General features: G+C 57.5%; 27 protein-coding genes. 18 read left to right on the top strand and 9 right to left on the bottom strand.

Going from position 1 to position 41,920, the window contains the following annotated elements; genetic code table 11:
- The first annotated feature begins 260 nt into the window (after positions 1-260).
- Both RRB22_12915 and RRB22_12910 read left to right on the top strand, forming a co-directional pair.
- Positions 261-2,174, top strand: coding sequence for a SurA N-terminal domain-containing protein (locus tag RRB22_12915; protein MDT8385306.1), 1,914 nt, complete (start codon positions 261-263; stop codon positions 2,172-2,174).
- 82 nt (positions 2,175-2,256) lie between these two features.
- The gene (locus tag RRB22_12910) at positions 2,257-3,543 is read left to right on the top strand and encodes a dicarboxylate/amino acid:cation symporter (GenBank protein MDT8385305.1); all 1,287 of its coding nucleotides are present in this window, start codon (positions 2,257-2,259) and stop codon (positions 3,541-3,543) included.
- Positions 3,544-3,549: 6 nt separating this feature from the next.
- Here the strand turns inward: RRB22_12910 and RRB22_12905 are convergent, their stop codons facing one another.
- Positions 3,550-4,335, bottom strand: a complete 786-nt coding sequence (locus RRB22_12905) for an enoyl-ACP reductase (protein MDT8385304.1) — start codon at positions 4,333-4,335, stop codon at positions 3,550-3,552.
- A 373-nt stretch (positions 4,336-4,708) separates the two neighbouring features.
- On the opposite strand from RRB22_12905, the gene RRB22_12900 reads away from it, so the two are divergent.
- The 4 genes from RRB22_12900 to RRB22_12885 all read left to right on the top strand — a co-directional run bounded on the left by RRB22_12900 (position 4,709) and on the right by RRB22_12885 (position 11,638).
- Entirely contained in the window at positions 4,709-6,841 is a 2,133-nt protein-coding gene (locus tag RRB22_12900) for an ABC transporter substrate-binding protein (GenBank protein MDT8385303.1), read from the top strand.
- Positions 6,842-7,819 (top strand): ABC transporter permease, encoded by a 978-nt coding sequence (locus RRB22_12895; protein MDT8385302.1) that lies wholly within the window; start codon positions 6,842-6,844, stop codon positions 7,817-7,819.
- On the top strand, positions 7,816-9,336 hold the full coding sequence (locus RRB22_12890) for an ABC transporter permease (GenBank protein ID MDT8385301.1): 1,521 nt from the start codon (positions 7,816-7,818) through the stop codon (positions 9,334-9,336). Before RRB22_12895 ends, RRB22_12890 begins: the two co-directional genes overlap by 4 nt.
- Positions 9,337-9,595: 259 nt before the next feature.
- A complete protein-coding gene (locus RRB22_12885) occupies positions 9,596-11,638 on the top strand; it encodes a dipeptide ABC transporter ATP-binding protein (protein MDT8385300.1) in 2,043 nt (680 codons plus the stop codon).
- 100 nt (positions 11,639-11,738) lie between these two features.
- Here the strand turns inward: RRB22_12885 and RRB22_12880 are convergent, their stop codons facing one another.
- The 3 genes from RRB22_12880 to RRB22_12870 all read right to left on the bottom strand — a co-directional run bounded on the left by RRB22_12880 (position 11,739) and on the right by RRB22_12870 (position 15,241).
- Positions 11,739-13,562, bottom strand: coding sequence for a LysM peptidoglycan-binding domain-containing protein (locus tag RRB22_12880; GenBank protein MDT8385299.1), 1,824 nt, complete (start codon positions 13,560-13,562; stop codon positions 11,739-11,741).
- 266 nt (positions 13,563-13,828) lie between these two features.
- The gene (gene gloB / locus RRB22_12875; GenBank protein ID MDT8385298.1) at positions 13,829-14,620 is read right to left on the bottom strand and encodes a hydroxyacylglutathione hydrolase; all 792 of its coding nucleotides are present in this window, start codon (positions 14,618-14,620) and stop codon (positions 13,829-13,831) included.
- A gap of 21 nt (positions 14,621-14,641) precedes the next feature.
- On the bottom strand, positions 14,642-15,241 hold the full coding sequence (locus tag RRB22_12870) for an NUDIX domain-containing protein (GenBank protein MDT8385297.1): 600 nt from the start codon (positions 15,239-15,241) through the stop codon (positions 14,642-14,644).
- Positions 15,242-15,523: 282 nt separating this feature from the next.
- Between RRB22_12870 and RRB22_12865 the strand changes: the two genes are divergently transcribed.
- The 3 genes from RRB22_12865 to dnaQ all read left to right on the top strand — a co-directional run bounded on the left by RRB22_12865 (position 15,524) and on the right by dnaQ (position 17,809).
- Positions 15,524-16,345 carry a methyltransferase domain-containing protein gene (locus tag RRB22_12865; GenBank protein ID MDT8385296.1) on the top strand — a complete coding sequence of 274 codons (822 nt, stop codon included), beginning with the start codon at positions 15,524-15,526 and terminating at the stop codon, positions 16,343-16,345.
- Positions 16,346-16,371: 26 nt separating this feature from the next.
- The gene (gene rnhA / locus RRB22_12860; GenBank protein MDT8385295.1) at positions 16,372-16,815 is read left to right on the top strand and encodes a ribonuclease HI; all 444 of its coding nucleotides are present in this window, start codon (positions 16,372-16,374) and stop codon (positions 16,813-16,815) included.
- Positions 16,816-17,089: 274 nt separating this feature from the next.
- Entirely contained in the window at positions 17,090-17,809 is a 720-nt protein-coding gene (gene dnaQ, locus RRB22_12855) for a DNA polymerase III subunit epsilon (GenBank protein ID MDT8385294.1), read from the top strand.
- Between the two features lie 244 nt (positions 17,810-18,053).
- Here dnaQ and RRB22_12850 read toward each other — a convergent pair whose 3' ends face one another.
- The 4 genes from RRB22_12850 to RRB22_12835 all read right to left on the bottom strand — a co-directional run bounded on the left by RRB22_12850 (position 18,054) and on the right by RRB22_12835 (position 22,449).
- Positions 18,054-18,506 carry a rhodanese-like domain-containing protein gene (locus RRB22_12850; GenBank protein MDT8385293.1) on the bottom strand — a complete coding sequence of 151 codons (453 nt, stop codon included), beginning with the start codon at positions 18,504-18,506 and terminating at the stop codon, positions 18,054-18,056.
- 142 nt (positions 18,507-18,648) lie between these two features.
- On the bottom strand, positions 18,649-19,653 hold the full coding sequence (locus RRB22_12845; GenBank protein MDT8385292.1) for an NAD-dependent epimerase: 1,005 nt from the start codon (positions 19,651-19,653) through the stop codon (positions 18,649-18,651).
- 86 nt (positions 19,654-19,739) lie between these two features.
- Positions 19,740-21,017, bottom strand: coding sequence for a Vi polysaccharide biosynthesis UDP-N-acetylglucosamine C-6 dehydrogenase TviB (gene tviB / locus RRB22_12840; GenBank protein MDT8385291.1), 1,278 nt, complete (start codon positions 21,015-21,017; stop codon positions 19,740-19,742).
- 106 nt (positions 21,018-21,123) lie between these two features.
- Positions 21,124-22,449, bottom strand: a complete 1,326-nt coding sequence (locus RRB22_12835) for a UDP-glucose/GDP-mannose dehydrogenase family protein (GenBank protein MDT8385290.1) — start codon at positions 22,447-22,449, stop codon at positions 21,124-21,126.
- Positions 22,450-22,935: 486 nt separating this feature from the next.
- On the opposite strand from RRB22_12835, the gene RRB22_12830 reads away from it, so the two are divergent.
- From RRB22_12830 to prsT (RRB22_12810), 5 genes are all read left to right on the top strand, one after another.
- The gene (locus tag RRB22_12830; protein ID MDT8385289.1) at positions 22,936-24,339 is read left to right on the top strand and encodes a TIGR03013 family PEP-CTERM/XrtA system glycosyltransferase; all 1,404 of its coding nucleotides are present in this window, start codon (positions 22,936-22,938) and stop codon (positions 24,337-24,339) included.
- A gap of 38 nt (positions 24,340-24,377) precedes the next feature.
- The gene (gene prsK / locus RRB22_12825; protein ID MDT8385288.1) at positions 24,378-26,555 is read left to right on the top strand and encodes a PEP-CTERM system histidine kinase PrsK; all 2,178 of its coding nucleotides are present in this window, start codon (positions 24,378-24,380) and stop codon (positions 26,553-26,555) included.
- Between the two features lie 19 nt (positions 26,556-26,574).
- Complete coding sequence (gene prsR, locus RRB22_12820; GenBank protein ID MDT8385287.1) at positions 26,575-27,930, top strand: PEP-CTERM-box response regulator transcription factor; 1,356 nt, start codon at positions 26,575-26,577, stop codon at positions 27,928-27,930.
- Between the two features lie 160 nt (positions 27,931-28,090).
- On the top strand, positions 28,091-30,817 hold the full coding sequence (gene prsT / locus RRB22_12815) for a PEP-CTERM system TPR-repeat protein PrsT (protein ID MDT8385286.1): 2,727 nt from the start codon (positions 28,091-28,093) through the stop codon (positions 30,815-30,817).
- Positions 30,818-30,914: 97 nt separating this feature from the next.
- Positions 30,915-33,713, top strand: a complete 2,799-nt coding sequence (prsT, locus tag RRB22_12810; GenBank protein MDT8385285.1) for a PEP-CTERM system TPR-repeat protein PrsT — start codon at positions 30,915-30,917, stop codon at positions 33,711-33,713.
- Positions 33,714-34,767: 1,054 nt separating this feature from the next.
- Here prsT (RRB22_12810) and RRB22_12805 read toward each other — a convergent pair.
- Complete coding sequence (locus RRB22_12805) at positions 34,768-35,499, bottom strand: DUF4114 domain-containing protein (GenBank protein ID MDT8385284.1); 732 nt, start codon at positions 35,497-35,499, stop codon at positions 34,768-34,770.
- Between the two features lie 901 nt (positions 35,500-36,400).
- On the opposite strand from RRB22_12805, the gene RRB22_12800 reads away from it, so the two are divergent.
- From RRB22_12800 to RRB22_12785, 4 genes are all read left to right on the top strand, one after another.
- Positions 36,401-36,985, top strand: a complete 585-nt coding sequence (locus tag RRB22_12800; GenBank protein ID MDT8385283.1) for a polysaccharide export protein — start codon at positions 36,401-36,403, stop codon at positions 36,983-36,985.
- Positions 36,986-37,074: 89 nt separating this feature from the next.
- The gene (locus RRB22_12795) at positions 37,075-38,625 is read left to right on the top strand and encodes a GNVR domain-containing protein (GenBank protein ID MDT8385282.1); all 1,551 of its coding nucleotides are present in this window, start codon (positions 37,075-37,077) and stop codon (positions 38,623-38,625) included.
- Between the two features lie 15 nt (positions 38,626-38,640).
- Complete coding sequence (locus RRB22_12790; protein ID MDT8385281.1) at positions 38,641-39,540, top strand: XrtA-associated tyrosine autokinase; 900 nt, start codon at positions 38,641-38,643, stop codon at positions 39,538-39,540.
- A 122-nt stretch (positions 39,541-39,662) separates the two neighbouring features.
- Positions 39,663-41,072: a TIGR03016 family PEP-CTERM system-associated outer membrane protein gene (locus tag RRB22_12785; protein ID MDT8385280.1), complete on the top strand. Its 1,410-nt coding sequence runs from the start codon at positions 39,663-39,665 to the stop codon at positions 41,070-41,072.
- Positions 41,073-41,920: the final 848 nt, after the last annotated feature.

The following is a 41,920-nucleotide window of genomic DNA, read 5'->3' as shown; positions in this document are numbered from 1 at the left end:
ATACCGGCCTGTCACGCCGGGGGTCGCGGGTTCGAGTCCCGTCCACTCCGCCATTACTAGTATTCAAGGCGTTCCTATTTTAATGTGGGAGCGCCTTTTTACTTTCTGCCTTTCGCTATTTATGATCATGCTGCGTTTGCAAACGAATAAAAAACTATTTAAAAAAGAAGGCTAAAACGTCGGCAAATAGATTAAAATCTTCCGCTAAATTCACTCGCTACAAAACTCATTCACTCTTAAACGATAGACAAAAAAACATTATGCTGCATTTTATTCGAGAACGCGCCCAAGGCTGGATTGCCTGGGTCATTGTTGGTTTGCTGATTATCCCTTTTGCACTTTGGGGCATTAACGAATATTTCGATAATGGCGGCAAGCTGGTCGCGGCCACGGTCAATGGCAATGAAATTAGCCAGCGTGAATTTCAGCAGGCTTTTTATGAGCAGCGCAGCCGCATGCAACAGATGCTGGGCGCTCAATACGATGCCCAGTTGTTTGACCCGCAGATCAAGCAGCGCGTTATCAGTGAACTGGTTGATCGCGAACTGTTGTTACAGCATGCCAAAAAAATGGGCTATCGCGTCTCAGATCAAACCGTTGTCGCCACGATTCAGGGCATCGATGCCTTCCGTGAAAATGGTGCCTTTTCAGCAACGCTGTATCAGCAACAGGTGCAGATGCAAGGCCAGTCGCCCGCCGCATTTGAGCAGCGTGTTAAACGTCTGATTACCGCTGGACAATTGCCGGATGGTTTGGCAACCAGCGTATTGGTTACGGATGCTGAACTGGATGCGGTCATTAAGCTGGAAGAACAACAGCGTGATTTTCAGTATCTTGTTTTAAAGGCAGAAAATTTCAAGGACGCGTCTGTTGCCAGTGAAGAGGCGATCAACGCCTATTATGAAAAACATGCCGAACGTTTCATGACGCAGGAACAGGTGCGAGTGGAGTATGTTGAATTATCGGCAGATTCCTTGCAGAGCGATCAAGCGCCTGGCGAAGATGAATTGCGTGAGTTTTATGATGCCAACAATAGCCAGTTTAAAATAGCTGAAGAACGTCAGGCCAGTCATATTCTGATCCAGATCGAAGAGGGTGCGGATGAGGCCGCTGTGGCTGCTGCACGCAAAAAGGCCGAGAGCTTGCATGCACAGATCAAGGCCGGTGAGAGTTTTGAACAGCTGGCCAGGAAAAATTCCGATGATCCCGGCTCTGCCGATCTGGGTGGCGATCTTGGCTATTTCGCACGCGGCATGATGGAAGGTGATTTCGAGGAAGTGGTGTTTTCGCTGAATGAAGGTGAGGTCAGTGAACCGGTGTTGACCTCATTCGGTTTTCATATCATCAAGTTGACGGGGATTCGCGCAGAGGAAGCAAAACCTTTTGCCGAGGTTCGCGATGAAATCGTGGCGAAGTTCAAGCAAGATGAGGCAGAACGGAAGTATTTTGAACTGGCCGAAAAGCTGACCAATATGGCGTATGAAACTCCCGACTCGTTACGCGGAGTTGCCGACACGCTGAATCTCGAACTTAAAGAAAGTCCATTTTTTACTCGCCGCGGTGGTGCCGGTATCTTTGCCAATCCCCGGGTGACCACGCTGGCTTTTAGTGGTGATGTATTGAAGCAGGGCTTTAATAGCGAACCGATCGAGCTGGGCGAGAATCATGTCATCGTACTGCGTCTGTTGGAGCACCAGCCAGCCAGCCGCCGTCCTCTGGATGAGGTCAAAGCGCAGGTGATAGAAAGCCTGGTGCAGGAAAAGGCACAGGAGAGCGCCAGGGCTGCCGGTGAAAAGGTGGTTCAGCAATTATCGTCCGGCGAGTCTGCTGATGCTGTGTTGGCGACTGTGTCTGCCGAGTGGCAATCAGCGGGTAGCATCACACGTAAAGCGACCGACGTGGAGATCAATCCAGCAATTATCAAACAGGCCTTCCGGCTTCAGCATCCGACGATCGAGAGTCCACGTTTTGGTGGCATCGCTCTGGGCTCAGGTGACTATGCGGTGATTCGTCTGAACAAAGTGACTGATGGCGACCCTGCCGCTGCCGATAAGGCTGCGCGCGAAACCCTGAAGCGTCGTCTGGCGTCGGAGCAGGCGGCTAATGCGCAAGCGCGCCTGGTGGCGGCGCTGAAGTCGACAGCCAAGATTGTCGTGCACAGTGAAGAGTTGTAGTTAATTTTTTATGGGCTGAATTCGGCAGGCTGCGGCTTATCAAGACAGTTTCAACTTTCTGCAAGCAGGTGCTAGCGTGATGATGAAATTAAAGCTGCATTGGCAAATTCTCATCGCTCTGGTGCTGGCGGTTATCGCGGGTACCCTCACCGGCACCGATGGCAGCCTGTTCGGCATCACCTTCTATTCCATCTACCAGTTCATTGGTACGCTATTTCTCAATGCATTAAAGATGCTGATTGTTCCGCTGATTGTTTCTTCAATCATCGTGGGCATTGCCGGTATCGGTTCCACCGGCGCCCTGGGCCGTCTGGGCGGAAAAACATTATTTTATTATATGTCGACCAGTTTGATCGCCATCCTCATCGGCCTGGTGATGGTGAACATCATTGCGCCGGGCGTAATTGACGGCGCGCCAGCCAAGGATCTGATCGGATTAACGGCCGATGTCGATGATATAAAAGACAAGGTGGAAGGCAAGGGCGCCGGTGATGTGGTCGATGTATTTTTGCGGATGGTGCCCACCAATATCGTCACCGCTGCAGCCAATGGGCAGATGCTGGGCCTGATATTTTTCAGCCTGTTATTCGGTTTCTTCCTCACCAAGATTCAGGAGGCCTACGCCGAGGCGCTGTATAATTTCTGGCAGGGCACTTACGAGGTGATGATGTTGATCACCGAATGGGTCATGAAGTTTGCACCCATCGGGGTATTTGCGCTGGTGGCCAAGGTGGTCGCTACCACCGGCCTGGATGCATTCAAACCCCTGGCGCTGTTTTTTGTCACGGTTGTACTCGCACTGGCAGTGCACTTCTTTGTGGTGATGCCGATCCTGCTGCGCGTGATAGGGCGGGTGAATCCCTGGCGTCACTATCGGGCGATGCTGCCGGCGCTGTTGACCGCCTTTTCCACCAGTTCGTCTTCAGCCACCTTGCCGATGACCATGGAGTGCGTGGAAAAGAATGCGGGTGTCTCCAACAAAACCTCCAGCTTTGTATTGCCGCTGGGGGCGACGATCAACATGGACGGCACGGCGCTGTATGAATGCGTGGCGGCCATCTTCATCGCCCAGGCCTATGGCATTGAGCTGAGCTTCGCGACACAGTTCACCGTTGTGATGGTGGCCCTGCTGACATCGATTGGTGTTGCCGGCATCCCCTCGGCCAGTCTGGTGGCGATATCGATTATTCTCGCCGCCATCGGTCTGCCGATCGAGGCCATCGGGCTGATCCTTGCGGTGGATCGGGTGCTGGATATGTGCCGAACCACGGTCAACGTGTTCAGCGATTCCTGTGGTGCGGTGGTGATCGCCCGCACTGAGGGCGAGCAGGATATTCTGACGGGACAGCCTGCGCGGCAGCCCGTCTAATACCTCCTAGGCCAGCTGGCCCATACCAGTGATATTGTAACCGCCATCCACGTAGGTGATCTCGCCGGTGATACCGGAGGCAAGATCGGAGCAGAGGAAGGCCGCCGTGTTGCCGACCTCTTCAATGGTCACATTGCGTCGCAGGGGAGTATTGGCGGCACTGTAATCCAGCATAGAACGGAAATCCTTGATGCCGGCCGCGGCCAGGGTGCGTATCGGACCCGCGGAAATCGCGTTGACGCGAATGTTTTCCGGCCCGAGTGACGCAGCCATATAACGCACATTGGCCTCCAGACTGGCCTTGGCCAGGCCCATCACGTTGTAGTTGGGGAGCACGCGCTCGGCGCCCAGGTAACTCAGCGTCAACAACGCGGCATTGCGGCCCTGCATCATATTGCGACCGGCCTTGGCCAGCGCGGCAAAACTGTAGGAGCTGATCTCATGGGCGGTGTTAAAGCCGCTGCGGGTCACACTGTCGAGGTACTCACCCTCCAATTCCTCACGGGGGGCATAGGCCACGGAATGGATCAGGATATCCAGATGATCCCAGTAGTCATCGAGTTTTGCAAAGGTCGCCTCGATCTGCTCGTCGCTGGCGACATCGCAGGGAATGACGATCTCGGAGCCACACTCCGCGGCGAGCTTTTCCACGCGCCCCTGCAGTTTGTCATTCTGGTAGGTAAAGGCCAGCTCGGCACCTTCCCGGTGCATGGCCTGGGCGATGCCCCAGGCGATGGAGCGATTGCTGGCGCAACCGATGATCAGTGCGCGTTTACCGTCTAAGAATCCCATGATGGCTACCCTTTTTATCTGTTTGTTGTTAGTTTGCTGTTCGGCCGTCGCGTAACGCATTGAGGTCACAGACCGGACCAGCCCAAGAGGCCGTATTATACGCAATGGCACCCCAAAAGTGATACGTTTGTCCGCCTTGGCGATGATTGATTCCCGGCGAGGATGATGGCAGTTTAGGCAGTGTCGGTGCAAACCGGTGAGGCCAGATAACGGCGGGATCAAGCAACAGAAGGTCAAGTTACAGAAGGTCAAGCAACAGTAGGTCAAGTGAGTGAGTACAGGAATGAAATCGGGGCCATGGGATATTCGAGTGCATAAACACGGCAGCGGCCTAACCTTTTTCAGCATCAGCCTGTGGGTCCTCCTGTCGTCGATGGTCTTGACGGCTTGTGATGGCGACAGCTGGAATAACCCCTATCCCGAAGCGGAACGGCAGCAGAATATTTATTATTCCGCGTTTAGCCTGCGACCCAAACATCTCGATCCGGCGCAATCATACAGTTCCAACGAGGTCGTCTTTACCGGCCAGATCTACGAACCCCCGCTGCAGTACCACTACCTTAAACGCCCCTATACCCTCACGCCGCTGACCGCCACCGAGATCCCCCAGCCCTATTTCGAAGACCGGCAGGGCAGACGCCTGCCGCCGGGGGCGGCGCACGAGGCTATTGCCTATAGCGTCTACGAGATCCGGATCCGGCCTGGCATCCGTTATCAGCCGCATCCGGCCTTTGCCAAAACAGCCGATGGCCAGCCGTTGTATCTCAGTTTGCCTCCCGAAGAGCTGGCGCAGCGAAATCGCTTGAGTGATTTTGGCGAAACCGGTAGTCGCGAACTGGTGGCGGCGGATTATGTGTATGAGATTAAACGCCTCGCCCATCCCAAACTGCATTCACCGATCTTTGGTCTGATGAGCGAATACATCGTCGGCCTGAAGGAATATTCGGATACCCTGCGACAAGTGGTGGCGGCCCGCGAGGCCGATGGCGAAGCCTCGCAATTTCTGGATTTGCAGCAGTATGCGCTGTCCGGTGTCGAGCTGGTGGATCGCTACACCTACCGCATCAGGCTCTACGGCGAATATCCCCAATTCGTGTACTGGCTGGCCATGCCCTTTTTTGGCCCCATCCCGCCCGAGGCGGACCAGTTTTATTCGCAGTCGGGCATGAAGGAAAAAAACCTCACCCTGGACTGGTATCCCGTCGGCACTGGACCCTACATGCTGACGGTCAACAACCCGAACCGCCAGATGGTGATGGAGCGCAATCCCCATTTCCACGGTGAAACATATCCCGCCGAGGGGGAAGCGGAAGACCAGGCAGCGGGCCTGCTGGCCGATGCCGGACAGCCGTTACCCTTTATCGACAAGGTGGTGTTCAGTCTCGAAAAGGAAGACATCCCTACCTGGAATAAATTTCTGCAGGGCTATTACGACGCCTCCGGCGTCAGCTCTGACAGCTTTGATCAGGCCATCCAGATTTCCAGTCAGGGTGATGTGGCCCTGTCCGATGAGATGCGGGCCAAGGATATCCAGTTGTCCACCGGCATTGCCGCCTCTACCTACTACATGGGTTTCAACATGCGGGATCCCGTCGTGGGCGGCTACAGTGAGCAGGCGCGAAAACTGCGCCAGGCGATTTCCATTGCCGTCGATTATGAGGAGTTTATTTCTATCTTTCTCAATGATCGTGGCATCCCCGCACAGGGCCCGCTGCCGCCGGGCATTACCGGTTATCAGCCCGGTGAAGCAGGCATGAACCCCTACGTGTATGAATGGCATAACGGTAAATTGAAACGCAAACCGATTGCCGAGGCCAGGCGATTGCTGGCAGAGGCGGGCTATCCGCAAGGTCGTGATGCCAAAACCGGCAAGCCCCTGATTGTGCACCTGGACAGCACCGGGGGTGGGCCGGATGATAAGTCACGTTTTGACTGGCTGCGAAAACAGTTTTCCAAGATTGATTTACAGTTAGATATCCGCTCCACCGATTACAATCGTTTTCAGGAGAAGATGCTGAAGGGCACCGCGCAACTGTTTCAATGGGGCTGGAATGCGGATTATCCGGACCCCGAAAATTTCCTGTTTCTGCTCTACGGGCCCAATGCCAAGGCGGGGAAAAACGGCGAAAACGCGGCGAACTATGAGAGCCCGCAGTTCGATCGGCTGTTCAGCGAAATGAAGAATATGCCCAACGGACCGCAGCGTCTGGCAGTGATTGCGGAAATGGTGGACATCGCCCAGGCTGATGCCCCGTGGCTCTGGGGCCTGCATCCGAAACAGTTCAGCCTGTATCATGCCTGGCTGAAAAACATCAAACCCAATGATATGGCGAATAACACCCTCAAGTACAAGCGCATCGACCCCCGGTTGCGCGCGGCACAACGCGCCGCCTGGAACCGTCCGGTGGTATGGCCGATTGTTCTGCTGGGCCTGTTGCTGGTCGCCGGCTTTATCCCGGCCCTGCTGACCTACCGCCGAAAACTACGCGCGCGAGGTACGGTGTAAATGCTGGCGTATATTATCCGCCGTACGCTGTACGCGATCCCGATCCTGATCGGCGTCAACCTGTTGACCTTCTGGCTGTTCTTTGTGGTCAACAGCCCGGAAGACATGGCGCGCATGCAGCTGGGCCAGAAGCGGGTCACGCCAGAGGCGATTGAAAAATGGAAGCAGGAGCGGGGCTACGATAAGCCCTTATTGCTCAACACCACGGCCGAGGGCAGCGCGGTCCTTACCAACACAATATTTTTTGAAAAAACGCTGCGGCTGTTTGTGTTTGATTTTGGTAGCGCCGATGATGGTCGAAATATCGGCCACGATATCCGTCAGCGCATGGTGCCAAGCCTGGCGCTGGCAATACCGGTGTTCATTATCAGTCTGCTGGTGAACATCACCATTGCGATGATCATCGCCTTTTTCCGCGCCACCTACGTGGATTATATGGGGGTGGTGCTCAGCGTCATGCTGATGTCGATCTCCACGCTGTTTTATATCATTGGGGGTCAGTTTGTGATCAGCAAACTCCTGCACCTGGTGCCTATCTCTGGTTATGACGAGGGCTGGGCGGCGGTGAAGTTTCTGGTTCTGCCGGTGATTATCGGCATCGTCGGCGGCATCGGTGCGGGCACCCGCTGGTTTCGCACCATCTTTTTGGAAGAGATCAACAAGGACTATGTACGCACCGCGCGGGCCAAAGGTCTGGCCGAGCGGGTGGTGCTTTTCAGGCATGTGTTGAAAAATGCCATGATCCCCATTCTGACCGGCGTGGTGGTGACTATCCCGCTGTTATTCATGGGCAGCCTGATCACCGAATCCTTTTTCGGTATCCCCGGTCTGGGCAGTTACACGATTGATGCGATCCGCGGACAGGACTTTGCCATTGTGCGCTCCATGGTGTTTCTGGGTTCGGTGCTGTACATCATCGGCCTGCTGTTGACCGACCTGTCGTATACCCTGGTCGATCCCCGGGTGCGGCTGTCATGAGACGCGGCACGGGCCTGTTTGTGTTTGTCGGTGTATTGGTTGCGGTGGCCATCGGCCTGTGGCTGGCACCGATAAAACCCGTGCTGCTGTGGACCGATCTGCTGATCTACATTTTGTTGTTCACCCTGGTGTCCTTTTTTAGCTATGTGCGCGGCAAGCCACACCTTGTGAGTCCCTGGCGACAGGTGTTGAGTCGGCCGTTGGCGATGATCTCCCTGGTGGTGTTGTCGGCTTACGTGTTGGTTGGCCTGCTGGACTCCGTGCATTTTCGCATGGCGCTCGCCCCCCAGGCGGTGGCGCAGACGGCGGCGGAAAATGCAGAGCCGCCGGCCGATGCAGCGGCGCATTATTCGGTAGAGGTGCTGAGCCTGCTGGATGTCATCGCCAACCCCATTCGCCGGCAGGTGGAAAAGAGTTATTCGGCGCCCCTGGCCGCGCATCTGTTCAGTAAGGATACCGTGGAGCAGGCGGACGGTAGCACCGTGCGCGCCTACCCGCGGCTGCAGTATGGTGGCGCGCATCTGGATGACCCGGAATCCCAACGGACGGCGGATATTACCCAACGCGCCCTGACTGCGGTGGCCATGGGCCTGACGGCGTGGTTGCTGGTGGTGCTGTTGTGGATTGCCTATCTTGCACGCCGACAGGAACACGCCTTTGCCAGGCAGTTGTCGCTGATCGTTACGGGTAACACCGTATTGCCCTGGCGGGCGATATTTTCCACCCTGGCCATGGTGTTTCTGTTTGCGGCACTGGTGATCAAGCTCGGTGTCGGCTATCACCTGCTGGGTACCGACAAGGTCGGCAATGATGTGCTGTACCTGAGTTTCAAGAGTATCCGTACCGGACTGGTGATCGGCACCCTGACCACGCTCATCATGCTGCCGTTCGCTATTCTGCTGGGCATCATGGCCGGACATTTTCGCGGCTGGGTCGATGATGTGATCCAGTATGTCTACACCACACTCAATTCGATCCCCGGGGTGTTGTTGATTGCAGCGGCAATCCTGTCGGTGGATGTCTACATTGCCAATAACCCCGGTCTGTTTGAGACCGTCATTGAGCGAGCGGATGTCCGCCTGTTATTCCTGTGCATGATTCTGGGCATCACCAGCTGGACGGGACTCTGTCGTCTGCTGCGCGGCGAGACCCTGAAACTCCGTGAGCTGGACTATATTCAGGCCGCCACGGCCTTTGGTGTGGGCAACATGAAGATCATCAGCCGCCACATCCTGCCCAATGTGATGCACATCGTGTTGATCGCCGTGGTGCTGGACTTTAGCGGTCTGGTGCTGGCGGAGGCGGTGCTGTCCTATGTCGGTGTCGGCGTTGATCCCAGCATGGTGAGCTGGGGTAATATGATCAACAGCGCGCGCCTGGAAATGGCGCGTGAGCCGGTGGTGTGGTGGTCGCTGGTGGCGGCGTTCTGGTTTATGTTCGTGCTGGTGTTGGCCGCCAATCTTTTCTCCGACGCGGTGCGCGATGCCTTTGACCCGCGTGTAGGCCTGGCTAACTAAGATTAGTTTTCAGAAGATGAATCAAACCTGCTGAACATAAATTGACGCATAAGCTGACGCATACTATTGAGTCATATGAAAAGGATACCCTTCAATCAAGACACGCTGAGAATACATCCGTGTACGCTCGACAGCAGCATCCTTGCTGCTGACGGTCTTGATTGAAGGGTATCCTTTCCATGCGCCTTGTTAGTAAACAGTCATCACAAACCGTTCATTACAAAAACATCACGAAGTGTTTAACAAAAGACAAAACCCTATGACCACACCCTTACTCAGAATAGAAAACCTGCAAACCAGTTTTGCCACCTCCGCGGGACTGGTGCGGGCAGTGGATGGGGTCAGTTTTGAAATCCATCGGGGTCAGACCTTTGCCTTGCTGGGGGAGTCGGGTTGCGGAAAATCCATGACCGCCCTGTCGATGATGCGCCTGCTGCCCGAGCCGGCCGGGCGCATTACCCAGGGTGCGATTTACCTGAATGGCGAGGATCTGTTACAGCTGCCGGAAGTGGGCATGCGCAAGGTCCGCGGCAACCGGATCGCGATGATTTTTCAGGAACCGATGACCAGCCTTAATCCTGTGTTGACCATCGGTCAGCAGATTGGTGAAGGGGTGCGGCAGCATCTGGGCCTGCGCAATGCGGCGGCCCGTACGCGGGTGCTGGAATTGCTGGAGGCGGTGGGCATCCCCGATCCGGTGCAACGCATCAACGAGTATCCGCATCAGCTCTCCGGCGGCATGAAGCAGCGCATCATGATCGCCATTGCCCTGGCCGGCGAACCGGATCTGTTGATCGCCGATGAGCCGACCACCGCCCTGGATGTGACCATACAGGCGCAGGTGCTGGACCTGATGCGCAAACTGCAAAAAGACACCGGCATGGCGATCCTGTTGATCACCCACGACCTGGGCGTGGTGTCGGAAATGGCCGACCGTGTGGCGGTAATGTATGCGGGACAGATAGTAGAAGAGGCCGATCGTCACGACTTTTTCGCCGCGCCCAAACACCCCTATTCCAAAAAGCTGTTTGATTCCTTGCCGGATATGGACAAACGCGGCCAGCGCCTGGCGGTGATCCCCGGGCATGTGCCCTCCCTGGCGACGGTGTTTCGCGGCTGCCGTTTCGCGGATCGCTGTGAGTTCAGCTGGGAGGCCTGCCAGCAACAGGTCCCGGTCTGGACACCGCTCAATACGGCGGACCGCAGTGGGGTGCGTTGCCTGATCTATGAGGCCGGCCAGCAGCTGCAGGATACCCAGGGCGACCGGCCGAAGGCCGAGGCGGAATTGACCTCGGACTACGTATCCACCGACCAGCAGAACCTGTTAACGGTCGATGGCCTGAAGGTCCACTTTCCCATTCACAAGGGGCTGTTGCGGCGGGTGGTGAATCACGTCAAGGCGGTGGACGATATCGCCTTGTCCATTCCGGCCGGCCGCACCCTGGCCCTGGTGGGGGAGTCCGGCTGTGGAAAGACCACGGTGGGTAAAAGTATCCTGCAATTGACCCGGCCAACGGCGGGGCAGGTGCATTTCGCGCAGACCGAACTCACCCGCCTTTCGATGCGGCAGCTGCGTCCGTATCGCCGCGACATCCAGATCATTTTTCAGGATCCGTTCTCCTCGATGAACCCGCGCATGATGGTGGTGGACATCATCGAAGAGGGCATGATCACCCAGGGGCTGGGCGGTGATGCGAAGGGGCGGGCCCGGCGGGTGGACCAGTTGCTGGAGCAGGTGGGCCTGTCGCCGGAGGTGAAGCATCGTTACCCGCACGAGTTTTCCGGCGGCCAGCGTCAGCGTATCTGTATTGCCCGGGCGCTGGCGGTGGAGCCGAAACTGATCATCTGTGATGAGCCGACCAGTGCCCTGGACGTCTCCGTGCAGGCGCAGATTCTGAATCTGCTCAAGGATCTGCAGGAGGCGCTGGGCCTGTCGTATTTGTTTATTACCCATGATCTGTCAGTGGTCGAATACCTCGCGCACGAGGTGGCGGTGATGTACCTCGGGCGTATCGTGGAGCAGGGTGCGGTGCAGGAGGTGATGAAAGATCCCATGCATCCCTATACCCGGGCCCTGCTGGCCGCGGTGCCGGTGATTGAGGGGGGGGCCGAAAAGCCGGGGCGAGAGGCGGTCAGTGTGCAGGGTGAAATGCCGTCGCCCATCAATCCGCCCAGCGGTTGTCACTTTCACCCGCGTTGCGCATATGTCATGCCCGAGTGCAGGGTCCGCTATCCCGATAGCTACCGCCGCAGTGACACCCACAGTGCACGCTGCTTTCTCTTCGCCGATAACGATAAATAGGTGGTGGCCTGTGGCTGCCGCCGACGTCTAGGAGGCTCTCAGGTCAGATCTCAGGTCGGATTTTCAGGCCAGGCTCTCAGGTCAGGCTCTCGCGCCAACCTCAGGACTGCTGGGTGACATCCACAAACAGGGTCAGGCGTTGACCCGGTTGCAGGTACTTGCCTTTCTTCAGTGAGTTCCAGAGGCGGAGCTTCTCCACCGTGACACTGAACTTTTGCGCGATCAGCGCCAGCGAATCTCCCGCGCGGACCTTGTAGTGCAGCTGCTGGCGGGTGGCGTTGCGCGGCGGGGCGCCGAAACGGGCAGTGGTGGCATCGCGGCTATCGGTCCAGATCACCAGCTGCTGGCCCGGCTTGAGCGTATCCCGGGGTGACATGCCATTCCACGCGGCCAGTCGGCTAAGCTTCACCTTGTACTTGCGAGACAGATCCCAGAAGGTGTCGCCGGCCTTTACCCTATGTTGGATTTTGTGGCCGGCCCGTTTGGTATCCTGCAGCGCGACCCGGCGACGGTCTGCGCTCAGATAGTCCTCGAGGTCCTTGGTGGCCACCGGAATGATGATGCTCTTCCCGGCCCGTATCCATTTGTCGTTAATGCCGTTGACCTCTTGCAGCAGGTTGACCGAGGTCTGATATTTGCGGGCGATGTGGCCGAGGGTCTCGCCCTGACGGACCTGATGTCGTTGCCAGCGCACGCGCTGCCTGTCGTCGACCTCGGCAAGGGCCTGCGCAAAGCTGTCGATCCGCTCGATGGGCAGGGACAGGACATGCGGCCCCTTGGGATCGGTGGCCCAGCGATTAAAGGCGGGATTGAGCTGGTACAGGGTCTCGATGGGCAGCTCGGCCAGTTCGGCGGCCAGCGCCAGGTCGATCTGGGAACCGATGTCGATCTGTGCGAGGTAGGCCTCATCGGGGATGCTGGCGAGGCTGATGCCGTGCGCGTCCGGGCGATGGATCACGGCGCTGATGGCCAGCAGCTTGGGCACATAGCCGACCGTCTCCCGGGGCAGGTCCAGCGACCAAAAGTCGGTGGGCCGGCCCAGTTGCCGGTTCTTTTTCACGGCGCGGGCAACGCGACCTTCGCCGGAATTATAGGAAGCGAGGGCCAGCAGCCAGTCGCCGTCGAAATGTTTGTGCAGCACCTCCAGATAATCCAGCGCGGCCGTGGTGGCCCGGGGCACGTCACGGCGGCCGTCGTACCACCAGTTCTGTTTCAGGCCGTATCGTTTGCCGGTGGCGGGGATGAACTGCCAGATGCCGGCGGCCCGGCCGGGGGAATAGGCAAAGGGCTGAAAGGCGCTCTCGACCACGGGCAACAGGGCGATCTCCATGGGCATGCCCCGGGCCTCGATCTCCTGCACAATATCGTACAAAAAGGGCTGGGCGCGCTCGACCACGCGATCCAGATAGGCCTGGTTGCTGGCGTACCAGTCGATATAGGGCCGCACCAGACGGTGCTCCTTGTCGCCGAGCTGGAAGCCGTTACGGATGCGTTGCCAGAGGTCATCGGTCTGCTGGGTGGCGGCGCTATCGAGCGGATGGTCATCAGCAGGGGCAGGGGCCTGGGCGAAGGGTTTGGCACCCAGCGCCTTCGGCATGCCGTTGATGGCGGCCTGCTCGCTCTCCCAGCCGGCCACCAGCATCCACCAGGGGGTGCCGGGGTCGGTGGCCAGTGGTAGATGACGGCGGCGATGCGCTGAGGTCGGTGCGGCATCCGCGTCGGGTTCCAGCTGTGCGCTTTCGTACGCCGCTACCGCCGGTGCCTCGGCTGCGTCGTGCTCGCGGTTGTCTTCCGGGTTGCCGATGGGTGGCTGGAGGGGTTCGGTGCTCGCGACATCCAGGCCGACACAGGCGGTCAGGGCACTCAGCATCAGCACAACGGCAAAAGCGGAAAGAGAAGGGCGTCGGAACAGGGAAGAGGTCATAGGCGATTTATTGGGTAGGCTCGTGAGCTACGATTTATTGTTCAGGGATTATGGCAGTTAATCCGTTTCCCGTCATGGTGGTATCGGCAGGGGGAGGCAGAGTCTGTAAAAAAGATGGTCGCAGTCGACCAGCGGTTGGGTTACCGGCGCCAGCCTTTTCACCCGGATCAGGGGGCCACGAAGGCCCTGTCTGGACGGGGGAAATGTCACGCTATGGGTCTTTTCGTCGGCGCGGCCAATGCGGCGTGGCCGACGAGCAAGCGGGGTCAATCCAGGGTGTCTTTCCAGTGGCGCACCACGGCAAAGACCTCGGCCGGGGTGGTCAGGCTGCGCCCGGCAAAGGCCTCGGCGGCGCGGATAATATTCGGCTGCCCGGAGCGTAAAAAGGGATTGGTGGTCTTTTCGGTGCCCAGCAGCGAGGGCACCGTGGCCAGGCCCCGGCGGCGGCGCTCGCGCACCTCCTGTTGGCGGGCCTGCAGGGCGGCGTTATCCGGTTCGGCGATGCGGGCAAAGACCAGGTTGTCTTCGGTGTATTCGTGGGCGCAGTAGACCAGCGTGTCGTCGGGGAGGGCGCCGATCCGGCTCAGCGAGTCGTGCATCTGTGCCGGTGTGCCTTCAAACAGGCGGCCGCAGCCACCGGCAAACAGGGTGTCGCCGACGAAGGCCAGGCCGGTGTCGTTTTCCGCGGGGCGGGTGTAGTAGGCGATGTGTCCCGCGGTGTGGCCGGGCACGTCCATGACGCGCAGCTCCGCCGCCAGGGCGGGGAGTCGCACGATATCGCCCTCGGCCAGCGGATGGGTCATATACGGGATGGTTTCGCTGGCCGGGCCATACACCGGCAGGGAGTAATAGGTGAGCAGGTCGGCAATGCCGCCGACGTGATCCCAGTGATGGTGGGTGATGAGAATGGCGATGGGTTCGAGCCCCTCGGCCTGAATGGCCTGCAGCACCGGCGCGGCATCGCCGGGGTCCACGATGGCGACCTGTGGCCTGTCCGGGTCGCGGATCAGCCAGATATAGTTGTCATTAAAGGCCGGTACGGCCTGGGCGGTGAGCATGTCGTTAGCCTCGTGGATGATTTATGGTTTTTCAAGCCACTGCTGGCGGATCCTGTCCCGGTTCAGCCGGAACCACTGTAGCGCGATGATCGGCAGGGCGGAATCGATGCGACCCTGGTCCAGCCACTCAAAGGCCGTGTCACTGCTGACCACGTGCACACGAATATCCTCGACCTCGTCATCCACCCCATGGATGCCGCCCAGGCCGGCGGTCTCGGTGCGGGCAAAATAGGCGTGTATCTGCTCGTTGCTGCTGCCCGGGCTGGAATAGTAGCGATGGATGGGGATGAGCTCGGAAAGGGTGCAACCCGCCTCTTCCCCGGCCTCGCGATGCATCAGTGCCTCGATGGACTCGCCCGGCTCCTGCAGGCCGGCAATGATCTCGATCAGCCACGGGCCCGAGGGGTCGGCGCCGGCACCGATGCGGAACTGCTCGATCAGCACCAGCTCGTCGCGCAGCGGGTCATAGGGCAGCACAGCCGCGGCCTGTCCACGGTCGAGCAGCTCGCGGGTGAGCGGCGGGCTGTCTCCCCCGGCAAACAGGCTGTGGGTGAGCTCGAATCGTATCAGCCTGAAAAACCCCTGATAGAGTGGCGTCTGGCGGATGACCGACCATTTCATCGCTGCTGGCCGGTCGCGGCTGAGGTTGAAGGTGCGGGCGGAGTACACGTCATGCCGAAGAGTTTACGCCATTTGATGGGGCCCTGCAGGCCCCTGGAAGGCTGAGATGGGAAGCCAAGGCGGTCCGTCTGACTGGTGACATCGCGACTTTCCGCGTATCGTTGCGCTGTCTTTATGCCGGCCGGTCATCGGCGTTAAAATGATCGGCAAAACGCCCCGCACAGACGGCGAAACAGGTTTAGAATAATCTCTTAATATGATGAATATAATGGAAAAAATGAATTGAAAAGGCGCTTTTCCCGGTGGCTGAAATGCGATTCCCCCGAGCTGACACGCCAGCGCATGCGTGCCTGGTTTACGCATCTCCCGGGGCGCTGGCTACAGGCGGAAGAGCGTGCGCAATTACGCCAGATCCTGCCGACCCTGTTCGGTTATCACCTGCTGCAACTGGGTGACCTGTATTCCAAGGACTGCCTGACCAGTTCCCGCATCCCGCATTGCGTGGTGCTGGATGAGTGGCCGCAGGACAAACAACCGGCCGGTGAGCGGGAGCGCAGCTGCATCCGTGGCGTCGCGGAATATCTGCCCGTGGCCTCGGATTTCGTGGACACGGTGGTTATGCCGCATACCCTGGAATTCACCGATGATCCGCATCAGGTGCTGCGCGAGGTGGATCGCATCCTCATCCCGGATGGCCATGTGGTGATCCTCGGTTTTAACCCCTGGAGCCTGTGGATGATCTGGCGCCTGGCGCTGGCCTGGCAGGGCAAGCCGCCCTGGTGCAGCCATTTTGTGAGCCCGGCCCGGCTGAAGGACTGGTTGCAGCTGCTGGGTTTCGACATTGTGCAGTGCCGCCGGTATTTTTTCCGCCCGCCCCTGAGCCATAAGGGGGTGATGAGCCGGTTACGGTTTCTGGACCGCATCGGCCTGCGCTGGACCCCCTTTTTTGGCGCGGGCTATGTGGTCGTCGCGCAGAAGCGGACTTCGGTGCTGACGCCCCTGAAATCACGCTGGCGACCCGCCAATGGCCACCTCATCCGGCCCGGTCTGGCGGGTAACACGCGGGCCATGGACAATCGGCAGTCGACAGAAACGGACCAGTAAGAATCAGATCAGTAAAAGGTTAAGCGATGAGCAAGCAGGTAGTAGAGATGTTTACCGACGGCGCCTGCCGCGGTAACCCCGGCCCCGGTGGCTGGGGTGTTGTGTTACGTTTTCAGGACAAGGAAAAGGAGCTCTTCGGCGGGGAGGCCCTGACCACCAATAATCGCATGGAGTTGATGGCCGCGATCCAGGGGCTGGAGGCCCTGACCAAGCCCTGCGAGGTGGTGCTGACCACCGATTCGCAGTATGTGATGAAGGGCATCACCGAGTGGATGGCGGGCTGGAAGCGCAAGGGCTGGATGACGTCGGCCCGCAAGCCGGTGAAAAACATCGACCTCTGGCAGCGCCTGGACCAGGCCCTGGCCCGGCATAGCGTGAAGTGGGAGTGGGTGCGCGGCCACACCGGACATATCGAGAACGAACGCGCCGATGTGCTGGCCAACCGGGGTATCGACGAGCTGTCCGCTTGAGGGCGACGCCCCCGTCCGGCGGGCATCGCATGACATTACAAATGTAATAATAACAATACCTTAATAGATATTGTTAATAAGTTGAATGAGACTGGTGTGATGCTGGATACCGCGCGATCTTTCTCCGTCGGCCATCACCTGCGGTACCGCATGGCGGCGAACAGATCCCTTGCGATATCGCCTCCGCGGCGCGATCATCTACCGGCTTCAGGCATGCCCCGGGCTAATCCACCACCGATAGCGAACATATAGTGAACAACAGGTAAGCGAAAAGATGCGTCAGATTGTATTAGATACCGAAACCACCGGCCTCGAACCGAGCCAGGGCCATCGAGTCATCGAGATCGGCTGTGTCGAGCTGGTGAACCGTCGGCTGACCGGCCGACATTATCACCAGTACCTGCAGCCCGACCGTGAGATCGATGAGGGCGCCATCGAGGTGCATGGCATCAGTAATGAATTCCTCGTCGATAAGCCACGGTTCGCCGATGTGGTGGATGATTTCATGGAATTTGTGCGCGGCGCAGAGCTGGTGATCCACAACGCCCCCTTCGACATGGGTTTCCTGAATAACGAGCTGAAGCTGCTCGGTGGCCGTGATGCGCCGCTGGAGGCGCATTGCACGGTACTGGACACGCTGCAACTGGCGCGCAAGATGCACCCCGGGCAGAAAAATAACCTGGATGCCCTGTGCAAGCGCTACGAGGTCAATAACGCCCATCGCGAACTGCATGGCGCCTTGCTGGATGCGGAGATCCTCGCGGACGTCTATCTGCTGATGACCGGCGGCCAGACGGATCTGTTACTGGCCGGCAAAAACGATGAGTCGCAATCGGCGGTGGGGGATATTCGCCGCCTGCCCGCCGATCGACCCCGCCTGCGCGTGATACGCGCGACCAGTGAAGACCTGCTGGCGCACGAGGCCCGCCTGCGAGCGATCAGTGAGGCCAGTGGCAAACCCTGCCTGTGGCAGCAGGTTGAAGAGCCGCAGTAGGGTGCATCCAATTGAGTGCTGAGTGCGTAGGGCGCAATAACCGTAGGGCATTGCGCCGCATGAAACATCTCTCAAAGCGGAGTCGTTTTGATTGATGGTGGAAATGCCTCGCGGGAGTAGGGTGGGCAGTGCCCACCATTGCACCAAGCCCAACATTGTCTAATAGGTGGGCAGTGCCCACCCTACACCTGCGGCGCAATGCCCTACGGTTATTGCGCCTTACGGCACTAAATTTCATTCCGGCTTACTGTTGTAAATACGGATAGCCCTTATGTAGCCATTCCTCGAAACCGCCCCGGAACCAGTAGATGTTGTTGTAGCCACAGCTGAGGGCGATCTTGATCGCCTCCGCGGAGCGGCCACACTTCACTCCATTGCAGTAGAACAGGCTGGGCGAGTCCATTTTGGGGATGACCTTGGCCAGCGACTCACAGGTGGTGTCCACGTCCGGCAGGCTGAGGGAGCCTTCGATATAACCCTGTTTGCGATCGCCAGGTATGCGCGAGTCGATGATGATGAGGTCGTCAATCTCGTCCACCAGTTCGATGAAGGCCTCGGCATCCACCTTGGTGGTGTTGTCGATGGACTCGGGTGATGTGGCCGCGATGGCGGCGCTGATGGCAAACAGGCCGCTGAACAGGCCGGCCAGCACTCTAGTTCTGGACGCATGGAAAATCGCAGCAGGTTTCATTCTCATCAGTGTCGCTCCCGGTTATTGGTTTAAAGCCGAATCCGCGGTTAAACCACGAACCCGGGTTTTAGCGTCAGTGGGGGCTATTTCCTTAAGTGTGACCAGGTGTTACGCGTCCGGTAAGGCCTCCTGGGGCCGGCCCGGCGCGTTACCCGTAATAGCCGCGATACCATTCCACAAAATTGGCAATCCCGGTTTCCACGCTGGTGTCCGGCTTGTAGTCGACATCCGCCACCAGGTCTTCCACGTTGGCGTAGGTGTCCGGCACATCGCCGGGCTGTAGCGGCAGCATGTTCATCTCGGCCTTCTTGCCGAGACAGTCTTCCAGCACCTTGATGTAGTGCATCAGCTCCACCGGGGCGTTATTGCCGATGTTATAGAGGCGGAAGGGGCCCTTGCTGGTGGCCGGGTCAGGGGCGTCGCCGTTCCAGTCGGGGTTCGGCCGGGCGGTGTGATCCAGCGTACGAATGACCCCTTCGACGATGTCGTCGATATAGGTGAAGTCGCGGCGGTGCTTGCCGTAGTTGAAGACGTCGATGGGTTCGCCGGCGAGGATCTTTTTGGTGAACAGGAACAGCGCCATGTCCGGGCGACCCCAGGGTCCGTAGACGGTGAAGAACCGCAGGCCGGTGGTGGGCAGGTCATAGAGATGGCTGTAGGTATGGGCCATCAGCTCGTTGGCCTTTTTGGTGGCGGCGTACATGCTCAGCGGGTGATCCACGTTGTTGTGGATGGAAAAGGGCATATTGGTGTTAGCGCCGTAAACCGAGCTGCTGGAGGCATATACCAGGTGTTCCACCCCGTTATAACGACAGCCTTCCAGAATATTCATGAAGCCGACGATGTTGCTTTCCACGTAGGAGTGGGGGTTTTCCAGTGAATAACGCACCCCCGCCTGGGCGGCCAGATTCACCACCTTGTTGGGCCTGTGGCGGGCAAACAGCGCCTCCATGGCCGGGCGGTCTTCGATATTGATGCGCGCCTCGGTGAAAGCGGGGTGGTCCTTGATCTTGGCCAGCCGCGCCTCTTTCAGGCTCACATCGTAATAGTCGTTAAGGTTATCGACCCCGACGACCTCCTCACCGCGCTCCAGCAGACGTTGCGCCAGTCGGTTGCCGATAAAACCGGCGGTGCCGGTGATTAATACTTTCATGATTTTCTCTCTTGTTTAATTTTTAACGTCGGAGATGCGGCGCAATGCCCTTCGGTTATTGCGCCCTACGGGCTCAGCACTAGATTCTAAAGCCGATCATCCACCTTGTCCGCCGGCAGTATGTGTTTGACGTCGAACAGTACGCATTCCGGTTTGCCGAGTGCGCGGATGTCGTCGGCTGTCATGGCCTTAAACTGGTCGTGGGCGACGGCCAGGATGATGGCGTCGTATTTGCCCTTTTCCAGCGACGGGATGGGGCGGATGCCGTATTCATGCTCCAGTTCATCGGGATTCACCCAGGGGTCGTAGACATCCACATTGGCGTTGTAGGTCTGCAGTTCCTTAATCATGTCGATGACGCGGGTGTTGCGCAGATCCGGGCAGTTTTCCTTAAAGGTGAAACCCATGATCAACAGGTTGGCATCCACCACGTGGATGCGTTGGCGGGTCATGCGTTTGACTACGCGCTCCACCACATGGCTGCCCATGCCGTCGTTGATGCGCCGGCCGGCGAGGATCATCTCCGGCTGGTAGCCGATCTCCTGGGCCTTGTGGGTGAGATAGTAGGGGTCGACCCCGATGCAGTGGCCGCCCACCAGACCGGGCCGGAAGGGCAGGAAGTTCCACTTGGTGCCGGCGGCCTCCAGCACCTCGAGGGTGTCGATTCCCAGGCGGTGGAAGATCAGTGCCAGCTCGTTGATGAGGGCGATATTGACGTCGCGCTGGGTATTTTCGATCACCTTGGCGGCCTCGGCCACCTTGATGGAGCTGGCCTTGTGGGTGCCGGCGGTGATAATGCTTCGATACAGATCATCAACAAAATCAGCTACTTCCGGCGTAGATCCAGAGGTAACCTTAAGTATGGTGGTGACCCGGTGCTCTTTGTCGCCGGGGTTGATGCGCTCGGGAGAGTAGCCCGCAAAGAAGTCCCTGTTAAAGACCAGGCCGGAGCCCGCCTCCATCAGGGGCACACAGACCTCTTCGGTGGCGCCGGGGTAGACCGTGGATTCGAATATCGCCACATCCCCCTTGTTGAGCAGTCTGCCCAGGGTGCGGCTGGCGCCTTCCAGGGGGGACAGGTCCGGCCGCTTGGCGGAATCGATAGGGGTGGGGACGGTCACGATGTAGACATTGCAGTCCGCCAGATCGTCCGGATTGCTGGTATAGGTGAGCAGGGTGGCGAGCTTGAGCTCGTCGGCATCCACCTCCAGGGTGCTGTCCCTGCCGGCCTGCAGCTCGGCCACTCGTGGGGCGTTAATATCCAGGCCCTTGGTCGGGTAATGCTTGCCAAGCTCAACGGCCAGCGGCAGGCCGACGTAGCCCAGGCCGATGATGCCGATACGGGTGTCCTTTAAATCAAACATGTTGCTTCATTCCTTTTGTAGGGTGGGCATCGCCCACCAATCATTCTTGGTTCCAGGTTGTAAAAGGTGGGCGATGCCTTTATGCCCCGCGGGTGCACCCTACGGTTTATGAAGGTCGGCCAATGCAGTAATAGCTGAAGCCGTCGGCGCGCAGGCGGGCGGGATCGTACAGGTTGCGGCCATCAAAGATCGTGGGTTGGCTGAGCTGTGCCTTGACGCGCTCGAAATTCGGGCTGCGGAAGGCGCTCCATTCAGTGACCACGGTCAGGGCATCAGCACCCTGCAGGGCGGCCTCCGGCGAGTCGACAAGGGTCAGATCGTCACGCTCACCGTAGATGCGACGGGCCTCGTGCATGGCCTCGGGGTCGTAGGCCTGCACCCTGGCGCCGGCTTCCCACAGGGCCTCCATCAGGGTGCGGGAGGGTGCGGCGCGCATGTCGTCGGTATTGGGTTTGAACGACAGCCCCCACAGGGCGATGGTCTTGCCGGCGAGATCGCCGTCGAAGTGCTTGTGGATCTTGTTGAACATGACCCGCTTCTGGCGATGGTTGACCGCTTCCACCGCGCTGAGCAGTTCCGCGCGGTAGCCGATCTCATTGGCGGTGCGCTCCAGCGCCTGCACGTCCTTGGGGAAGCAGGAGCCGCCATAACCGCAGCCGGGATAGATGAAGTGGTAGCCGATGCGGGGGTCGGAGCCGATGCCGAGGCGCACGTTTTCGATATCCGCGCCCAACAGGTCGGCCAGATTGGAGAGCTCGTTCATGAAGGTGATCTTGGTGGCCAGCATGGCGTTGGCGGCATACTTGGTGAGTTCGGCGGAGCGGATGTCCATGCTCACCAGACGGTCGTGGTTGCGATTGAACGGGGCGTACAGCTCGCGTAACAGCTCGGTGGTGCGCGGATTATCGGTGCCGATGACAATGCGGTCGGGCTTCATGAAATCGTCCAGCGCCGCGCCCTCCTTGAGGAATTCGGGGTTGGAGACCACATCGAACTCGGTCTTGGCGTCCCGTTTTGCCAGCGCGGCATTGACCGTCGCCCGCACCCGGTCGGCGGTGCCCACGGGGACCGTGGACTTGTCCACGATGACCCGGTAATCCGTCATGTGTTCGCCGATGCTGTTGGCCACCGCGAGGACATACTGTAAATCCGCTGAGCCGTCTTCATCGGGCGGGGTGCCCACCGCGATGAACTGGAACAGCCCATGCGCCACGCCTTCAGCGGCATCGGTGGTGAAGCGCAGGCGACCGGATTCGATATTTTTGGTCACCATGCTCTCGAGGCCGGGCTCATAAATGGGGATCTCGCCGCGTAACAGCATCTCGGTTTTGGCCTGGTCGATATCGACACACAGCACATCGTTCCCGACCTCGGCCAGGCAGGTGCCTGTAACCAAACCAACATAACCCGAACCGTAGATAGTGACTTTCATTGTTGATGACCTTTCATATTTTTTGTGATGTGCGTTGACCAGAAATAAACAAGCCAGCGGTCCTACCTGATGGGATGAGCCTCCCTATGGAACGGGCCTTCCTATTCGGAGGAGAGGGGCGAGCTAATTTTCGGGTGTGCAAGATGCTACCAGCTTTCTATGTGTATTCTTCGTGTATTCTTCGCGCGAGGCATCCGTTAGCGTGATTTTTTGAAGCGGCCCGGCGTAAGCGGCCTGTCATGCCTTTGTAGGGCGCGTCCTACAAGGACCTATCGATGTTGCCAGATGCCACAATTTTGGCCATTTGCGGGCGTTATTCTACTGGTTCAGGCTAAGAAAAGTCACTAGAATGTCCGGCGAATTCGCTGCTTATTTGTCAGAAGAATTAAATGTTTGCAAAGTTCGCTTGATCGTTTAGTTTAACAGCACGGTCCCGCCGTGCTCCCGCATTGTAGCGAGATTGTACAATAAGGATATCGTTCACCCGTGGTTAGAGTTTTCAAGCAATACATTCCCGTGCCGTTTTTGCTGCTCGGCGCGGTTGAATTTTTAGTCTCCATGTCATCTGTCTATCTCGCCGCCTGGCTGTGGCCGCTCGCAATGCACAGTGAGAACGGCCTGCTCGGTGGAGAGCCGGTCTGGTCAAAGGGCTTGGCCTTCACCGCCATGTTGCTTCTGTCGCAGAGCTTTCTGGGGCTTTATCAGCGACGCTTCCGTTTTGCCATTGTCGGTATGATCTTGCGCATCGGCATCAGCCTGGTGGTGACCGGCATCGCCCTCGGGCTGCTGTATTTTCTGTTACCCAAGCTGGCGCTGGATCGGGGTATCTTTGTGCTCAGCCTGATGATTGCCGGGGTTCTGCTCACCGCCGTGCGTACGGTATTCATCCGTTCCCTCGGTAAGGATGCCCTCAAGCGACGCATCCTGGTGCTGGGGGCGGGCCAGAATGCCGCACAGATCTCGCATAACCTGCGGCGGCGGGTGGATCAGCAGGGGTTCCAGATTGTGGGTCACGTGCACGTGCGGGGTGAGCATGATGTGGTCGACGAATCGCTGATCATTCGACCGGACATGACCCTGCTGGCGCTGGCCAACAGTCTGGATATCGATGAAATCGTGGTGGCGGTCGGCGAGCGGCGTCGCAAGGGTTTCCCGGTGCACGATCTGCTGGACTGTAAATTGAGCGGCATCGATGTGATCGACCTGCAGGCCTTCTTTGAACGGGAGACCGGCAAACTGAAGCTGGATATCCTCAGCCCCAGCTGGATGATCTTTTCCGATGGCTTTAATCAGGGAAAGGGGCAGAGCACCCAGAAGCGCCTTTTTGACATCGTGGTGAGCCTGGCACTGCTGGCGGTCTCCTGGCCCTTCATGCTGCTGGTGGTGCTGATGATCAAGCTCGAGGGCCGGGGACGCGGCAGCATCATCTATCGCCAGATCCGGGTCGGCCAGCACTGGCGGCTATTCAATGTGTATAAATTCCGCAGCATGCGTGAAGACGCCGAGAGCGGCGGCGCCCAGTGGGCCAAGAAGAATGATGACCGGGTGACCCGCACGGGGCGTTTTATCCGCCTGACCCGGCTGGATGAACTGCCGCAGATCTTCAATGTGCTCAAGGGCGACATGAGCTTTGTGGGGCCGCGTCCGGAGCGCCCGGAGTTTGTGACCCAGTTGTCCGAGCGCATCCCCTATTTTGCGGAGCGCCATCGGGTGAAGCCCGGCATTACGGGCTGGGCGCAGGTGTGTTACCCCTACGGCGCATCGGAAAAGGATTCGCTGGAAAAACTGCAGTTTGACCTCTATTACATCAAGAACTACAGCCTGTTCCTCGATCTGGTGATCATTTTGCAGACGGCCCATTCGGTGATTGCGGGCAAGGGTGGACGATGAGCGCCATGGGCAGAACAACCGTGCAGGAGCACTAATCGATGGTCGGGGCGGCGATGCTGGGTTATCTGGCGGCGACCATCGCCTTCCTGGTGTTGGGGTTGCTGTTGGCCACGGCCTGGCGCGGCCGGCAAGAGGGCGGCATGTTGTTGCTGGCCTCTGCTCTGAGCGCCATCTGGGCCGGGCTGTCGGCCTACCAGGCCTCTGAGGGATACTACGCCTCCGTCTATCTGCTGGGTGCGGAGGTATTGCGCAACGCCGCCTGGCTGGGCTTCCTGCTGCTCATTATGGCCAAGGCCCGACAGCAGACTATCGCCCGCCCCCTGCTATGGGCGGGAGGCTCCCTGACGGTGCTGTTGATGCTGATACTGGTCATTGTCATCGTCAGCGGAGAGGCCAGCCCCATCGGCATGGGCTTTGGTTTACAGGTGTTCCTGTTTCTGAGCCTGGCCCTGTTGGGCCTGGTGCTGGTCGAGCAGATCTTCCGCAATACCCCCCTGGAATCACGTTGGTCGATCAAATACCTGTGCCTCGGGTTGGGCGGGCTCTTCGCCTATGACTTTTATCTCTATTCAGATGCCCTGTTGCTGAAAAACATGGATGCAGAGATCTGGGGGGCCCGAGGCTATATCAATGCCATTGTGGTGCCCCTGATCGCCGTCTCGGCGGCCCGCAACCCGCAGTGGTCGCTGGATGTCTTTGTATCGCGCAGTTTTGTGTTTCATTCCTCGGCGATGATGGGCGGCGGGATCTATCTGCTGGCGATGGCCGCCGGCGGCTATTACATCAAAACGGTGGGCGGCGACTGGAGCAGCCTCGGTCAGCAGGTATTCTTCTTTGGCGCGATCCTGGTGCTGCTGATGGTGCTGTTCTCAGGCCATATGCGCGCCCGCTTGCGCATCTTCCTGAACAAACACTTCTTTAATTACCGCTACGATTATCGGGAAGAATGGCTGCGCCTGATTCAGAGCCTGTCCGAGGCGCAGCTCGACTCGAACCTGAAAATGACGGTCATCAGCGCCATGGCGAAAATCGTGGAAAGCCCCGGTGGCATGTTATGGTTGCGCCAGGAGTCCGGGGGCTATCAGCCCGAGGCCGGCTGGAATATGCCCGATGAGGCCTCGTTTCGAGAGGATGAGAATCGGCCACTGGTGGCCTTTTTGTCCGAGCGAAAGTGGGTCATCGATATCGACGAACTGGATGCGGAGCCGGAATCCTACCCAGGCTTGATATTGCCCCCCTGGCTGTTGGAACTGACCGAGGCCTGGCTGGTGGTGCCACTCTTTTTGGGTGCGGAGGCCTTGCCGGGTATGCCGGAAGGGAAAAGGTCGGCTGCGACCATTATGGGCTTTGTGATCCTGCGTCGCCCACGGGCGAAAATGCAGATTAACTGGGAGGTGCGTGACCTGTTGCTGACCACAGGCCGCCAGTGCGCCGGCTATCTGGCCCTGTTGAAGGCCAACGAGGAGCTGGTGGATGCGCGGCAATTCGAGGCCTTTAACCGGTTGTCCGCCTATGTGGTGCATGACCTCAAGAACATCGTGGCGCAACTGTCACTGATCGTCTCCAATGCCGATCGGCACAGGGATAATCCCGCCTTTGTCGATGATGTGTTTTTGACCATCAAAAACGCCACCGGCAAAATGAATCGCATGCTGGACCAGTTGCGCCAGGGACGGGTTGACGCCGCCGACAGTCACAAGATTGACCTGAATCTCATATTGGAGAATGTTGTACGTGATCATTCTGAAAAATTGCCTGCGCCCGAATTCCTGAACCGCGAGGTGGCAAAGCACGCGACAGTCATCGCCAATGAAGACAGATTGTCGGCGGTGATCGGGCATCTGATCCAGAACGCACAGGATGCGACCCCGGATGATGGTTATGTGCGACTGAAACTGTCACAGCAAGACGGGTTTGCGATTGTGGAGATAGAGGACAACGGCTGTGGCATGGATGCGGCCTTTCAGCGCGAGCGTCTGTTCCGTCCCTTCGACACCACCAAGGGCAATGCCGGCATGGGCATCGGGGTGTATGAGAGTCGGGAGTTTATCCACGGCCTGGGTGGCCGGCTGCACGTGCGCAGTAGCCTGGGAGAGGGGACGATGTTTACCATTCAGCTAAGGCTCGAAACGGATAAAATGCTCGATGCGGGTGTTGAGAGTCCGGTTGCCGCAACGGCTATACCACCCACACCCCCTACAACGGCGATGAATTGAATATGGCGATGAATTGAATATGGCAAAGAAGAACAAATTACGCGCATTGCTGGTGGTCGAGGATGATCCTGGCCTGCAAAGTCAGCTGCGTTGGTGCTTTGAGGATTTTGAGGTCACCATCGCGGGCGACAGGGCGTCTGCCCTAGAGGCCGTGGAGTCGCTGAGGCCGGCCGTGGTGACCCTGGACCTTGGCCTGCCGCCCGACCCCGCCAATGCCTCCGAAGGCCTGGCGACGCTGGAGGCCATCCTGAGCAAGGCGCCGCACACCAAGGTGATCGTGGTGACGGGCAATGACGATCGGGCAAATGCCGTACGTTCCATCGCCATGGGAGCGTACGACTTTTATCAGAAGCCCATCGAGCCCGAGATTCTTTCGCTGATTATTGAACGCGCCTATGCGCTGTACGATCTCGAGGCCGAAAATCGCGAGCTGCTGCAACAGACATCGTCTCCGCTGGATGGGGTGATCGCCGCCAGCCCGCAGATGCACAAGCTCTGCCGCATGATAGAGAAGGTGGCGCCCACCAATGCCACCACCTTGATACTGGGTGAAAGCGGAACCGGTAAGGAGGTGATGGCCAAGGCCCTGCATCAGCTCAGTGCCCGCAGCCATGAAAAATTCATCGCCATCAACAGTGCCGCCATCCCTGAGACCCTGCTGGAGAGTGAACTCTTCGGCTATGAAAAAGGCGCCTTTACCGGCGCCAACAAGACCACTCCCGGAAAAATCGAACTGGCCGAAGGCGGCACGTTCTTTATCGATGAAATCGGTGATCTGCCGCAGTCGCTACAGGCCAAGATGCTGCGTTTTCTGCAGGAGCGCGTGGTGGAGCGGGTGGGTGGACGCAAGGAGATTCCCGTCGATGTCCGCGTGATTTGCGCCACGCACCAGAACCTGCCCGCCCTGATCGAGGCGGGGAAATTCCGCGAGGATCTATACTATCGTATTAACGAGATATCGCTGGAGATCCCGCCGCTGCGTGAGCGTGAGGGTGATGTACTGTTGCTGGCGCGCGCCTTTCTGTATCGTTTTTCGCGCGAAAACGGTCGCGCCCTCAAGGGTTTTTCCACGGCGGCGCTGGCGGCGATGGAAAAACACGTCTGGACCGGCAATGTGCGTGAGTTGGAAAACAAGATCAAACGCGCGGTGATCCTGGCCGATGGCGATCTCATCGAGCCGGGCGATCTGGAACTTGAAGGCGAGCTTGATCTGTCTTTTCTCACCGACCTGCGACAGGTAAGAGAGCAGGCGGAGCGTCAGGCCATGCAACGTGCCCTGGCCATCGCCAATGATAATGTGACCCAGGCCGCCGACCTGCTGAATGTGAGTCGCCCGACATTTTATGATTTGATGAAAAAGTATGGAATGAAATAGCACTACGCAACACAGGCATACGAAAAGACGTCCGTATTAATAATTGAAACCGATGATTAAAAAAAGGAATCAGGCTATGTCAACAACAGGAATTTTCTCATCTAAGCATGGAAGCGGACTGAGAGCTTTTTTACTATCGTTACTTATGTGTCTACTTCCAGTGGTGTATGTTTCAACGGTGCACGCCGCCTCCAGTGAAGACTATCTTAAAGAGGCGCAGGACTACGTCAAAAAAGGCGACATTAACGCCGCCGTTATTCAGCTGAAGAATGCCCTGCAGAAAGACCCCAAGAATATCAAGGCGCGGTTTTTCCTGGGTGAGCAGTACCTGACCCTGGGCGATGGTGCCAGTGCAGAAAAGGAACTGTCCCGGGCACAGAGTCTGGGCATGGCCCGCCAGCAAATGGTCGTGTCACTGGGGCGCGCGCTGTTGATTCAGGGGCGCGCAGATGATGTTTTAAAAGAGATCACCGTTGAAAAGGATTTCCCCGTCGATGTACAGGCCGAGGTCTACGTGTTGCAGGCCAATGCGCACATTTTGCTGAAGCAGAATAAGGAAGCCGAGGCGGCGTTTCTAAAGGCGCTCGAGCTCGAACCCAAATCGCTCAACGCCCTTGCCGGGCAAACGCGGCTGGCGATGATCAAGGGTGACACCAGGGAAGCGAAGGCGTTGGCGGACAGGCTCACCAGCATGCACCCCGAAAGTGATGCCGCCTGGCTCCTGGACGGTGAGGTGAAGCGCATGAGCGGCGACATGCCGTCCGCGGAAAAGAGCTTTGACCGGGCGCTTTCCCTGCAGGCCTACAACGTGTCGGCATTATTAGGCAGCGCCAGTGTCAAGTTGGCACTGGGCGACACAGAGGGTGCTGCAAAGCGCATCGAGGTTGTGCAGCGCCTCAGTCCGAATCATCCCATGGGCAATTATCTAAAGGCGACCCTGCTTTATAGTAAGAAGGATATCGCGGGGGCGGTGACATCTCTACAGAATGTTCTGAGGATTGCCCCGAATCACCTTCCCAGCCAGCAGTTGTTGGGCGCGATCGATTTTAGCAAGGGGCGTTTTGAACAGGCCGATCAGGCCCTCTCGCGCGTGGTGCAGGCCTACCCAGGTAATATCGCGGCGGTGAAATTATTGGCCGCCACCCGTCTGAAGCTCAATCAGCCCGCTGAGGCGATTAAGGTGCTTGAGCCGGTACTGTCGGCGACCCAGGATGACGCCCAGCTGCTGGCACTGGCCGGCACCGCCTACATGCAGAACAAGCAGACGGCGAAGGGCACCGAGTATCTGGAAAAGGCCGTGGCCGCAGCACCCGAGACCGCCGGTATTCGTACACAATTGGCGTTAGGTCGTCTGGCGAGCGGCAATACCGCGCAGGCGGTCGAGGATCTGGAGGCCGCCATCGATCTGGGACAGAACGTTTTTCAGGCGGATGTGATGCTGATCATGCTGCACCTACAGGAAAAGCAATATGACAAGGCGTTAACCCAGGCCCAGGCGTTTGCGAAAAAGGCGCCCACCAGTCCCTTGCCCTTTAATCTGATGGGCGCGGCCTATGTGGGGCTGGAACAGTTACCTCAGGCCCGTCAACAGTTTCAACAGGCCATCGATATGGAAGCGAACTTTATTCCCGCCATCATCAACCTCGCGCGACTCGACGAGCGTGAAAACAACCCTGCAGCCGCGCGCAGCCGCTATGAATCCATTCTGAAACAACGGGACAATCATCTGGGGGCCCTGTTGTCTCTGGCGCAGCTGGCCGATGCCGAGGGTAAAGGCGAAGAGGCGGTTCGCCTGCTGGAAAAGGCCTGGGAATCCAACGAGGACGCCATTCAACCCGGCATGATCTTGATCGATTATTACAACAAAAAACAACAGCCACTACGCGCTGTCAGCATTGCCCGGGATTTACTGCTGAAACACCCCAATAATCCGGTAGTCATCAATGCGCTGGGCATGTCGCAGATGGCCGCGAAGGACTATCACAATGCACAGGCGACCTTCGAATCGCTGGTAAAGTTGTTGCCGGAATCCCCGCAGGCCCATCTACTATTGGCGCAGATCAATCGGCAGATGGATGACAGGGATACCGCCATAAAACATCTCAATCAATCGCTGGCACTGCAGGCAGACTTTTTACCCGCGCAGATATCGCTGGCACAAATGGAATTGCAGCAGAAACGACCAAAGGCCGCACTGGCGATTGCGAAAAAGATCCAGCAGCAGCGGCCGACAGAAGTCGACGGCTTTCGTCTGCAGGGTGATGTGTTGATGGCCGAGGGTGACTACACTTCGGCGGTAAAACTCTATCAGCAGGCCTACGATAAATCGCCGGCCTCAGCCCTGGCAGTGCTTATCTTTCAGGCGCGGAAGATGGCAAAGGTGAAGGCACCCTATGCCTCGCTGGAAACCTGGCTGGCGAAAAATCCGCAGGATCAGCTGGTGCGTTCCCTATTGGCGGGTGCCTATCAGGAACATGGCCTGCTGGATAAGGCGATTGAGCAATATCGGCAGGTCATCAAAAATCACCCCAATGATGTGGCCGCGCTCAATAACCTGGCCTGGTCGTCGCATATGCTGGGTAAGGCCGACGCACTCGATTACGCAAAACGGGCCTACGACCTGGCAGGGGATAACCCCGCCGTAGCCGATACCTTTGGCTGGCTGCTGGTGGAGACCGGTAACACCGATCGTGGTCTGGCCTTGTTGCAGCAGGCCGTGGTCAAGGCGCCACAAATCGCGGAGATACGCTATCACCTCGGCGTCGGGCTGCATAAGGCCGGCCGTAAAGCGGAGGCGAAGTCAGAGTTGAAGCGAACGCTGGATATGGCGCCCGATTTTTCAGAGGCAAAAGCGGCGAGAGCCTTGTTGGCAGAGCTGGAAAAATAACCGCGTTCCGCAAGCCGCGAATAACACATAACAGTCAAACCTGAATCTGTGGTTAAGCCACGGATTCAGGTCAAACACAACAACAGGATGAGGGAGTATGATTTGTCGTTTAGTAAATCCCATGATGCGTGGACGGGTGATTTTGTTACTGATGGTGAGTCTGGCGTTGGTGGCCTGCGGAAAGGCAGAGATCAGTGATGCGCAACATGTCATTCAGGCGAAACAATATCAGTCGAAGGGTGATCTTAAGGCGACGCTTATAGAATTGAAAAATGCCCTGCAGAAAAATGCGAATAACTCTGAAGCGCGACTCATGCTCGGTGAATTATATGTGTTGATCGGTAACGGTGCGGCCGCAGAAAAGGAATTGAACAAGGCCCTGCAACTCGGCGTGTCCAGCAGCTATGTGCAACAACTGCGCGGAAAATCCCTGTTGCTTCAAGGTCGCCATGCGGAAGTGCTGGCAATGCTATCGGAAATGGATGTCAGTTCGCAGCCGGATCTTCTTGTGTTGCGAGGCGAGGCCCAGCTTGGCCTGGGCCAGAATGATCTGGCAGCGGCGGATTTTAGCGAGGCATTGGTCAGCAAGGCGGATGATCCGGCTGCCTTACTCGGCCAGGCCAGAATGTATATTGCGGCGGGTGAACAGGAAAAGGCCGATCAAAAGCTTGAAAAGCTGCTGGCGATAGATCCCAAAAACGTCGAGGCATGGGTGTTGCGAGGTGATATTGCGAATCGGGCGCAACGACAGGATGAGGCGCAGGCGGCCTATCAGCGTGCAATCGACCTGGCGGCGGCCAATATCGTCACCCGTGCGGGAATGGCGGCGCACACCGGCCTCACAAAATTGTTGATCACGCAGCAAAAATTTGATGACGCGGCAAGCCATGTGGAGTATTTGCTGAAGGCTTCGCCCAACAATCCGATGCCGAATTACATGGCGGGATTGCTGGCCTATGAAAAAAAGGACTACACCAGGGCCCGCGATTATTTTCAGACGGTGTTGAAATTCTCGCCCGACCATATTCCCAGTGTGTTTCTGTTGGGCAGCGCCAATTACGCATTGGGCAATATGGAACAGGCAGAACAGCAGTTAACGCGGGTAGTGGGCGCAAATCCCTCCCTGTTGGCGGCACGAATGCTGTTGGCTAATCTGCAATTGCAGCGCTCGCAGACCGATCTGGCTCTGGATGTGCTGGAGCCTGCACTGGCACAGCGGCCGAATGATCTGCGGCTGTTGGCGATGGCGGGGCAGGCAGCCTTACAAAGCGGTGAGTTCGAAAAGGGCCGGGCATATCTGCAAAAGGCCATCGCCAGTCAGCCCGAGGCAGGGGCGTTGCGTGCCCAGCTCGCCGTGTTGCATCTGGCCGAGGGTAATGATGCGCTGGCCATTGATGAGCTGGAGCAGGCGGTTAAACTGGGGAATGCTCCGGCGCGTGAGCAATCCCTGCTGGCATTGGCCTACCTGAAGAATAATGATTTCGATAAGGCCATTGCGGCCGCCGAAGAGCTGGCCGCCCAGCAACCGAAAAGCGCCTATGCGCAAAACCTGTTGGGTGTCATTCTCAGCGCCAGGGGTGAGGTTGCGCAGGCGCGCACCGCCTTTGCCGCCGCCTTGAAACGTGAGCCGGATTTCACCCCAGCGACACTCAATCTTGCACGCCTTGACGTGTTGGCGGGCCGCTCCGATGAGGCGCGTGCGCGACTCGACGGGATTCTGGCAAAGGATGCAGACAATACCTCGGCCATGATGGCCCTCGCCCAGCTGGCGGATGCCGGGAATGATCGCAAGCAGGCCCTGGAGTGGCTGGAAAGGTCCCGAGCTGCGGATGCCAGGGCGTTGTCGCCACGGCTGTTGCTCGCACGCTATTATTCGCGCACCGGAAATCTCGCTCGGGCCGGTGAAATTGCGCGCGAGGCCGTTACTATCGACATCAACAACCCACAGGCGCTTGAGCTGATGGGCAGTGTTGAGCTGGCCGCGCAGAATTACAGCGCCGCAGTGAACAGTTTTAAAACGGTCGTAAAGCAGCAACCGACCGCCCAGGCCTATTATTCACTGGGCGTGGCCCAGTTCCGCGCCAACAATCTTGTCGCCGCAAAGACCTCGCTCCGGCAAAGCCTGGAGCAGCGCCCGGGTGATCTTCAGGCGTTATCCCTGCTGGCGCTGCTGGATGTAAAGACGGACGATATGACCGCGGCGCTGCGCAGTGTCGCGGTGATCAAAAAGCAGCATCCCCAATCGCCCGCCGGTTTTGTGCTGGAAGGTGATATACGCGCCCAGCAGAAGCAGAGCGCACGGGCAGCGGGTGCCTATGCCCGGGCCCGAGAGCTGGGTGCGGGTACACCGGTGTTGTTGAAAGAGGCTGCCGCCCTGCAGAGTAGTCAAGGCAGTGCTGCCAGCATAAAGCTGCTGTCAGACTGGGTCGCGTCGCATAAGGACGACGTAACCGCGCACTACGCCCTGGCAGCCGCCTATTCCACCGATGGTAAAAGGGTTGAGGCGATGAATGAATATCGACGCTTGTTGCAGGGTGCGCCGAAATTCGTCCCCGCACTCAATGATCTCGCCTGGCTGCTATATCAGAATAAGCAGCTCGATGAGGCTTTACTATTGGCGAATAAGGCCTACGAACAACGCCCGGATAGCGGGCCTGTGCTGGACACGCTGGGATGGATCAGATTTCAGCAGGGTGAGATAAAGCCCGCGCTGGAATTATTGCGCCAGGCCGCTGAAAAAATGCCGGAGTCCGGCGATGTGCAATACCATCTCGCCGCAGCCCTCGCCCAGTCCGGCAAAAAACCAGAGTCACGCCGCATCCTCGAACAGATTCTCAAAACTGGTGATACATTTCAGACACGACAAGAGGCACAGCAATTGCTGGAGCAGCTCTGATCCCACCCTGTAGGGTGGGCACGTTTTGTACCCACGCGGCTACTGATATACGGCGCAATGCCCTTCGGTTATTGGCGCCCTACGGGGTGGGATGGTGCGTAGGGCGCCAATAACCGAAGGGCATTGCGCCGCATGAACGATACCCACCCGAGGAGTTGCTGATTCCCGATGCCGGGATTGTGGACCATAAGGTTATATTCGAATTATCGTTACGCCGAACATACGGCGCAATGCCCGATGGTTATTGCGCCCTACAAACTAAGCTAGGTAGGGTGGGCACGTTTTTTGTGCCCACGCGGCCATATCCACAATCATTTTTCGTGTTCCCATACAGCATCACACGAATTCCCTACGCCATACGTCATTATCATTTTCAGCAATCCGCTCATCGATGCCGTGTGGGCACAAAAAACGTGCCCACCCTACCTGGCTGGTGATACATTTCAGACACGACAAGAGGCACAGCAATTGCTGGAGCAGCTCTGATCCCACCCTGTAGGGTGGGCACGTTTTGTACCCACGCGGCTACTGATATACGGCGCAATGCCCTTCGGTTATTGGCGCCCTACGGGGTGGGATGGTGCGTAGGGCGCCAATAACCGAAGGGCATTGCGCCGCATGAACGATACCCACCCGAGGAGTTGCTGATCCCCGATACCGGGATTGTGGGCCATAGGGGAGTGGCACTTACTTAAGGCCCGAATCCTCGTCATCCCGGGGAATGCCGGGGTCCAGACGCTACAATGGTAATAGCCAGGTAAGGTAGGCACGTTTTTTGTGCCCATGCGGCTACATCCACAATCATTTCTCGTGTTCACATACAGTATCACCCGAATTCCCTACGCCATATGTTGTTATCATTTTCAGCCATCGGCTCACCGATGCAGGGTGGGCACAACAAACGTGCCCCCTACCTGACTGACATACGGCGCAATGCCCTTCGGTTATTGGCGCCCTACGGGTTGTAGATTTTAGTCAGCACCCAGCACTATAAAATTCGGCGCAAAAAAAACGCCACCCGAGGGTGGCGTTTTTCTTATCTTAAGATCGAGATTTACGCTGCTTTACGACGTGCGCGAAAGCCCATACCGATTAGACCAAGGCCGATCAGGGCCAGGGTAGCAGGAGCAGGCACCGGCGTTACTGACTCAACCAGGACTACGAAATCGACGAAATCCCTGTCACCACCGCCATACAGGTCTTCCCAGGCCAGGATATACTCATTCGCGCCCCAAGGACCGGCGGCAAATGGTGCAATTTCAATTTCTTCACCAACACCCTGATAAGCGGCCATGTGATCGACGCCATCGGCGTTAAGATCGGTATCACTGTAGAACAGGTTCTGCCCATTGGCATTCAGATAGTAGGCAAACTTGTTGCCGGCGAAATCGATGCCGGTATCAGCAAAGTTCACATATACTGAACCGTCGGCCAGAATTGAAACCAGTGCCTGATCGCCAGCATCATTGGCGCCCGCGAAGAGCTGAATGTGCTGAGCGGTGACCTTGTCATAGATACCAAAGGTATTGGTATTGGCAAAACCAGCCAGCTCAACCACGATGGTTGAAATGCTGCCACCGGAACCGCCAACGCTCCAGTACGAGTCATTTCCATCACTCAAATAATCGGTTGTCGCATTGACGTTGTTGACGCCATCAGTAGCGATGCTATCAAGAACAGACTGTATCGCCACACCATCAGTTGCTACATCACCAAAGCTTACAGCCCATGATGAACCGCTGGCCAGCATTGCTGCTGCTGCGATTCCCATCAGTTTTTTGTTCATTTTGCCCATTGTCCTATCCTCTATGTTGCTTGATTGTGAAGCCATTCCATTAATTAAATGTCTCTCGGTGGATATGTAGCAACAGGCGTGCCAGTTTTGTAACTGATTGATATTAAATAATAATAAATATATTTTGGTGCGAGGAGGGCACGCATTGTAAGAAATTTCGACAATCCCATCTGGCCTTGACTTCTGGCATGCCTGCATGAGCAAGGTGAGATAAAATCAAATATTAACAATATGTTACGTTGTTATCCGGGCTTTATGGTGGGGATTGCCGGTGTGATTAGGGGATTATATGGTAATTCGTGGGTTGTGGCCGTAAGGAAACCCGACATATCCGCCAGTTCCAGGGCTCACACCGGGGATATAGATATAGAGGGGTAGTTTTTTTAAAAACGCTGTTTCCTCCCGGCCAAACCTGACCCGATACGCTGTCCGCCGGGGCCGGAACCCAGAGAAACTGACACGATTGTTTATTCTGGACGCCGGCCTTAATCCCCGAGGGTATTCGCCGGGATCACAAAGCTTCTGGGTTTTGGTCGGAATGACACTGATTGTGGGTCTGTGTCAGTGCCGGCGGTTCTGCCCGGTTAATAATTGGGTAATAATTTACTGATATTTTCAACGTAAAGACTTACCCTCCTGCGCCGATGTACAATGTAGCGGATTTTGTGTACTAACATTGTTGGGCTGGGTATTGAATATTCGTCCTGTAGATTGTTTTTCATGGTATTTTTCTGACCTGGATCCGTGGTTTAACCACGGATCCAGGTCTGAGTCAGATTAAATTAGGGATTGATTTATGGCCTTTTGTGATAAACGACGTATTGCCTCGCTTTCGATGCCGTCATCCGGCTTACTATCCGGTTTAAAATCCGGCCCATTATTGCTCACTGCAATGTTACTCATCTCACTAGTGTTTACCGCCGGTTGTTCCCAGCAACCCACCTTGCCGGCGGCGACATCGGGTGCAATCAGCACCGATTATCTCATCGGCCCCGGGGATTCCTTACAGGTGTTTGTGTGGCGTAATCCCGAGGTGTCGACCTCGGTGATCGTCAGGCCCGATGGGAAGCTTTCTACCCCTTTAGTAGAAGACCTGGTCGCGGCGGGCAAGACGCCCACGCAGCTGGCGCGTGATGTGGAGCGTGAACTGGCGAATTATCTCAAGGAGCCGCTGGTGACGATTATGGTCAGCGGTTTTGTGGGCCCCTATAGCCAGCAGGTCCGGGTCGTGGGAGAGGCTGGCAGGCCGCAGGCGCTGGCGTATCGTGAGCATATGTCGGTGCTGGATGTGATGATTGCGGTCGGTGGCCTCACCGAATTTGCCGCCGGCAATAAGGCCTCCATCGTCAGGAATGTTGAGGGCCAGCAGAAACAGTTTGGCGTGCGCCTGGATGATCTCATTCGCGAGGGGGATATCAGTGCCAACGTGCCCATATTGCCAGGCGATATCCTGATTATTCCTGAATCCTGGTTTTAGGCCCTGCGCGCCAGGTGTCGGTTGCTTCCTTTTCATGTCTGGCTCCTCTATCCATGATCCATCCCATAGCGATTAAGAAGTAATAATTAATGCAAGAGCTGATTGAACAATCATTGGGTTATCTGCGTGGTGCGTGGCGATTCCGCTGGTATATGCATTTCGTCGCCTGGCCGCTGTGTATTGCCGGCTGGATTGTGGTGCATCAGTTGCCGGATGAATACCAGGCCTCAGCGCGGGTGTATGTGGATACACAGTCGGTACTCCGTCCCTTGTTGAGAGGTTTGGCAGTTGAGGGCAACGTGGGACAGGAGGTGGAGCTGATGACCCGGACCCTGGTGAGCCGACCTAACCTGGAAAAGATAGCGCGGATGACCGACATGGATCTGACGGCCACCACGCCGGAACAGATGGAAGAGCTGCTGGACCGACTCAAACACAAGATTGTGTTGGCCGGCCATGGCCGGGAAAATCTCTACTCTCTTGCCTATGTCGATAAAGATCCCGCCCAGGCCAAGCAGGTTGTGCAATCGCTGCTGACGCTTTTTGTGGAGACCAGCCTGGGTGACAGCCGGAAAGATTCGCGCTCGGCGCAGGGTTTCCTGGACGAGCAGATAAAGGAATACGAGGCCCGCCTGTTTGCCGCCGAGGAAAAACTGAAGGAATTCAAACGTAAAAATATCGGCATGATGCCGACCGACGGCGGCGAGTATTTCTCACGCCTTCAGACCGCGATGACCCGCCTGTCCGGCGCTCAGCTCGAATTGAGCGAGGCCGTTAATCGGCGCGATGAATTACGCCGGCAGCTGCGTGGTGAGGAGCCGACATTCGGCATGGTGGCGCCACCAAAGGCGCAGACTATGGATAGCGCCCTGGATTCACGGATTCAGGGCCTGCGAATCCGGCTTGACGATCTGTTGCTGCAATTTACCGATAAGCATCCCGACGTCGCGGCGCTGCAACGCACCATCAATGACCTGGAAGAACAGAAGGCCGCGGAGATGGCGCTGATTCAGGAGAGCGCTCCCCAGGCCTCGAATAATCTCGATACCAATCCCGTCTATCAGCAGTTGAGAATCTCACTGGGCGAGTCCGAGGCGACAGTGGCCGGGCTGGAGGTGCGCGTGAAACAGTTTCAGTCCGAGGTGGAGGAGCTCAAGCAGGCCGTCGATACGATTCCGAAAGTCGAGGCGGACTTCAAGCGCCTGAACCGCGATTACGACGTCAACAAAAAGAATTACGACACCCTGCTGGAGCGGCGTGAAACGGCGAAGATGTCAGAAGACGCCGGCAAGGCGGGAGACAACGTCAAGTTTCGTGTGGTCGATCCCCCGTTTGTTCCCTCGGAGCCGGTTTCTCCGAACCGACCGCTGTTGACCAGCGTGGTCCTGGCCGCCGGCTGGTTGGCGGGGATCGCCTTCGCCTTCTTCATGTCCCAGGTCAGGCCCACCTATGACAGTGCGCGTACGGTACGCCATGAATTGGGTCTGCCGGTACTGGGTAGCGTGTCGCGTGTCTGGAGCGGCAAAGAGCGGCTCAAGCGACGCATGGAGGTGCTCGCCTTTGGCGTGGGAGGGCTTATGTTGATGTCCGTCTATGGCGCGTATATGGCCTACCAGTTGTTATCGGGAGGTGCAGCCTGATCGGCTGTTAATGACATGAGTTCCATTGAAAAATTTGTAGACAAACTCGGCAAGAAAGCGACGAGTGGCGATGCCGGCAAACAGGAGCCGTCATTTCCCGTCTCCGAGCAGGATATGCAAACCACTGCTGCCCAGACCCCCGGTCGACCGAGTCGCAGCGCTTCGCGTGAGGTGATAATAGATTTTGAACGCATTGCCGCACTGGGCATGCTGACCCTGGACCAGAGCAAGAATCAATTAGCGGAAGAGTATCGCGCCATCAAGCGCCCGCTGCTGAATAATGCCTTTGGCAAAACGGCGGCGAATATTCCCCACGCGAATCTGATTATGGTGACGAGTGCATTGCCGGGCGAGGGTAAATCCTTTTCCGCAATCAACCTGGCGATCAGCATGGCCACCGAGATGGATCGAACGGTTTTATTGGTGGAAGCGGATGTGGCCAAGCCCGCCGTCTGCCAGTACCTGGGTGTGCCGGAGCCGGAAAAGGGTCTGGTGGATTATCTGGCCGAGCCCAATCTGGATATCTCGGATCTGATGTTAAAAACCAACGTGCCGAAGCTGAGCATCTTGCCCGCCGGTCGACGCCACACCCATTCTACCGAGCTGCTGGCCAGCACCAACATGCGCAATCTCATGGATGAGTTGTCACAACGCTATCCGGATCGGGTGGTTATTTTTGACACGCCACCGCTGTTGTTGACCAGCGAGGCCGCGGTGCTGGCCGGGCTGATGGGGCAGGTTGTCCTGGTGGTGGAGGCGGGGAAGACACCGCAACCGGTGGTGAAAGACGCGGTTGCCCTGTTGGCGCCCAATCAAATCGTCGGTGTATTGCTCAACAAGAGCGAGCGAGGCATTGGCACCGGTTACGGGCTGTATGGGTATGGTGCGTATGGTGGTTATGGTGGTGGTGTGTGAGCCCTGGCTTGCTTACCAGGTCAAACCAGAAAATGTTAGTGGTGGGAGAGTTCAATCTGAATCCGTGGCTTAGCCGTGGATTCAGGTTAAATACAAAAATAGGCAGCCTTGGGCTTGCCATCATGCTCATGCCCAGCCTGGGGTTCGCCGCGCAATGGCGCCTGACGCCATCCATCGAATTGGTTGAAACCTATACCGATAACGTCACCCTCAGTAGCGATGCCAACTCGGAGTCCGACTTGATTTCACAGATCAATCCGGCGCTTTCATTAACCGGCAAGGGAAGAGAGCTGGAACTGGCATTTGACTATCGTATGCAAAATCTTTTTTACCTGGGCGACAGCGACCGTAACAACACCAACCACCAACTAAATGCGGGCCTCAAGGCAACGCTGGCGCCGGACTGGTTGTTTCTGGATGCATCGAGCACTCTGAGTCAACAGGTGTTGAGCCCGGATGACAATGTGAGCCTCGGCAACATTGGCGTGGTCAGTGGCCGCGAGGATGTGTTGACCACCAGGGTTTCACCCTACATCCAGACCCGAGTGACCCAGTGGACGGTCGCCGATCTACGCTATTCACAGGACAGCGTGAGCTATAGCGGCGAGATGGCGGAAGACAGCACGTCTGAACAGGTCAGCGCCAGTCTCCAGTCCGCCAAGTCCTTCGGCTCATGGACCTGGGGCGTGCGTTACACGGAACAGACTATCGATTATTCCGAGCTGTCGGTCACACAGAATCGTGAGGATGTAAAACGCCGCGATACCGTGCTGGATCTGGGCTATCAACTAAGCCCCAGGATTCGACTCACCGGACAGACGGGCTATGAGGACAATGAATACCAGTTAAGTGCTGACGCTGAGACACCCGAAGGGGAGTACTGGAGCCTGGGCACGGTCTGGACGCCCAGCTCGCAGACGTCGATCACCGCCTCCGGCGGACGTCGCTTCTTTGGCCGCACCTGGGCGCTGGACTGGTCACACCAGGCTCGTCGGCATGGCTGGCAACTGGCCTACAATGAAGACCTGTCATCACGTCGCGAACTGCAGCTGGAGCAATTCACTTTTATACGGGTTAATCCAGATGGCACGATTTACACTGATCCCATTACATTGAGTCCGGTCATATCTCAGCGAGATATACTCGTGGCAACCGACGAGGTATTCATTGAGCGGCGCGCCAGCTTTCACTGGACGATGCGTCACCGAAAATCCACAAGCACCTTTCAGGTTAATCGCTCACGCAGAGAGTTTCAGGAGACCAGTGTTACCGAGATTACATCCGGCGTTGACCTTGGCTGGAATTTGCAAATATCCCGCAGCGAAGAATTTAGCGCCAATCTAGGCCGCCAGAACACCGAGCGAGAGATAGGCGATGACCGTTATACCATCGCCGGAGTCAGTTACGAGAAACAATTGGGAAAGAGCGTCAACTCCACATTTGAAATGCGCAACGTGCGTCGTAATGGCAGCGGGGCGGGCAATGATTACGTCGAAAATCAGCTGAGTGCCGGCATAACGATGCACTGGTAGCGATGATGCATACCTCTTCGCTTTGTTCGGTTGCGGCAGGTAGGAGGCCAGCCCCCTGGCCGATAGGTCGGGTTGGTGTGATCGTTGCGAGGAAATCGCCGAGAGGGCTCGGCTCCCACAGGGCTTTGCTCAGTCGTGTAGGGCGCCAATAACCGTAGGGCATTGCGCCGTATGTCCGTGGCTGATGGGTTGGGTTGGTGCGATCGCTGCGAGGAAATCGCCGAGAGGGCTCGGCTCTCACAGGGCTTTGCTCAGCCGTGTAGGGCACCAATAACCGTAGGGCATTGCGCCGTATGTCCGTGGCCGATGGGTCGGGTTGGTGCGATTGTTGAGAGGAAATCGCCGAGAGGGCTCGGCTCCCACAGGGCTTTGCTCAGTCGTGTAGGGCGCCAATAACCGTAGGGCATTGCGCCGTATGTCCGTGGCTGATGGGTTGGGTTGGTGCGATCGCTGCGAGGAAATCGCCGAGAGGGCTCGGCTCTCACAGGGCTTTGCTCAGTCGTGTAGGGCGCCAATAACCGTAGGGCATTGCGCCGTATGTCCGTGGCTGATGGGTTGGGTTGGTGCGATTGTTGAGAGGAAATCGCCGAGAGGGCTCGGCTCCCACAGGGCTTTGCTCAGCCGTGTAGGGCGCCAATAATCGTAGGGCATTGCGCCGTATGTCCGTGGCCGATGGGTCGGGTTGGTGCGATTGTTGAGAGGAAATCGCCGAGAGGGCTCGGCTCCCACAGGGCTTTGCTCAGCCGTGTAGGGCGCCAATAATCGTAGGGCATTGCGCCGTATGTCCGTGGCCGATGGGTTGGGTTGGTGCGATTGTTGAGAGGAAATCGCCGAGAGGGCTCGGCTCC

It is taken from the genome of Gammaproteobacteria bacterium (assembly GCA_032250735.1).
Taxonomy (GTDB): Bacteria; Pseudomonadota; Gammaproteobacteria; order SZUA-152; family SZUA-152; genus SZUA-152.
Note: the sequence above shows the minus strand (reverse complement) of the source record. Positions and strands in the feature narration are given on the sequence as shown.

What these genes read in the sequence shown, in the direction of transcription:
- RRB22_12915 (MDT8385306.1), top strand. Translation starts at nt 261, where the DNA reads ATGCTGCATTTTATTCGAGAACGCGCCCAAGGCTGGATTGCCTGGGTC.
- gloB (MDT8385298.1), bottom strand. Translation starts at nt 14,620, where the DNA reads ATGCTCACCGCCCAGGCCGTACCGGCCTTTAATGACAACTATATCTGG.
- RRB22_12805 (MDT8385284.1), bottom strand. Translation starts at nt 35,499, where the DNA reads ATGAACAAAAAACTGATGGGAATCGCAGCAGCAGCAATGCTGGCCAGC.
- rnhA (MDT8385295.1), top strand. Translation starts at nt 16,372, where the DNA reads ATGAGCAAGCAGGTAGTAGAGATGTTTACCGACGGCGCCTGCCGCGGT.
- RRB22_12835 (MDT8385290.1), bottom strand. Translation starts at nt 22,449, where the DNA reads ATGAAAGTCACTATCTACGGTTCGGGTTATGTTGGTTTGGTTACAGGC.
- RRB22_12795 (MDT8385282.1), top strand. Translation starts at nt 37,075, where the DNA reads ATGCAAGAGCTGATTGAACAATCATTGGGTTATCTGCGTGGTGCGTGG.
- RRB22_12885 (MDT8385300.1), top strand. Translation starts at nt 9,596, where the DNA reads ATGACCACACCCTTACTCAGAATAGAAAACCTGCAAACCAGTTTTGCC.
- RRB22_12785 (MDT8385280.1), top strand. Translation starts at nt 39,663, where the DNA reads ATGCTCATGCCCAGCCTGGGGTTCGCCGCGCAATGGCGCCTGACGCCA.
- RRB22_12870 (MDT8385297.1), bottom strand. Translation starts at nt 15,241, where the DNA reads ATGAAATGGTCGGTCATCCGCCAGACGCCACTCTATCAGGGGTTTTTC.
- RRB22_12790 (MDT8385281.1), top strand. Translation starts at nt 38,641, where the DNA reads ATGAGTTCCATTGAAAAATTTGTAGACAAACTCGGCAAGAAAGCGACG.
- tviB (MDT8385291.1), bottom strand. Translation starts at nt 21,017, where the DNA reads ATGTTTGATTTAAAGGACACCCGTATCGGCATCATCGGCCTGGGCTAC.
- RRB22_12880 (MDT8385299.1), bottom strand. Translation starts at nt 13,562, where the DNA reads ATGACCTCTTCCCTGTTCCGACGCCCTTCTCTTTCCGCTTTTGCCGTT.
- prsK (MDT8385288.1), top strand. Translation starts at nt 24,378, where the DNA reads ATGGTCGGGGCGGCGATGCTGGGTTATCTGGCGGCGACCATCGCCTTC.
- dnaQ (MDT8385294.1), top strand. Translation starts at nt 17,090, where the DNA reads ATGCGTCAGATTGTATTAGATACCGAAACCACCGGCCTCGAACCGAGC.
- RRB22_12850 (MDT8385293.1), bottom strand. Translation starts at nt 18,506, where the DNA reads ATGAGAATGAAACCTGCTGCGATTTTCCATGCGTCCAGAACTAGAGTG.
- prsR (MDT8385287.1), top strand. Translation starts at nt 26,575, where the DNA reads ATGGCAAAGAAGAACAAATTACGCGCATTGCTGGTGGTCGAGGATGAT.
- RRB22_12900 (MDT8385303.1), top strand. Translation starts at nt 4,709, where the DNA reads ATGGTCTTGACGGCTTGTGATGGCGACAGCTGGAATAACCCCTATCCC.
- prsT (MDT8385285.1), top strand. Translation starts at nt 30,915, where the DNA reads ATGATTTGTCGTTTAGTAAATCCCATGATGCGTGGACGGGTGATTTTG.
- RRB22_12905 (MDT8385304.1), bottom strand. Translation starts at nt 4,335, where the DNA reads ATGGGATTCTTAGACGGTAAACGCGCACTGATCATCGGTTGCGCCAGC.
- RRB22_12890 (MDT8385301.1), top strand. Translation starts at nt 7,816, where the DNA reads ATGAGACGCGGCACGGGCCTGTTTGTGTTTGTCGGTGTATTGGTTGCG.
- RRB22_12800 (MDT8385283.1), top strand. Translation starts at nt 36,401, where the DNA reads ATGTTACTCATCTCACTAGTGTTTACCGCCGGTTGTTCCCAGCAACCC.
- RRB22_12895 (MDT8385302.1), top strand. Translation starts at nt 6,842, where the DNA reads ATGCTGGCGTATATTATCCGCCGTACGCTGTACGCGATCCCGATCCTG.
- RRB22_12845 (MDT8385292.1), bottom strand. Translation starts at nt 19,653, where the DNA reads ATGAAAGTATTAATCACCGGCACCGCCGGTTTTATCGGCAACCGACTG.
- RRB22_12910 (MDT8385305.1), top strand. Translation starts at nt 2,257, where the DNA reads ATGAAATTAAAGCTGCATTGGCAAATTCTCATCGCTCTGGTGCTGGCG.